The organism is Escherichia sp. WS2035, assembly GCF_046487065.1.
Lineage (GTDB): Bacteria > Pseudomonadota > Gammaproteobacteria > Enterobacterales > Enterobacteriaceae > Escherichia > Escherichia coli.
In genome coordinates, this window is record NZ_JBJQKD010000024.1 from 1 (window position 1) to 50139 (window position 50139).

Sequence of the window (50139 nt, forward strand, 5' to 3'; positions counted from 1 at the left end):
TACCGGACCGCACACCAGGTTTGGTTTATCCGTGGGTTTGCCTGCGGCTTCCATACGCTTGCGCCAACGCCATTTCATCGCCATCCCGCCGAGCATACAGGCCTCGGAAGAACCAATGGTGTTGGTGCCAACGGCCTGACCATTTTTCGGTGCAGGCGCATGCCACAGATCGGCAACCATGTTTACGCAACGCAGATCGATTGCTGCAGATTGCGGATATTCTTCTTTGTCGATCCAGTTTTTGTTAATGGATAAATCCATCAACTTATGGACATTTTCGTCGTCCCAGGTCTGGCAGAAAGTGGCCAGGTTCTGACGAGCGTTGCCATCAAGATATAATTCGTCATTGATAATCTGGAATGCGACATCATCACGCATTTCGTGCAGCGGAAAACGTTTTGATTCTGCGATAGTGGAAATAGACTTCGCACCAAAACGTGAATCGAGTAGTTCCGACCTTAAATCCGTTACTTGCTTCTTATCCATTTTAAACTCCTTAAAATGATTGGATCGCATTAAAAAAGTAGGATTTATCGATAAAGTAAGCAAGTGCAAAGGACTCGGTTTTAAATAACAAAATCCTAATGTTATTTATCGCGAGATATTGCGTGAATAATGTATTTTTATTAAAAAACAACATAATAGAGAATTCTGTGTGGAGGTAAGGTGTTTTATGCTGTTATTTTATGTGTTTTCTATCGTCTCCTGAATTATCACGTAAAAATCAGACCTTATAATATCATTATTGGTACACGGTTATTTACTTTGAACACATTTATAAAATTATTACATAAAAATAGCGAATATTGATGAAATCCCCGCCAACGATGTGTTGACGGGGCTGTGATTATTTTGGCAATAATACTCCGGTATAGGTATTCACCGGATGAGAAAGATATTGTTTAACAGCAGTGTTAACATTCTCTACCGTCATTTGTTTCAACAATTGCTCCTGCTCAGTCCATGCTGCAGGATCGTCATATTGAATAAGACTATTTACAATGGTGTTCGCTAATTGTTGAACGCTACGCTGTTGGATATCGAGGCTGCGCTGAACGTTTTGCTGGTATTCGTTCAGTTCTTGCTCACTGATCCCTTTGGCCAGACGCTTAACCATCACTTCATTCGCTAACGTTAACAGTTCATCATGTCGTTCTGGTTGACAAGTAAAAGCCAGCAAATGACTGATATCTTTGGCCTGAGGATCAACCGAGAGGCGAGAAGAAACGCTGTATGCCCCGGATGCCTGTTCACGAATATTAATGCGTAGATCTTTTGCCAGTGCGACGTTAAAAGCATCGAGCGCCATACGCGTCGCCAGATTAACAGGAGTCCGGGAATTATAACGCTTCCACTGTGAAACCTGTGCCACTGGTTCATTTTGTTCTTTTACAGTAACCGATGCGTTGTCCGTCGCGCGAGTTAATGGTTTACCTGCGGCTAATGGCGAATCAGAGTGTTTGATTGATCCTAAGTAACGCGTAATTAACGCCACGAGTTTGTCTTCTGCGACATTACCGACAATGACAAACGTGATATCCGCTGGAGATGAAAACAACTGGCGATCGGCAGCCAGTGCATCTGCGGCAGTAAACTGTGCAATCTGATTTGCTTGCGGTAATTTCGTGCGGTTATCAGCATAGCGCGTCTCATACATCTGCTGGGCGAATTTCTCCGCTGGACGCTGGTCGAGCGTTTTCAACGCCTGAATTTGAGCATTTTGTAGCGATGCCCAAATATTGTCGTTAATCGTGCTGTGGGGGAGCGTTATTAATTATTCTCCATTTGTTTTGCAACATCCATAATGTGGTAAAGCGGTACTCTGTTCTTAGCTAACTCCACCATGGCGTTCATATAAGGTACCATGGTTGAAAAAAGGATTTTATAACCTTCGCAAAAATAGGAAACAGTCTCATTGTTTACTTTAGTAATACGATGCTTAGGGCAACCACCATTGCAGATAGGTTTATATACACATTGCTGACATTTCGCTGAAATCCGTTTTTTTTGCGCTGTCAGTTGTACACTGTTCATCGTTTTGAGTTCCGATTTATTAATGTTTCCAATTTTGTACTGTGGATAGACAAAATGGTCGCATTCGTAAATGTCTCCATTACTTTCAACAACCAGATTATCCTTGCAGGACTCCTGGAAAATACAACTGGTATGCCCATTCCCCAAAAAACGGCTGACAAAGCTTTCAAACTGACGGATGAAAATTTCACCCACATCGTTTTTAACCCATTGCATAAAAATGGTTGACATAAACTTGCCATAAGCCGTGGGAGGCACAGAAAAATCAATGATACGGAATGTGTTCTCACTATGACCACTGAAATCAATATTCGGCGTCCCGGTTTCGAGCAATTCGATAAATTGCATATGTTTACTGCCGATAGATTTTAAAAAATGATAAACCTCAAGAGGGTAATGGACATTAATGTTATTAATAACGGTTAACGTATTAAACTCTATTTGATATGATTTCAGACGCTCGATGGCTGCTATCACTTTTGCAAAAGTACCGTTACCTGAATTACTGCGTCTGTAACGGTCATGTAGTTCTTGGGGGCCATCGATCGAGATACCAACCAGAAACTCATGTTCTTTGAGAAAGGCACACCATTCATTATTCAATAAAATGCCATTCGTTTGTAATGCATTAAAAATACGTTTTTGGCCTGCATAGCGTTGTTGATAGTGAATAACTTTACGGAAAAAATCCAGGCCAGCCAGAGTGGGTTCACCGCCTTGCCAGGTAAAATAGACCTGATTGCCAGACGCTGCGATATATTGTTTGATGAACTCTTTCAGAGTGCTGTCATCCATCCATTTTTCATGAGTAAACTGCGACTCTTTTTCAAGGTAAAAACAGTAATCACATTTGAGATTACATTGAAAACTGGAGGGCTTGGCTGTAACGTGCATCGCTATCTCGCTCAATAAGGCGGCGGAAAAATCCGCCGCATAAAGGTTTAGTTATTTCGCTTCGCTTAGTGCTTTCTTGATATTGTTAAACTTCTCCTGATTTACCTCGCTAAGCGGTGGCTGGCTGTTATCGATAAACTCTCTTACCACGCCTTGCATCTCTTTAACGACCTGCGGATTGGCGGCGGCAAGGTTATCTTTTTGCTGTAGATCCGTCAGTTTGTATAGACCTAACTGATTATTTTCTACTGTATAGACAAGCGAATAATCGTTATTTCTCACCGTATAAGAGAATTGGCTTAAGTCCTCGGTGTTGGGGTTATGCGGGTAATCGTCTGACTGATGGCGGACAAATTTGTGGTAATTATCCCAGAATGGAATATTTTCCTCATCAAACCAGTGAGAATAAGATGTTATCCAGGTCAGATTTTTATGTGGCTCGCCTTGTTTCTTATTTTGCAACCAGGGCAGCAAGGAAACGCCATCCAGCTTAAGGTCTTTTGGAATGCTGATATCGGCTGCATCAAGAGCTGTCGGGTAGAAATCCATTGCGGAAATCAGCTTGTCATAATTACCGGGTTGAAGTTTTCCTTTCCACCACATAAACATTGGGGTGTGAGTACCGCCAGGATAGGTCTGACTCTTATAGCCTTTTTGCGCCCCGTTCAGCGGCAGAGGACCATCGATAACTGCACCATTATCGGAGGTAAAGAGAATAATTGTATTGTCATACTGTCCATTTTTCTTCAGTTGTTCGAGAATGCGTTTTACACCCTGATCAACAGAATAAACGGAAGCGTAGTAATTATCTGCTGTTTGACTACCGGTATTAAATTGCTTCTGATATTGCTCCGGAGCAGGATTATCATTTGGCAGGTGCGGAGCATTATAAGCCAGGTAAAGCATAAAAGGCTGGTCAAGTGTTTTGGCACGATCAACAACGCCAATTGCTTCATCGGTTAACTGATCGCTGATATAACCTTTTGCGGGGACGCGTTCACGGTTTTTGAACAGTGAAGGGGAGTTGTAATATGCCGTTCCTGCAGCATGGAATCCCATAAAGTAATCAAAGCCACGGTTTTGCGGTTGCCATTCTTCCGCAGAAAAGGTAGTGAAGTTGTCATGATAGTCACGCGTTTGTTTATCTTCCGGCACCGGCACATTACTGATTTTTGATAAGTGCCATTTACCTACTGCTGCAGTGTAATAACCATGATTCTGGAATAATTCAGGCAAGAAAGTTTCTGTTAGCGGAATACCATCCTGAGCATCAGTATTGGAATAGACACCAAAGCGGGCGGGCGCTCGACCGGTCATTATTGCGGCGCGGGAGGGGCCGGAAACACCGTGCGCCACATAGCCGTTAGTAAAACGTACGCCTTCATCCATTAATGAAAGGAGCGTCGGCGTTGATTTTTGCGCAGCTTCAATGGCTTTATCTATCCCTATTTTGTAGGTATCGACAACTTCACGATTTTCCATTGTTTTTGGGTCAAAAGATCCCTTATCAAAAGGAAGTTGTCCATAACCAAGATCATCCATGGTCAGTACGATAATATTTGGCTTTCCTTTGGTACTGTATTCAGTCGGCGTAAAGTCTGAGAACGCAACGTTTGTTTTGGTTGCTTTCAGCTTTACATCATCTGCCGCATGAGCAGCAAATGCAGCCATACCAGATGCCAGTATCAAAGATATCGAGGTACTTACGACACTTTTCTTTAATGCAGACTTCATAAATGTTCCTCTTCTTATTGTACTTAATTCCAAAGTAATTTTACGAAGAGAAATAAGTGAATGTAAGTGAAGTTAGTCACATAAAGAGATAGCAGATTTAGCTAAAAAAAGGGAAATAACAGTCCATAACGCGTTGACATTACTTTCTGTTCTACTAAGTAATTTCTCGCCGATAAACAACTAATCTATTGATATTTAATAAATTATTGTATTTCACTGACAAATTGCCGAGCTGAGATCATAAATAATCATGCAACAGGTTATGAAAATGCATAAATATGTGATGGCTGTCACTTATTTATTTCAAGAAATATATCGCCTGGAAACAACGCGGGGCAGGGAATGGCTGCCCCATTTAATTCTTACGCAGCGTGTGTGGTTGACTACTCGTTAGCAAATAATCAACTAGCTAAAGCATTCATCGTGTTGTCCGTGTTCATACCCGTGTGCCTTTGACAACGGTACTCCTTAGAAACTCTCTTCGGACTGTTGCCGAAATGTTTGCGAAACGCATAAATAAAATAAGATGTACTGGCATAACCGCATTGTTCAGCAATTTTATTGACTGAACCTTCTACGCGTATCAAATTTTTCGCGTGCTGCATTCTGGCATCTAAAAGAATCTGTGAGAATGTCGTTTGCTCTTGCTTTAGTTTTTTCTTCAACAGGCTTTCACTGATGTACAGGCAGTCACAAATATCTTTCAGCTTCCATGGGTGCGCCAGCTTCATGTTGACAATATTTCTTACTTTCCCGGAAACGGATAGCACACCGTTAGTTAATAGTGTAATGAAACCTTTGCATGCGGCAAAAATAGACAGGCAAGAAAAAAGCAAAAGCTCTGAAAAATTATGATGATTGCGTTCTTCCGAGTTGAGATAAGCAATCATTTCATTAAGCAATCCAGTCGGTACATTTGAAGCACGTAAAAACTTCGCAGGAACAGGCATCGTCACTGTCTGGATGTTAGTGCATTGTAGATATTTTTTAATGGTATTTTCATTAAATCCGATTTCTTTGAAATGCCGCTCATAAGGTTCAAAATGCGTGCGAACAGCGTTATCTACCATCAGGATCTCGCCGTCAGAGAAGGCGTAATCTTTATCTAAAATGTTAGCGTTGAAGGCATGATGAATAAATATAACAGAACAAACGAGCGACATTTTATCTCCTTAAAATAATAAAGTTTTTATCGATACTTTTTTAACATTTTTCATGTATAATTTGCTGTTTATTTTCAGTCTTGCAAACTATTGATAATGAAATGTGTAAGATCTCTTGCCATGCGACCCATTTCTGAAATGCCCAGCTGATCAATTGCCGAAAAAATGGCTATCAACGTAAGTGTCAGTAACAAGACAACCACAATTACAGACATGATTTCTTTATAGTTGTCTCTTTGCGTGATTTTGTTTTTCACTGTGGTCGCATGCATTTCAAATGTGTTTATTTAGCGGATAACGTTAAAAATCGTTAATCAGTATGATTAATATAACAGGCTGGATAAAAGAGGAAATAGGACTGGCACTTCAGTACTGAGCGGAGTTTCTTACAACTGTAGGCAGAGGTTTATATCTTATAGTGTGTAGTTTAATTTAATCCATGTGAGCAAATTGCGCGATAATAGTCAATGAGGAATTCTTCTGCTGTGCGGATGACAGCAGAAGAAATGAGGAGGAGAATTAATTTGATGGTTCTAATTCAACCGGAATACTTTTATAGCCAGGAATGCCACTTAATGGATCGTGGTTATCAAGTGTTAGCATGTGATTCGATTCTGGGAAATAGGTCACCAGTGAGCGGTCAGCCATAGGGTAAATGACCACTTTTAATCTATCCATGCGGCGTGAGCTACGTTTACCGTCTGGCGTGAGTGCAATAAGATTAACTCTTTCGCCGTTTTTTACACGGCAAATTTTAGCTTGTTTAGCACTCATAAAGACCACATCTCGTTGACCGAATACACCTCGATAGCGATCATCCATACCATAAATCGTCGTGTTGTACTGATCGTGGCTGCGTACTGTCGCCATGACCAGCTTACTGTTAAACGCTGAAGAAGGATCTTCTAACAGCCCTTTGCTGGTAATGAAATTAGCCTTACCTGACGGCGTCATCCAGCGCCTTTCAGCAGCTGCGTTTATCAGGTGAAAACCACCAGGATGACGGATGCGCTGGTTATAGTCGGCAAACTCTGGCAGCACAGCTTCAATGTCATTGCGAATGCGATCATAATCTTCCACCAGATACTCCCAGGCTACCACGCTCTGGGGTAGTGCTGCCTGCGCGATTCCCGCGACCACTGCACACTCTGATTTCAGCATTACACCGGCGGGTTTTAACACACCACGCGAGGCATGAACCATCGACATTGAATCCTCAACGGTTACCGCCTGCGCACCGCTTTTTTGCATGTCAATCTCGCTACGTCCCAGAACCGGCAGAATATAGCTATGCCGTGCGGTCAGCAGATGAGAGCGGTTAAGCTTAGTGGCTACGTGTACCGCCAGATCTAATTGCGTTAACGGTACAGCGCTCGCTTCCCGATCTGGCATTGCCAGTGCAAAGTTGCCCCCCATGCAGATCAATGCTCGAGCTTGCCCCGTACATATAGCTTGCATGCTGGCTATTGCAGCATGTCCAGGTGCATGAGGTGGGGTGAAGCCATAGCGCTCACCCAGGCGAGCCAGAAACTCTGCAGACGGTTTCTCGGTGATACCGACGGTTCGGTCGCCCTGTACATTAGAGTGACCTCGTAGTGGGCAGATACCCGCACCAGGCTTGCCAATGTTACCTTTCATCAACAGCAGATTGACCAGTTGCTGTACGTTCTGGGTACCATGTTCGTGCTGAGTGATCCCCATTCCGTAACAGATAATGGTTCGTTCGGCAGCGGCATATGCATCAGCAAGTTCGGCGATTTGTGTCTGACTTAGTCCAGAAATACGTTCGATATCTTTCCACTCGGAATTGAGCACGTCACGGCGTAGCTCGTCAAAGCCGACGGTATGCGTTTGAATAAATTCGTCATCCAGCAATGAGGGCCGACCTGCGGCGCTTGCAGCATCATCGCGCTCAATTAACAGGCGCATCATCCCCTTGAGCAACGCCATATCGCCACCAATGCGCACGTTATAGTAGGCACTGGCTAACTGAGTCTCAGAGTTCGTCAGCATTTCAAACGGGTTTTGCGGTGCGGTAAATCGCTCCAGGCCACGTTCCTGTAGAGGGTTGATAGCGATCATTTTCGCTCCCCGTTTCACTAAAGCGCGCAACGAAGTCAGCATGCGAGGGTGGTTTGTACCAGGGTTATGCCCAATGCAAATGACTAAATCGCATTTCTCAAAGTCTTCCAGCAACACGGTCCCTTTACCCACACCGATACTCGCTGCCAATCCCACACTGGTCGGTTCATGGCACATGTTGGAGCAGTCGGGAAAGTTATTGCTCCCGTATTCACGGGCAAAAAGCTGATAAAGAAAGGCAGCTTCATTGGAAGTGCGCCCCGAAGTATAGAATTCAACCTGATTGGGATCACTATAGCTTTGAAGGCGAGCGCCAATTTCGTCGAAAGCTTGTTGCCAGCTTAATGGCTTGTAACAGTCGCTGACGTCATCATATTTCAAAGGCTGAGTGAGACGTCCCGCAGCCTCAAGCTCGTGATCTCCCCAGGTAAGTAATGATTGAACCGTATTCTCAGCAAAGAAAGAGGCATTTACCTGCTTATCCGTGACTTCCCAGGCGATTGCTTTTGCGCCGTTTTCACAAATGTCGAATGACGCACTGTGCTTAGGATCTGGCCATGCACATCCCGGACAGTCAAAGCCCTCTGGCTTATTCATGTCAAACATGGCAATAACATCCTGGCGTATATCCATCTGCTTACGTACTGCATTCGCTACGGATTTAACAGCACCCCAACCACCGGCAGCTCCCTGGTAGGATTCAATTTTTTTCTTCATCTGCTTATCCTGTGTGGAAATGAATTATTAGGATTTGTAATAGCGATGATGCACAATATATACATAGGGTTTATCGTCAACATGGATATATAAGAGTAGGGGACTACTCTCTTACTATTTTTACTCTATTATCGTTAAATAATAGAGTAGTATAAATACGATAAGTTAAGCATCATCTCTCATAGGGTTTAAATTAACATAATTCTCAATATAAAAAATAAGACTCTGGCTTCAATTGTGCGCGGATTTTCTTACAAGTGTAGGATAATAGCCTTCACAAAATAATTATCCGCGCAATTTTCGTGAATGGAGCGCATAGACTAATGTCAAAATCACAATTATTCATAGATAAAAGTGACACCAATGACTGACTGGACGGCTCCGGCTGCAACCTTATTTCCTGTTTGTCCATAGGTTGCGCTTAAACCCAGAGGTACTTTGCTTTTATTTACTGTCCCCAGGGAGACATTTTCTCCTGTTGCCAGTGTTTTTCCATTACGCATCAGAGAGACACCCACGCCCGATGCTTTTGTTGCATCTGGTGCTGTGTTAGCAAACACTTGTCGGGCACTGTCAGTGGTGGCACCCGAAAGATAAAATGAGAGCTTTTGTTCGCTAGAGCAATATACACCAAGGGGTATTTCTGCGCTTCCAGGAAAGTCCGGGAGATTCACGGTGACATTACGACTATCAACGGTGCAACCGCCTGTTGGCATAACAACACTGTTATTTGAAATAATATTCCACGTAAAATTACGTGGATTTCCGCTTCCTAACGTGGCAATTTTATACATATGAATACGGGCAATAACTTCCCCTGATTTTATGACAACTCCACCGGCTGCTCCGACTGGGGTAATATAGAGTTTTAACGGTAATGGCATCGGTGTCTTATCACCAATATCCAATACGTTGGTATTTGTCGTCAACGGGAAGGGGTAGGTCACATTATTCCAGTACAGTGATCCTTTATATGACTGTAGGGAGCCTGCGAAAGCTGATCCTTGTACCAGGTTTATATGATCAGTGTCGTACCAGCCGCCGTAATCATTCCAGCAACTTATATGCTGAGACAAGTCTACAACCAGATTCTGGCCCGGTAGTATTACAGGATCGAGATTAACATAAACAGAGGTTGTACCTGCTCCAATACTTGACCCGCCATCGACATTACAACTAAAGGCAAAAACTTTGCCTGCCATTAATAGAAGATAAATACCGAACAGGACCTTTATACTGAATGTTTTACCCATGATATATCCTAAGGTTAAAAAATTGATTTAAAAAGGAGGCAAATAAAATCAAATTGATGTTATTGCCAGATATAGATCACATTGATTAGCGCCTCGATCGTTCCCTGGCTTGCGTTTCCATTCACCGTGATAGCTCTTGCCTTAAGTGGAAACTGTGCATTACGAGTGATCTCATCAACAATAACCGTTTTGCTATCGCCATTTTTTAACGTCGCATCCTGGTCATCCCTTAGCTCTATCTGAATATTTTCGGCAGTACCTTCATTTTTGTAATAACCCGTATTGTCAGTTGAACCTGTCACGATTGCCGTCACTGCACTTGTTTCAATCGGACAATCGGTTAATGACAAAGTAATATTGTGCCAGCCAGATGCAGAACCAGGTTGTTGCAGATTGCGTGTATAAAGATCCCCGAGATTAACGTTAGCTTCTTTGGTTTGAATAGTGCATGGTTTAGCGACTACCCGACCATTAACAGTGATAGTGACATCGGCGGCCTGGAGAGTTGCTGTAAATAACGTGCAAAACGTAGCTAACAGGAACCTCTTGTGAAGTCTTTTCATATCTGACTCTGATTATTGAAATTCAAGGGTAAAGGTTGCCGAAGCGCTCACCAGTCCTGGATTGACGGACTTCTGAGTTGACTTCAAACGAGCGGAGTAAGGCAAAATATTGTTCTGTTCTGGTACCAATGGGATCCACTGCATCCCGGTATGAAGGTCATTCAATTTCACCGGACGCATATTTCCGTCCAGTATTTCTATACCCAAACCGGAGGCCGTATTGCTTCCTTCATCCAGTTTCAACAGAGTATTATTTTCTGCATCCTCAATACCGTTAAATGCAACCCGCACCCCCGTTGTCCCTTTGCTGCATTCACTTAACGTAATCTGAAAAGGGACGGCAGGACTTGTGCTACCGGTCGTTGGAAATTGTCTGGCACTGTTTTTTTGGAGATCTACGGTAAAATTAAGCGAATCCGATGAGACTGTGCAGCCATAATCGAGAACGCGCCCGCTAATTTTAATAACGCTATCTGCGGATAAAGCAGAATAGGTGGTTAACCCCAGACATAAACCGAGGAAAATAACGTTATTGTATTTCATAATCTATTGTTCCTTAGCGACAGATTGCTGTCTGCTGGTTCAGCAAGGTTCCAGGAGAGACTGCAGGAAGCTTGTAATCGACAATACAGTTTGAGTTTTTATCATTGCCCCATGAAACCTGTAATTTCCCTGACTGTGGAAGTCCAGTCAGATAAACCTGACCATTTTCCGCGACAATGCTGCCATTTTTATTCTCTCCGTGAGTGACAATTGCACCGAATGGAACGCTTTTATTACCGTACTTCAACGTCATTAATACTTTCCCGCCGATTTGTGCATTAAATGTTGCTCTGGCAATAGCACCGTGAGTTGGGATGACAGTGACTACGGTTTCATCCAGTTCAACATTATCTGCAAGGGAATTCGCGTTAAGAGCGACACGATTTTCTCTATATTCTGTCGCAAATGGTAATATGGCATAGCCACGCCAGTCGGTATGAATTCCGGTCTGGTTCTCTATTTTGACATTATCAGCGCCAGGAGCCTTAACCAGAACCATTGTGTCGCCCAGCGGCTGTCCAAAGGTGATGCCATCAGCATGAGCAATAATCCCACCACTCATTCCGTAATAAATCTGGCTGCTGTCACCACTCCGACTGTAACCGACATTCGTATTACCGTAAGCTCCACGATAATTAAGAGAACTGTAACCACTGGTGCCAGACGATGTATTACCCCCTTGGGTGTTACCGACCTGAACGCTATAATTCAGGTTATTATCCGGCAGCAGAGTGCCATAAACCCCTGATAGGTTGGTCATGCCGCCTTTCAAATCGTTTGACATACTGTAACTGGCGTTTGAATTACGAAATGCCGACTGACTGTCTGTACGCATCCAATGACTAAAGGGAACATTAAGTGTAAAAGCGAGTAAATGATCCCGATCGTTTTGCCATATATTATTGGAATAGCTGTAATTCAGCGAAGTCGTAATATCACCAAACGGCACATTTAATCCAAATGATATTTGCTGGTCGCTGCGTGACGTGTTCCAGTAACTTTGGCGACTGGCACTGAAAAATGTCGTACCGTAATGTCCAAGCTGCTGAGAGATGCTTATTTGTTCCTGACCACGCTTACTGTAGAACAGATTAAAATAATCAATAAATAGTGTCTGCTCACTGGTGTCTCCGGTAGGAGGCTTGACGGTGTAACCACTCATTCGACTGTATGCACTGTCGGATAAGTTATAAAAACCTTGCGTAGAATAGCGATATCCTGCGACCTGGATATTGGTTCCCGTCTGGTAGAAGGATTTGCTGTAGACGGATTTAACCGATTGTCCGCTGTGACGGGTGTCATCTGCAAGCGTCGTATTGGCCTGCGTGATATCGAAAGAAAAGGCACCAAAAAGTCCTAAATCTTTACCAATACCAAGGTTGAAGGCCTGATAATCTTCTGCAATTTGCATTCCGCCATAAGGTGTCCAGTTTCCTTTCAGACCATGCATCAAGCTTGCTTGTACGAACTTGGGGGAGCTTTGCAGGTTATTCCCACTACGATATTCCCCCATGGCAAGTGCATAACGCGTATATCCAGCACGTTGGAGAACCGGAACAGACGAATAAGGAACATATAATGTCTGAATACTGCCGTCTGCCTCTTTTATGGTTACTTGCAGATCACCACCATTGGCCGCAGAGTTGATATCATCAATAGTAAAAGGGCCGGGTGGGACAGTAGTCTGATAAACATCGTATCCATTCTGTTTTACACTCACTTGTGCGGTGCCACGAGCAATACCATGAATCACCGGAGCGAAACCATGTTGGCTATCGGGCAACATCGCTTCTGTTGAATTTATTTTAAGGCCACGAAAGTTCACACTGTCAAAAATATCGCCATCGGTATAACTATCACCCACTGTTAACCGTGAGCGTAACGGAATAATGTCACGTTCAGCCGACGTATTGATATGCTGCCATTTATTGCTGTCAGATGAATTGCTACTCCCACTGTTATAACTCCACGTTGAGTTATCGCGCAGTCGCCAACTACCAATGTTGATGCCACTCTGTAAATTCAAATATGCATAGTTGGATTTTCCTGCATTATGGTTACTACGGTTATTAATAGAATTACCATTAAAACTATAGTTTAGTAGCCCGGCATTTATTCCTTCTTCCCACAGATCAGGAGAAACATAGCCGCGAGCCATTCTGCCGACATATATTTGCGGAACGGAGAGTGACAGATGTTGCTGACCAACATCAAACTCAGATGATGCGTCAGCCAAACGATCCTGAAGTGGTGTGCATGCGCTGTTGTCCGGCACATGTTTATCTGCCGAATGTTCCTTGTTGTCTAATAATGCTGATTTTTTTATGCCAAGACTGACAAGAAGGTCTGTACTCAGGCATGGGATGAGATCTGCGTTATTATCATCTGCAATAAAAGTAATATCCCGACTAGCCATAAATTCGTCGTTCAAATAAATGTCGACCCGATATGTACCAGGTGGGGCCTCGCGTCCCTTAGTAAAGGCAGATAAATCGACAGATTCAGCAAGGTCATTGCTTAAAAACCGTGGATTAAAATAATACTCTGCGTCAACGGGAAAAACCGCAGTTGCTAAGCCAAGGGCAAAGGTAAGCCGTGCAAAGCGAGGCAGTATTAACACCTGATGCATACGATATGCCTTAAATGCGGCACGAAAGGCTGTCATTTTTAATCCCGATTGAGTTTATTATTAATTAGGTCACTGGCTTACTGCATGGTTGCCTTAATAAGCGGAGTTAATGCACCGTAATCATTGATTGTCTGAAAACTGATATCCCCGGTTACAGCATGCGGGATATCCACCGATACTTCACCTTTTGGCGGCACCATGGTGTTTGGGAGATTGCTATTTCCTGCTTTCATATTTGTTACGGTAATGAAGTAGGGCGTTGGATTAATAAGAGTGAGTATGCTACCGCTGCGACGAAACCGAAGCATTGCAGGCGCTTCTTCAGGTGCCATTGCCAGATGCGTGGGGCGATAAAACATTTTTATGCGGCTAATAATTGCCAGCTGTAATGTATTCTCATTCTTCTGGTCTTTTTCCATAGCAGGGATAGCTTTAACATTAACCCAGAACAGGCTTTCACGGTCGCCTGGTAACTGATGATTAGTGGCGTTGATTATCCGAAGCGTATTCTCTTTTTTACCTTGCATGGAAAAAAGCGGTGGGGTAATGACAAACTGGGTATCTTTCTGGTCACCCGCATTTTCTATCCATGACTGAATGAGATAGACACTGGCAGGATCATTATTCGTGACAGGCAATAAAACCTGTTTCTGGTTTGCCGGATAAATTACCCGCGTCGCACCAAGTGCGACAGCTGCGTTGGCAATGGTGCTATGGCAAGCAAAGAGAAATAAAAGTAACACTGTCGCCATAAAGGAAACAGAGTAGGGGGTACGCGTAGTTTGCATCTGATGCATTCTCCATGTGTTAAGAGGATAAGCGGGGAAACCGTTACATCAGACAATCGGTAAATATTGCTAATACATTGGCGAGTCGCCGGGTTTCCAGACTTAATGCGTTTGTAATAAATGTTGGTTCTCTTTTGATAGGAAAACCTTGCTACCAAGTAAATATTTTAAATAACAGCAAGTTTAACTACTGTTGTTTATTGATCGTTTAGATATTATGTGATTTTTCATACCGCTCCAAAATACAAACCATTTTTCATTAATAATGAGATGAACATTGGTGAATTTCTCGGGTGTGCGTAGCCATGCCACACACACCCTGTTTCAATTTCAGATGACGCATAGTCACCTTAAGAGTGAATTATAGATATTGAACTTTGAAGGTCGCATCAGCATTTGCAGTACCAGCTACTGACTGCCCGAGAGCAATATAACGAGCCTGGAACGGCAGTATATTCGTGCCATCAATCAAGTCAGTTTTAGCGCTAAAAGTAGCACCATCAAGTACTAATACCTCCCCTGTACGGTCCAAAATTTGGATACCGACATTTTGGGCAGAGCCTGCCGCTGAACTCTGCAGCGCTAATGTATCGTCATTACTGGTGACAGTAGTACCCAGGAATGCAACAGCTGCATTACTGGAAACATTGGTATCACAATCATTCAGCTTGATATTGAAGCCAACGGCGGAGCTGAGGTCACCCGCTTTAGCCAGGCGAGAAGAACGAACCTGACCCAGCTCAACCGTTTGGTTCATTGATTCTGAATCAATCGCACAAGCGGCATTTACCACTTCACCTTTAAAATGAATTACACCGCCATTAACAGTGGTCGTTACTGATTCATCACCCTCGGCTGCGCTTACCGCAGCAGACGACATCGCCAACACAGAAACGACAATAATACCGACATGTTTGAGTTTCATAATTCTCCAAAATTTATATTTAAGTAGCTGAATAAAGAGAGTTAACAATTAAGTTATTCTGTTATTGCTTATAAAACAAGAATCATTCTTGATTGGATGTTGCCCTGAGAATATAGTTTCCATGGTTATTACATTTCACGAAGAATGATAATATCTTTAAATTACAAGGACACCTATTCACAACAATTTTATTGCTGCACTTGTTGTAGAGAGTATTTGTAAAAACATTTTATGTCGCTAAATAACATGACGATTTCATTATGCATGTTATTTATAAACAGCGACTAAACAGAATATTATTGCGAACAAGGGAAGTGTCAGGAAAGGTCAAGAGGTACTAATAGTTTATATGGCTATAAACATTAGCTATGGTTAATGTTTGCCTGGTGAAACTAACTGAATCCCATGAATAATGCAGTAATTAGTAGTGCTTTCATATCTGATACCTGTTTTAAACGATATATTTGGAAGTTGACGAATATCGGAAATAGCTTCCTCCATCAGCTGTAGTCACTGTTCTCTGTATTTCACATTGCATATCAACACGATATGCTGAGATTAGCTAACTTGAGATTAAAGATAATTACACGGCGCTATGAATTATATTCAGAAGCGTGAGGGATATAGTGCCATCAAAGCGCTGGCTGCTGTAAACAACGCAATTATCCAGCTCATGGTCTATGGTGTGCCATCACTGAACAGAGGTTGATTTTTCTACCGAAACGGGAGGGAAGTCAGAAATCACAACGTATTGATTTATCTGTGTGTGGATGTGAATGGTGAAGTAAAGGACCTTCATAATCAATTTAACATAATATACATTATGCGCACCAATATAAACCAAGGGCGAATCCAGTCGTTGGCGGTTCATGATTGTTCTGCTCATTAACAACGACCAAAACCCCATATCTTACTTAATACCGTATTCTCGGCTTAACCGATCGTGCAACCTCAACACATTGGTTTCAACTGCCGTCACCACGTTCTCCGGAAAATCTGTCGGTAATGAAGTCTTCACGTTATCCAGTGCTGCCGGAATCATTCTGGCAAAGTCACTCAGGATTTCATGCATCTGCACTTCCGGGAATTTCAGCACCTTTGCTGTCGCCAGAAAATGTCGCGGATAAATTTTATCGATTGCCGTTTTTTTGCCTTTGGATGCGTTAAGCCCCATTGCCAGTTTGAGATCGCTGATGTGTATTCCCGTACCGCCAAGGACCGGAAATGCCGAAATGATGTCGTAAAATGGTGTGAGCCGATAACTGCCGCCAGCCTGAATAAATACGGAGAAGTTTTTTGCATGGCCATCCGTTGCGCCAATCAACCACTGGAAGACCTGAAACTTCATAAAATCATAGCGATCTTTCAGCGCCTCGCTGGACCCCATCAAAAAAGCCATAATTTGCGCGATACCGGGGCCTCCATCTGATTCATATTTCACCGATGAAGGTAAACCGAATGTCTGGCACATATCCTCCTGTGGCAAGCGAAGTAAAACCGTTCGCTCAGTATTCCAACGCCTGTCAAAACGTTCGACCGCTAACGCGCGCACCCTTCCCGCTTTAATGATTTCTGCGTCCGGAACATTCAACCCGAGTTCTTTCGCCAGCAGCAAACAGTAATACTCATTATCAACGCTTTGGCTAAGATCGAGCGTCGCATTGGGCTGTCTGATTTCGCCAATCGGCAATTTGATAATGTGCGTCGTTGGCGTTATTCCCTTCGGAATGCACCAGTCATTGCCTATTCTGAGCAGCGCAGTCTTCTCCTGTGCGCCAGCAACCGAGATGCGAAAGTCATTTTCTTCTCTAATCATGCCTAACGGGATATCTGCTTTATAAGCCGTTAATACTTCTTCAAGTCTGGCTTCAGTAAGCTTTTCCCATGCCATTATCGGACACGTTACGGTTTCATCTTCGGGGATTAACGTCACGGCACCAACGCTGTCTCGCCCTATTTCTGACAATAAATCAAACGGTTGTCTGGATTTAGCATGATAACGTTTAACGATCCGGTCACGTACAATCGGGCTATCGGGTAACAGGTTATCGAAGAAGTTAAATACGGCATCAGAGGTGATATTCCCCCTCTGCAATGGCAGCGAAAGTGACAACGGTCTGGCATAACGGCTGGCTAACCACTCAGCTGCATACTTAAAGGTGTGCGCGCCGTTGGCTAACTTCGTTAACTCGCCTACCCGCTGGTTGTTCATCCAAGTGACTAGTTTAGGCATTACCACTCCAGATCTTGCTGTTCTGTTGCTTCTGGCGAGGCATTTTTCGCGTCGCATAGCGTCATTGAGAGTTCAAGCGACTGTAAAATCTTAAAAAATGTCGTGAGCGAGGTATTGTCAGGATTGTTTTCGAAATTGGAAATTGTCGCCTGCTTAATGCCGATTTTTTTCGCCAACTCGCTCTGCGTCCAGCCGTTTTGCTGGCGAACCAGTTTCATTGCATTCGCCAATTGCGTTGGGCTATAGATCTTCTGAAAGCTCATCATGTCATACGTCCACAGCAAATTTATCCGCTTAAGGGGATATTATCAGTTTTATCCTTTAGTGAGGATAAAGTCAATCTGGAAACACATCTTATCCGCTCTACGGGATAAACGCTGCGATATCCGCGATCGCGGATAAAAAGGAGGATTTAAAAAAGCACATCCTAATGCGGTGGCTTCTTTGACTACCGGAATCTGTAATCTTAATGACCGGGCCGCGTAAAAAACGTCTGTTCAATGGGGTGATGCCGTGAGGCGAATTTATCAGTTTTATCTACAATTGGGGTAACGCGCTGACGGGAGTAAAAAAATGTCTGACTGGAACCCCTCTTTATATCTGCACTTTGCCGCTGAACGATCGCGTCCGGCGGTGGAGCTGCTTGCCAGGGTGCCGCTGGAGAATATCGAATACATTGCCGATCTTGGCTGTGGCCCAGGTAACATCACCGCCCTTCTACACCAACGTTGGCCTGCTGCCAGGATAACGGGCATCGACTCATCTCCGGCGATGATTGCTGAAGCGCGCAGTGCTTTGCCAGACTGCCTGTTTGTGGAAGCAGATATCCGCAACTGGCAACCGGAACAGGCACTCGATCTGATTTTTGCTAATGCCTCACTGCAATGGCTGCCCGACCACTACGAATTGTTTCCTCATTTGGTTTCGTTACTTAATTCGCATGGTGTGTTGGCAATACAGATGCCAGATAACTGGCTAGAGCCAACCCATGTGCTCATGCGCGAAGTCGCCTGGGAACAAAATTATCCGGATCGCGGGCGTGAGCCGCTGGCTGGCGTTCATGCTTACTACGATATTCTGAGTGAAGCCGGATGTGAGGTCGATATCTGGCGAACCACTTACTATCACCAGATGCCGTCGCACCAGGCGATTATCGATTGGGTGACCGCCACTGGATTACGTCCGTGGTTACAGGATCTGACCGAGAGCGAACAGCAGCATTTTCTTACGCGCTACCATCAGATGCTGGAAGAGCAATATCCCCTCCAGGAGAACGGACAGATATTGCTGGCATTTCCGCGTCTGTTTATTGTTGCCCGCCGTACGGAGTAATTATCACGTCAGCTGGTAATGGCGATCGGGAAGAATTTTCGCTGGAATTTCTGCTTCATCATTCATCTGTAACAGGTCAATTTCAATAGCGTTGCAGATGGCATCCAGCGGTAAATCATTGTTTTCAGTACCGAAGGGATCTTCCAGTTCTTCCGCCAGACAATCCAGCGAAATAAAAGTGTAGGAAATCAGCACAGAGATAAAAGGCGTCATGTAATGCAGGTCCACGACCAGCGCAAACGGCAACATGATACAAAACAGATACACGGTGCGATGCAAAATCAGGGTGTAGGCAAAGGGAATTGGCGTATAGGCAATGCGCTCGCATCCTGCCAGGACCGCTGAAATATCATTAAGCCGATCGTTGAGGCTAATAAACAGGATATCTGAAAGTTGTCCATTGCGTCGCTGAACCGCCAACCACTCCCCCATTATTAACAAGATGCGGTTAGCTGGAGAGTTAGAAGCCAGTACACGCTGAAGATCTTCAGTCTTGAGATAATGAGCCAGCACTTCTGCCTGTGGCTGTTTGCGTAATGTCATGCGTAAACAGTGGGCGAAGACGATTTGCAGCCGGGCAAACTCCCTTACACTTGCCGAATCCGGTAATGTCGTTTTTACCTCGCGCAGTAACGACCGCGAGGCAATCATCAACTGCCCCCAAAGTTTTCGCGCTTCAACGTAACGGGCGTAACCGGCATTATTACGAAAACCAAGAAAAATGGCGATGGCGACACCGAGAATGCTGAACGGTGCGAGGGTGAATTTAATGCCCAAATGCGTGTACCAGGGCAGCATGAAAATAACAGCGATCGAAAAGAGAAAATTGAGTAGTAAGCGCGAGGATATCTTGGATAATACTGAACCGTGCCAGACAAAAATACGGCGCAGCCAGTGTTGTTGTGGACGAACAATCATGGTTATCTTCAGGCGTGGAAAAGTCGCCCTATTAAACGTGATTATGATCACATTCTCAAGATACTACTTACAAATTACCTACAAGATTACAACATTAACAGGTGCTGCATGTGGCACCTGTTAATGATAAAGGCATATAGAATGTTGTAACTAATATAGCGGAATAAGAAACCCGGTCGAAACCGGGTTCAGAGTATTAGCACAACGGGCGTACAGCTTCGCGCATCCCTTTTTCGAGAATCGCATCCAGGTCATTAGCAACCTGCTCGACCAGACCAGGCACTTGCGTCAGGTCCTGCTCCCAGTGGTCTTTTTCTGCCAACACAATCGCTACCAGTTCCTGGGTCCCGATAACACGGTCACGATACTGGCTCCAGAGTTGCTGATAACGTTCCAGCCAGTGTGCATCGTCCTGTACCGGATATGTTTCTCCATTACGCACACCGCGATAGAACGCAATCAATGCCGCTAATGCGAAAGTAAGGCGCGCCGGAAGTGTGCCGTTTGCCTTCTGCCCTGCCAGCAGCTGCGGCAGGATGCGTGTGCGGAACTTGGTCATACCGTTGAGCGCGATAGACAGCAGTTGATGCTTGATGTACGGGTTACGGAAACGTCCGGTGACTGCACTGGCGAAAGACTCCAGCTCATCGCGTGGCAAATCCAGTACCGGAATAATTTCTTCGTAGATGGCTTTTTCAACGAATGCGCAAATTTCAGCATCGTTCATCGCTTCACCTACGGTATCCAGCCCTGCCTGGAACGCCACCGGCACCAGCGCGGTGTGCGCACCGTTGAGGATTGCCACTTTGCGTTCTTTATACGGTTTAATATCGTCAACGATCAGCACGTTAAGCGGATATTTGTCCAGACGAAGTTCAGTCGCTAAGGATTTCGGCCCCTGAATCACAAACAGGTAAAAGTGTTCAGCGGTGTCGAGGAAACCATCGTGGTAGCCCAGTTCTTCTTCCAGTTTAGCCACTTCATCACGCGGATAACCGGTAACGATACGGTCCACCAGCGTAGAACAGAAGCTGTTAGCCTGATCCAGCCATTGAATAAATGCTTCAGGCAATGCCCACTCTTGCGCATAGCGCAGCACCAGTTCACGCAACGCGTCGCCATTATAGTCAATCAACTCACACGGGATGATGATCCAACCTTTATCCAGCGCACCGTTGAAATGGCTAAAACGTTCGAACAGCAGACGGGTCAGTTTTGCCGGATAACTTACCGCTGGCGCGTCATCGAATTTATCGCCCGCATGGTAGCTGATACCCGCTTCGGTGGTGTTAGAGAAAACAAAGCGCATTTCCGGGTTGTGAGCCAGTTTCAGGAATTCATCGTATTCACTATAGACGCTGATTTCACGATTAACCGAGCGAATCAGACGCGCGTCGCTGACCGCTTCACCCTTCTCATTCAGGCCACGGATAATGGTGGTATACAGACCATCCTGCGTGCTCAGTGACGGCGGGAATGAAGTTTCAATCGGACGAACAACGACCACGCCAGAATTCAGATCGGTGTGCTCATTCAGGAGATCGATTTGCCAGTCAACAAAGGCGCGCAGGAAGTTACCTTCACCAAACTGAATGATACGTTCTGGATACTGTGCACCGGGAAAATCGCGACGATTTAGTGTTTTCACAATGGGTTCCCTTCTGATTAGTCATACAACCTGTTTGAATTGGTACGACAGGTTAGCAAACTTTAATACGTCGAACCCCTGTTTTGATCAACTCCTGATGATTAATGAGCAGTTTTATGAGAAAAGTGTGGCGCGGATCATGGTTTAATCGAGGAAACAGGCCTTTTCTTGGATCATAAAGTGGTAGAACACATTGCATTTAATTCGCTCTGAGTAAATAAAGATGTCAGACAACTTCCTCACCGTAACGCATAGTGCTGGTACGGTTGCGCCCATCTTTCTTCGAGCGATACAGACACGTATCGGCTTCGACCATCAATTTATTAAAGTCATCGGTCAGCGTTCGGTACGATGCGCAACCACTACCGACGCCAATACTTACCGTGAGATAAAGCGTTTTTTGTTGCCAGGTGAACGGTTGCAGTTCAACGCCTTTACGGATTTTTTCCGCCATTAGCAGGCCATCGACAGGATTCACAGACGGCACTGCAACAGCAAATTCTTCGCCGCCCATTCGCGCCACCAGCCCCTTATCACCGACAATCTTCTGAATATGCTGGGCAAACACGCTTAACACTTTATCGCCACATTCATGTCCATAGTTATCGTTAATGCTTTTGAAATAGTCGATATCAAGCAGCATGACCGTCAGATGTTGTGTCTGTTTCAGCGATGGACTTTTCAGCGCCTCATAAAGACCGGACCGTGAGTAAACCTGGGTCAGAAAATCAAAATCGGCTCGCAGCGCAACTTGCTTCATTAGCGAATTGATCGCTGCCACGCTAAAGGAAACCATAATTGGGCATATCGCCATCGTGGCAATACCGAGACGTGCGGAGAACATTTGCGGAATGGAGAACGGCGAACCGACCGAGATATCAATCACCGAATTTGCCACCAGTACGACTTCCACAGCGCCGGTGACAAAGGTCAACAGACATGTTACTTGCGGCGTATAGCGCACTGCACACCAGATTAATGCAGGGAGCGGAAACGCCAGACTCCCCGCTCCGCCAATGACTACCGAGGCAATAACCGACACAATAAGCGCGATAGCAGGCATCATCTGCTCTGCTTTAAAGCGCGGCAGCACTCCAGGAATTGCCAACGTCAGCATACAAGGCACGATCAACACGCCCGTTGAGAATTGCTCACTAAACCAGTCGGCAAGCAAAGGCCAGAAATCCAGAGTATCAATACTGACCGAACCAATCGCCCCGACAATAGCGCATAATAATGCGGCAAGCAGACAGTAATTAAATAACCGTAAGGCACTTACTGGCTCATACTTATTTTTTCCCAGACGCTTATCCCGCGCGACCAGTAAGGCGACGGTAACAATAAACATCATATTGGAGAAATTGATAGCCAGTGAAACCAGCCCCCATTCGGTGGTTATGGCATCATAAACCAGCATCGCCACATAACTGATCGCATAGTAATGCAGTCGATTAAGCCAGACATAGCGGGCAAACACCCCCGCCATTACGCCATTCAGCGGCCAGAAAAGAGAAAGTTCGTGAACCAGCCGTAACTCTGCACCAATAAAATAGAACAGCGTGGTTAGCACAAAAATAGCGATGCTATTACGTAGCAGATGACCTTCCTGGAACAAACGGAAAGTTGAAATGGGCTGTACATGCATTAATTATCTGTCCATACAATTGCGGGTGGCAATTATCTCAACGCAATAAGTAAATTCTTAGAAAGGATAGCATGTTCGCTGACAACGGCGGCAACTAAAGATACCTAATGAATGCCATTTTATCGATTTCCGTAATTATCATGGCTGATTCATCTGTATAACCAGCCAGTGATAGATTACCGTCACAATATAACGTTGTTGCTCCTCACTTAACGCTTCCCCCTGAGGAATGTTATGCCACTTAGCCAGACAACCGCGACAACAGGTCGCGGTGGCGTGTTGAGCGATAAAAACCGGATGCCCGCGCATGGGGGTTTGCTTACCGTCGTTAGCCGGTAATGCCGGAGCAAGACGTTTAGCGACAAAATCTGCCGCATGTTGTTCAATGACTGGCGCGCCTTTCTCCAGACAATACTGACGCTCTTTCACACCCAAACGAAAGCGAGAGCGAAATTTTGAACGGGATAAACGCGCGAAGAGTGGATCGAGAGACTGCATTAATAAACTGAACGCCCTAATTGTTTCGTCAATTGTTCAAGGACGGCAATGCCCGCAAGCGAGTTACCGGCATCATCCAGTTCCGGACTCCAGACAGCGATGGCCATTTCATGCGGAACAATCGCCACAATACCGCCACCAACGCCAGATTTTGCCGGTAGTCCCACCCGCCAGGCAAACTCCCCCGCGTTCTGGTACATACCGCTGGTCGCCATCAGCGCGTTAATTTGCCGCGCCTGCATTGGCGTCACCACAGGTTCATCAATATGAATAGCTTTCCCCTGATTCGCCAGAAAGACAAACGTCCGGGCCAGCTCTACACAGCTCATTTTCAGAGCGCAGTAATGAAAGTAGTTTTGCAGAACGGTTGTCACGTCATGATGGAAATTGCCAAACGACTTCATCAGCCAGGCGATAGCCGCATTTCGCGCGGAATGTTCAAATTCGGAACGCGCTACCACCGTATCGTAGGAAATATCAGACACACCACTTAAGCCGCGCACGACTTCCAGCATACGTTGCCGAGGTGCGCTTAATCGCCCTTGCAACATATCGCAGACCACCAGCGCACCGGCATTAATAAACGGATTACGCGGAATACCCTGCTCCATTTCCAGTTGCACTAAAGAATTGAATGGTGATCCAGACGGATCTTTGCCGACGCGTTGCCAGATTTCCTCTTCGGAGTAATGACGCATGGCGACAACGAGACTCAGCACTTTGGAAATAGACTGAATGGAAAAACGTTCTTGCGCGTCTCCGGCCTGAAAAAGCTGTCCGTCAACGGTACAGATAGCAATCCCCAAGCGGGAACCGTCTACCGTAGCCAGCGCCGGAATATAATCCGCGACTTTACCCTGACCAATGAGCGGCCGCACTTGCCGCAAGATGTTTTCTAAAATTGCATTATCCATGGCGACTGCCACTTTCTACTCCTGGACCGCAGGTCTGAAAAGACCTGCGAGTATATCAGAGCTGAATATATAGCGTCAGACCCGGTCTTTCCACACCGTCTGGATATTACAGAATTCGTGTAAGCCGAAATGGGAAAGCTCACGACCAAAGCCACTCTTCTTCACGCCACCAAAGGCGACTCGCGCATCGCTGGCACAATAACCATTGATAAACACCCCACCGCATTCCAGACGTGCCGCCATCTGTCTGGCCTGTGTTTCGTCGGTGGTGAAAATGGTCGCTGAAAGGCCGAACTCACTATCATTAGCCAGTTCCAGCGCATGTTCTGCATCTTTCGCAATGGTGATTGCCGCAACGGGGCCAAACATTTCTTCCCGAAACGCGGTCATTTCTGGGGTAACATTCGCCAGAACCGTTGGCGGATAGTAGTTACCTGCCCCAGCCATCTTTTCCCCGCCCAGTAACAAACGCGCACCCTGCGCCAGTGTTTTTTCCACCTGATGATGCAGCTCATCACGTAAATCAAAACGAGCCATTGGTCCGAGAGCGTTGTCTTCATCACGGGGATCGCCCATTTTCAAGGCTGCCGCAGCTGCCACAAAACGTTCGGTAAATGCCGAAGCAATTCCCTCTTCGATGATAAAGCGTTTTGCCGCTGCACAAACCTGTCCGGTATTCTGATAACGTCCGGCTACCGCCGCTTTCACCGCCAGTTCCAGATCGGCATCGTTAAGCACAATAAACGGATCCGAACCACCCAGTTCCAGTACGCATTTTTTCAGTGCCGCTCCAGCCTGTGCGCCAATAGCCGCTCCAGCACGAACACTTCCGGTCACTGTGACAGCAGCAATGCGCGAATCTTTAATCATCTGACTGACACCGTCGTTGTCGGCATTCAGCCAGCCATATACGCCTTGTGGGATACCCGCATCTTTAAACACCTGGGCAACGAGCTGTGCACAGCCCATCACATTCGGCGCATGTTTAAGTAAGTAGCCGTTACCAGCAAGAATGATGGGAACAGCGCCACGCATCACCTGCCATAACGGAAAATTCCACGGCATAATCGCCAGAATCGTCCCCAACGGTCGATACTCAATAACCGCCTGCTGATTTTCCACCAGCGTAGGTTCTGCCTTCAGCATTGCCGGACCATGTTCTGCATACCAGTCACACAAATTCGCCGATTTCGCCACTTCAGCGCGCGCCTGGTTGATTGGTTTGCCCATTTCACGGGTGATCATTTGCGCCATTTCTTCGCTACGGGCGCGCAGAGCCTTACCGATATCACGCAGTTTTTCAGCACGATAATCTATATTTGTCTCGCGCCAGTCGCGAAAGCCTGCTGCCGCCAGCTGAAGTGCGTTTTCGATATCGTCAACACCAGCCCACGGCAGCACAGAAAGTTGTTCACCGGTGGCAGGATTTATCGAAATTGCATGAGTTGCCGGAGTAATGGTCATCGGGGTATCTCCTTTATGAGTCATGGTATGAAGATACGCAGATTTACTCTTGCTTTAAAATGAATAATATTAAGCCACTTATTCACGAATCGAGAATGCCATGGATCTGACCCAACTGGAGATGTTCAACGCGGTTGCCGAAGCTGGCAGCATTACCCAGGCTGCAGCAAAAGTGCATCGCGTGCCGTCGAATCTCACTACCCGTCTACGTCAGCTGGAAACAGAACTGGGGGTTGATCTGTTTATTCGCGAGAATCAGCGTTTACGTCTCTCGCCTGCCGGGCATAACTTTTTACGCTATAGCCAACAAATTCTCGCATTAGTGGATGAAGCGCGGAGCGTTGTCGCTGGCGATGAGCCGCAAGGTTTATTTTCTCTGGGATCGCTGGAAAGCACCGCTGCAGTGCGCATTCCGGCCACGCTGGCGGAATTTAACCGTCGTTATCCCAAAATTCAGTTTTCACTTTCCACCGGCCCTTCCGGCACTATGCTGGAAGGTGTGCTGGAGGGAAAACTGAATGCGGCGTTTATTGATGGACCCATTAACCATACTGCCATCGACGGGATACCGGTATACCGCGAGGAACTGATGATCGTCACGCCACAAGGACATGCGCCAGTAACCCGTGCCAGTCAGGTGAATGGCAGTAACATTTATGCCTTCCGCGCCAATTGTTCGTATCGTCGCCACTTCGAAAGCTGGTTTCATGCTGACGGTGCCGCTCCGGGAACTATTCACGAGATGGAGTCTTATCACGGGATGTTGGCCTGTGTGGTCGCAGGAGCAGGCATTGCGCTTATTCCACGCTCTATGCTGGAAAGTATGCCGGGGCATCACCAGGTTGAATCGTGGCCGTTAGCTGAGCAATGGCGTTGGTTAACAACCTGGCTGGTCTGGCGTCGTGGTGCGAAAACGCGTCCGCTTGAGGCATTTATTCAACTGCTGGATGCGCCTGACTCGGCAAAACAGGGTTACCAATGAGCTATTTTTGATAGTTCATGCGGCTAATATGCTCTATATAGTGATGTTCCAATGACTTATGACTATATGGGGCAAATATGGTTACGCCAGTAAGCATCAGCAATTACATATCTCTTCCTGATGATTTTCCCGTTCGTAATATTGCACCTCAAGTAAAAGAAGAACAGGCCCCCTTCCTGATCGTCATTAAAATGTGATGTTAACAACTCTCTGATGCGTGACAGAACAACCGTCAGAGAGATGGAAATGCGATCCAGATCACAAATGCATTGTATTCACATCATTAACCGTTTTAAGATCATTTCATCACTTTTTCGCAACTCACCCGATAATCTGTTATGACAACAAACACTGTTTCCCGCAAAGTAGCGTGGCTACGGGTCGTTACGCTGGCAGTCGCCGCCTTTATCTTCAATACCACCGAATTTGTCCCTGTTGGCCTGCTCTCTGACATTGCGCATAGTTTTCACATGCAAACCGCTCAGGTCGGCATCATGTTGACAATTTATGCATGGGTAGTGGCGCTAATGTCATTGCCTTTTATGTTAATGACCAGCCAGGTTGAACGCCGCAAATTACTGATCTGCCTGTTTGTGGTGTTTATTGCCAGCCACGTACTGTCGTTTTTATCGTGGAGTTTTACCGTTCTGGTGATCAGTCGCATTGGTGTGGCTTTTGCACATGCGATTTTCTGGTCGATTACGGCGTCTCTGGCGATCCGTATGGCTCCGGCCGGGAAGCGAGCACAGGCATTGAGTTTAATTGCCACCGGTACAGCACTGGCAATGGTATTAGGTTTACCTCTCGGGCGCATTGTGGGGCAGTATTTTGGCTGGCGAATGACCTTCTTCGCGATTGGTATCGGGGCGCTTCTTACCCTTTTGTGCCTGATTAAGTTACTTCCCTTGCTGCCCAGTGAGCATTCCGGTTCATTGAAAAGCCTCCCGCTATTGTTCCGCCGCCCGGCATTGATGAGCATTTATTTGTTAACTGTGGTGGTTGTCACCGCCCATTACACGGCATACAGCTATATCGAGCCTTTTGTACAAAACATTGCGGGATTCAGCGCCAACTTTGCCACGGCATTACTGTTATTACTCGGTGGTGCGGGCATTATTGGCAGCGTGATTTTCGGTAAACTGGGTAATCAGTATGCGTCTGCGTTGGTGAGTACAGCGATTGCGCTATTGCTGGTGTGCCTGGCACTGCTGCTACCTGCGGCGAACAGTGAAATACACCTCGGGGTGCTGAGTATTTTCTGGGGGATCGCGATGATGATCATCGGGCTTGGTATGCAGGTTAAAGTGCTGGCGCTGGCACCAGATGCCACCGACGTCGCGATGGCGCTATTCTCCGGGATATTTAATATTGGAATCGGCGCGGGTGCGTTGGTAGGTAATCAGGTGAGTCTGCACTGGTCAATGTCGATGATTGGTTATGTGGGCGCGGTGCCTGCTTTTGCTGCGTTAATATGGTCAATCATCATTTTTCGCCGCTGGCCAGTGACACTCGAAGAACAGACGCAATAGTTGAAAGGCCCATTCGGGCCTTTTTTAATGATACGTTTTAATGATTTCCAGGATGCCGTTAATAATAAACTGCACGCCCATACATACCAGCAGGAATCCCATCAGACGGGAGATCGCTTCAATACCACCCTTGCCCACCAGCCGCATAATTGCGCCAGAGCTGCGTAGACTTCCCCACAAAATAACCGCCACCAGGAAAAAGATCAGCGGCGGCGCAACCATCAGTACCCAATCAGCGAAGGTTGAACTCTGACGCACTGTGGAGGCCGAGCTAATAATCATCGCAATGGTTCCCGGACCGGCGGTACTTGGCATTGCCAGTGGTACAAAAGCAATATTGGCACTGGGTTCATCTTCCAGCTCTTCCGACTTGCTTTTCACTTCCGGTGAATCAATCGCTTTCTGTTGCGGAAAGAGCATCCGAAAACCGATAAACGCGACGATCAAACCGCCTGCAATTCGCAGACCGGGAATCGAAATGCCAAATGTATCCATCACCAGTTGCCCGGCGTAATACGCCACCATCATGATGGCAAATACGTACACCGAGGCCATCAACGACTGACGATTACGTTCGGCACTGTTCATGTTGCCTGCCAGGCCAAGAAATAACGCGACAGTTGTTAATGGGTTAGCTAACGGCAGTAACACCACCAGCCCCAGGCCTATTGCTTTAAACAAATCTAACATTGGTGGTTGTTATCCTGTGTATCTGGTTTATCAGCGAAAAGTATAAGGGGTAAACAAGGATAAAGTGTCACTCTTTAGCTAACCTTGCATCGCATTGACCAAAACTTGAACCGATTTAGCAAAACGTGGCATCGGTCAATTCATTCATTTGACTTATACTTGCCTGGGCAATATTATCCCCTGCAACTAATTACTTGCCAGGGCAACTAATGTGAAAAGTACCAGCGATCTGTTCAATGAAATTATTCCATTGGGTCGTTTAATCCATATGGTTAATCAGAAGAAAGATCGCCTGCTTAACGAGTATCTGTCTCCGCTGGATATTACCGCGGCACAGTTTAAGGTGCTCTGCTCTATCCGCTGCGCGGCGTGTATTACTCCGGTTGAACTGAAAAAAGTGTTGTCGGTCGACCTGGGGGCACTGACCCGTATGCTGGATCGCCTGGTCTGTAAAGGCTGGGTGGAAAGGTTGCCGAACCCGAATGATAAGCGCGGCGTACTGGTAAAACTTACCACCAGCGGCGCGGCAATATGTGAACAATGCCATCAATTAGTTGGCCAGGACCTGCATCAAGAATTAACAAAAAACCTGACGGCGGACGAAGTGGCAACACTTGAGCATTTGCTTAAGAAAGTCCTGCCGTAAACGAAAAAAGAGGTATGACGATGTCCAGACGCAATACTGACGCTATTACCATTCATAGCATTTTGGACTGGATCGAGGACAACCTGGAATCGCCACTGTCACTGGAGAAAGTGTCAGAGCGTTCGGGTTACTCCAAATGGCACCTGCAACGGATGTTTAAAAAAGAAACCGGTCATTCATTAGGCCAATACATCCGTAGCCGTAAGATGACGGAAATCGCGCAAAAGCTGAAGGAAAGTAACGAGCCGATACTCTATCTGGCAGAACGATATGGCTTCGAGTCCCAACAAACTCTGACCCGAACCTTCAAAAATTACTTTGATGTTCCGCCGCATAAATACCGGATGACCAATATGCAGGGTGAATCGCGCTTTTTACATCCATTAAATCATTACAACAACTAGTTGATAACGTGACAACGTCACTGAGGCAATCATGAAACCACTTTTATCCGCAATAGCAACTGCGCTTATTCTCTTTTCTGCGCAGGGCGTTGCGGAACAAACCACGCAGCCGGTTGTTACTTCCTGTGGCAATGTCGTGGTTGTTCCCCCATCGCAGGAACAACCACCGTTTGATTTAAATCACATGGGTACTGGCAGTGATAAGTCGGATGCGCTCGGCGTGCCCTATTATAATCAACACGCTATGTAGTTTGTTCTGGCCCCGACATCTCGGGGCTTATTAACTTCCCACTTTTACCGCTTTACGCCACCGCAAGCCAAATACATTGATATACAGCCCGGTCATAATGAGCACCGCACCGAAAAATTGCAGACCCGTTAAGCGTTCATCCAGCAATAGTGCCGCACTTGCCAGTCCAACTACAGGCACCAGTAACGATAACGGTGCAACCCGCCAGGTTTCATAGCGTCCAAGCAGTGTTCCCCAGATCCCATAACCAACAATTGTCGCTACAAATGCCAGATACATCAGAGACAAGATGGTGGTCATATCGATAGTAACCAGACTGTGAATCATGGTTGCGGAACCATCGAGAATCAGCGAGGCAGCAAAGAAGGGAATGATTGGGATTAATGCGCTCCAGATTACCAGCGACATCACCGCCGGACGCGTTGCGTGCGACATGATCTTTTTATTGAAGATGTTGCCACACGCCCAACTAAATGCTGCCGCCAGGGTCAACATAAAGCCGAGCATCGCCACATGCTGACCGTTCAGACTATCTTCGATTAACACCAGTACGCCAAAAATCGCTAAGGCGATCCCCGTCAATTGTTTGCCATGCAGTCGCTCACCGAAAGTAAACGCGCCAAGCACGATAGTAAAAAACGCCTGTGCCTGTAACACCAGCGAAGCCAGTCCAGCAGGCATACCAAAGTTAATGGCGCAGAACAGAAAAGCAAACTGCGCAAAACTGATGGTTAATCCATACCCCAGCAGCAAATTCAGTGGTACTTTCGGTCGTGCGACAAAAAAGATGGCCGGGAAAGCAACCAGCATAAAGCGCAAACCGGCCAGCATCAGCGGTGGCATGTTATGAAGCCCCACTTTGATGACCACAAAATTTAGCCCCCATACAACCACTACCAGTAGCGCCAACACCCCATCTTTTCGCGACATTCTACCGCCTCTGAATTTCATCTTTTGTAAGCAATCAACTTAGCTGAATTTACTTTTCTTTAACAGTTGATTCGTTAGTCACCGTTTACGACGGCATTAATGCGCAAATAAGTCGCTATACTTCGGATTTTTGCCATGCTATTCCTTTACATCTCTAAAACAAAACATAACGAAACGCACTGCCGGACAGACAAATGAACTTATCCCTACGACGCTCTACCAGCGCCCTTCTTGCCTCGTCGTTGTTATTAACCATCGGACGCGGCGCTACGCTGCCGTTTATGACCATTTACTTGAGTCGCCAGTACAGCCTGAGTGTCGATCTAATCGGTTATGCGATGACAATTGCGCTCACTATTGGCGTCGTTTTTAGCCTCGGTTTTGGTATCCTGGCGGATAAGTTCGACAAGAAACGCTATATGTTACTGGCAATTACCGCCTTCGCTAGCGGTTTTATTGCCATTCCTTTAGTGAATAACGTGACGCTGGTGGTGCTCTTTTTTGCCCTTATTAACTGCGCCTACTCCGTTTTTGCTACCGTGCTGAAAGCCTGGTTTGCCGACAATCTTTCGTCCACCAGCAAAACGAAGATTTTCTCAATCAACTACACCATGCTCAACATTGGCTGGACCATCGGTCCGCCACTCGGCACGCTGTTGGTGATGCAGAGCATCAATCTGCCCTTCTGGCTGGCAGCTATCTGTTCCGCGTTTCCCATGCTTTTCATTCAAATTTGGGTAAAGCGCAGCGAGAAAATCATCGCCACGGAAACAGGCAGTGTCTGGTCGCCGAAAGTTTTATTACAAGATAAAGCACTGTTGTGGTTTACCTGCTCTGGCTTTCTGGCTTCTTTTGTTAGCGGCGCATTTGCTTCATGCATTTCACAATATGTGATGGTGATTGCTGATGGTGATTTTGCCGAAAAGGTGGTCGCGGTTGTTCTTCCGGTGAATGCTGCCATGGTAGTTACGTTGCAATATTCCGTAGGCCGCCGCCTTAACCCGGCTAACATCCGCGCGCTGATGACAGCAGGCACCTTCTGTTTCGTCATCGGGCTGGTCGGTTTTATTTTTTCCGGCAACAGCCTGCTAATGTGGGGTATGTCAGCTGCGGTATTTACTGTCGGTGAAATCATTTATGCGCCGGGCGAGTATATGTTGATTGACCATATTGCGCCGCCAGGAATGAAAGCCAGCTATTTTTCCGCCCAGTCTTTAGGCTGGCTTGGTGCTGCGATTAACCCATTAGTGAGTGGCATAGTACTTACCAGTCTGCCGCCTTTCTCGCTGTTTATCATCTTAGCGTTGGTGATCGTTGTTGCGTGGGTGCTGATGTTAAAAGGAATTCGTGCAAGACCGTGGGGGCAGCCCGCGCTTTGTTGATTTAAGTCGAACACAATAAGAATTTAATTCAGCCTTCGTTTAGGTTACCTCTGCTAATATCTTTCTCATTGAGATGAAAATTAAGGTAAGCGAGGAAACACACCACACCATAAACGGAGGCAAATAATGCTGGGTAATATGAATGTTTTTATGGCCGTACTGGGAATAATTTTATTTTCTGGGTTTCTGGCCGCGTATTTCAGCCACAAATGGGATGACTAATGAACGGAGATAATCCCTCACCTAACCGGCCCCTTGTTACAGTTGTGTACAAGGGGCCTGATTTTTATGACGGCGAAAAAAAACCGCCAGTAAACCGGCGGTGAATGCTTGCATGGATAGATTTGTGTTTTGCTTTTACGCTAACAGGCATTTTCCTGCACTGATAACGGATCGTTGACACAGTAGCATCAGTTTTCTCAATGAATGTTAAACGGAGCTTAAACTCGGTTAATCACATTTTGTTCGTCAATAAACATGCAGCGATTCCTTCCGGTTTGCTTACCCTCATACATTGCCCTGTCCGCTCTTCCAATGACCACATCCAGAGGCTCTTCAGGAAATGCACGACTCACACCAGCAGTCACGGTAATGTTGATATGCCCTTCAGAATGTGTGATGGCATGGTTATCGACTAACTGGCAAATTCTGACACCTGCACGACATGCTTCTTCATCATTAGTCGCTTTGACAATAATGATAAATTCTTCGCCCCCGTAGCGATAAACCGTTTCGTAATCGCGCGTCCAACTGGCTAAGTAAGTTGCGAGGGTGCGTAATACTACATCGCCGATTAAATGCCCGTAGGTATCATTAACCAATTTAAATCGGTCTATATCCAACAACATTAAATAAAGATTCAGAGGTTCAGCATTGCGTAACTGATGATCGAAGGATTCATCAAGAACCCGACGACCCGGCAATCCCGTCAGAACATCCATATTGCTACGGACCGTAAGCAAATAAATTTTGTAATCGGTTAATGCCGCAGTAAAAGAAAGCAACCCTTCCTGAAAAGCGTCGAAATGCGCGTCCTGCCAGTGATTTTCAACAATAGCCAGCATTAATTCCCGACCACAGTTATGCATATGTTGATGGGCAGAATCCATTAGCCGAACGTAAGGTAATTCATCGTTATCGAGTGGCCCCAGATGATCAATCCACCGACCAAACTGGCACAGTCCATAAGAATGGTTATCCGTTATTTCTGGCTTACTGGCATCTCTCGCGACCACGCTGTGAAACATACTTACCAGCCACTGGTAGTGGGCATCGATAGCCTTATTGAGATTTAACAAGATGGCATCAATTTCCGTTGTCTTCTTGATCATTGCCACTCCTTTTTCACAGTTCCTTGTGCGCGCTATTCTAACGAGAGAAAAGCAAAATTACGTCAATATTTTCATAGAAATCCGAAGTTATGAGCATCTCTGAGATAACATTGTGATTTAAAACAAAATCAGCAGATAAAAAAGTGTTTAATTCTATAAATTAACTCTGCATTATCGCAATTAAAAGGATGACAAATAGCATAACCCAATACCCTAATGGCCCAGTAGTTCAGGCCATCAGGCTAATTTATTTTTATTTCTGCAAATGAGTGACCCGAACGACGGCCGGCGCGCTTTTCTTATCCAGACTGCCGCTAATGTTGATCATCTGGTCCGGCTGAATTTGAAAATTATTATAACGGAAGAGTATACAAAAAAAGTAATTTTGCTGGCGACTGCGAAACGGCATTCGCATTAGCGGTGAAGTTTGCCCTCGCCCAGCGGCTGCAATTACTGCTATAACGAGGCTGGTCTGGCGATAAATCCAGGCCAGCCATTGGTGGTGTTTATACGTTCAAGCCACGATGTTGCAACATCGGCATAATCTGAGGTGCCTTACCGCGCCATTGTCGGTACAGGCGTTCCAGATCTTCGCTGTTACCTCTGGAAAGAATCGCCTCGCGAAAACGCCGCCCATTTTCACGCGTTAATCCGCCCTGCTCAACAAACCACTGGTAACCATCATCGGCCAACATTTGCGTCCACAGATAAGCGTAATAACCTGCGGCATATCCGCCACCAAAAATATGGGCGAAATAACTGCTGCGATAGCGTGGCGGTATAGCAGGAAGATCCATATTTTCCGCCACCAGCGCCCGCAATTCGAAATCATCGACATCCTGCATTGCTTCGTTTTCTTCCAGGCAATGCCAGCGCATATCGAGAAGTGCGGCGCTAAGCAGTTCGCTCATCTCATACCCTTTATTGAACAGGCTGGCATTACGCATTTTCTGTTGAAGTTCGTCAGGCATTGCGGTCCCGCTCTGATAATGCCGGGCGTAGCGAGCGAATACCTGCGGATGTGTTGCCCAGTGTTCGTTGATTTGCGACGGAAATTCGACAAAATCACGCGGCGTGTTGGTGCCGGAAAGCGTGGCATAACGCTGGCGGGCAAAAAGGCCGTGCAGCGTATGACCAAATTCATGGAATAAGGTTATTACATCATCCCAGAGTAACAACGCAGGCTCACCGGCAGCGGGTTTCTGATAATTGCAGACGTTATAAATTACCGGGTGCGTTTCATTCAGCGTTGATTGCTCAACAAAATTGCCCATCCATGCGCCGCCGCTTTTTGAATCACGGGCGAAGAAATCACCGTAAAATAACGCCAGCCCCACGCCATTATGATCAAAAATTTCCCACACACGAACGTCAGGATGGTAGACAGGAATATCAAAACGTTCGACAAACTTAATACCGAAGAGCTGATTCGCAGTCCAGAATACGCCTTCATTCAACACCGTGTTTAATTCAAAATATGGCTTGAGCTGCGCTTCATCGAGATCGAATTTCTCACGTCTTACCTGCTCGGCATAAAATGCCCAGTCCCACGGCTGCGCGCTAAACCCGCCCTGCTGCTTATCGATAACCGCCTGTATGGAGGCTAATTCATCGCTCGCACGTTGACGCGCCGCTGGAACAATTTCCCGCATAAAGTTGAGCGCTGCTTCTGGCGTTTTTGCCATCTGATCGGCGATTTTCCATGCGGCATAATGAGGAAAACCAAGCAGTTTCGCCTGCTGCGCGCGGATCTCCACCAGACGTTGAATGATAGCGCGGGTATCATTGGCATCATTTTTTTCCGCTCGCCTCCAGCCCGCAGTAAACAGTTTTTCACGCGTCGCGCGATCGCGCAGTTCAGCAAGCGCTGGTTGCTGGGTGGTATTCAGCAGCGGAATCAGCCAGTTGTTATCCAGACCTTTCTCGCGAGCCGCCTCTGCCGCCAGCGCAATCTCTTGTTCACTCATTCCTGCCAGCTGCGCGATATCGTTCACAACCAGACCGCCGGATTTATTTGCTGCCAGTAACCGCTGGTTAAACTGGCTGGTCAGGGTCGCAGCTTCTGTATTCAGTACTTTTAATTTTGCTTTATCAGCTTGCTCAAGTTTGGCTCCGGCAAGGACAAAACGTTGATGAATCACCTCCACCAGGCGGATGGATTCACTATCAAGCCCCAGGGATTCACGGCGTTGCCAGACAGCATCTACCCGCGCGAATAATTCCCCGTTCAGATAGATATCATTCGCAAGTTCCGCCAGTTCAGCGGAAAACTGTTCATCAAGACGCTGTAATTCATCATTGGTATGCGCCGCAGTCATCGCAAAAAAGACGCTGGTAACGCGGGTAAGTAATTCTCCGCTTTGTTCCAGTGCCAGAATAGTATTGTTGAAATCAGGTGTTTGCGGGTTAAGCGCGATGGCAGCAATTTCTGCCCGCTTTTGCTGCATTCCCTCATCGAATGCCGGGCGATAGTGATGATTGGCAATTTGATCAAAATGGGGAGCCAGATACGGCAGTGTGCTTTGCACAAGGAAAGGATTCATTGTTGTCATTTTCTTCTCCTGAACGCGAGGTGTTCCATAGCGTAGGCTTACTGATAACGGAGTGCAATCTTGCAAACCAGTATTACCCGCTCTTAAGCATCACGTGCTATGTTATTGACACACAAAATCGTTGAGGAACAGTGAGATGATCGTTTTAGTAACTGGAGCAACGGCAGGTTTTGGTGAATGCATTACTCGTCGTTTTATTCAACAAGGGCATAAAGTTATCGCCACTGGTCGTCGCCAGGAGCGGTTGCAGGAGTTAAAAGACGAACTGGGAGATAATCTGTATATCGCCCAACTGGACGTTCGCAACCGCGCCGCTATTGAAGAGATGCTGGCATCGCTCCCTGCCGAGTGGAGCAATATTGATATCCTGGTAAACAATGCCGGCCTGGCGTTGGGCATGGAGCCTGCTCATAAAGCCAGCATTGAAGACTGGGAAACGATGATTGATACCAACAACAAAGGCCTGGTATATATGACGCGCGCCGTCTTACCGGGTATGGTTGAACGTAATCATGGTCATATTATTAACATTGGCTCAACGGCAGGTAGCTGGCCGTATGCCGGTGGTAACGTTTACGGTGCGACGAAAGCGTTTGTTCGTCAATTTAGCCTGAATCTGCGTACGGACCTGCATGGTACGGCGGTGCGCGTCACCGACATCGAACCGGGTCTGGTGGGTGGCACCGAGTTTTCCAATGTCCGCTTTAAAGGCGATGACGGTAAAGCGGAAAAAACCTATCAAAATACCGTTGCATTGACGCCAGAAGATGTCAGCGAAGCCGTCTGGTGGGTGTCAACGCTGCCTGCTCACGTCAATATCAATACACTGGAAATGATGCCGGTTACCCAAAGCTATGCCGGACTGAATGTCCACCGTCAGTAATTTTTATACCCGGCGTAACTGCCGGGTTATTGCTTGTCACAAAAAAGTGGTAGACTCATGCAGTTAACTCACTCACAAGCAAGAACGAATGACCGTCGAAACGCAACTTAATCCCACACAGCCTGTCAATCAGCAGATTTATCGTATTCTTCGCCGCGACATTGTCCATTGCCTGATTGCACCAGGCACACCGTTGTCGGAAAAAGAAGTTTCTGTTCGTTTCAATGTGTCACGCCAGCCGGTTCGTGAAGCCTTTATTAAACTGGCGGAAAACGGTCTGATTCAAATTCGTCCGCAGCGTGGCAGCTACGTCAACAAAATTTCCATGGCCCAGGTGCGCAACGGCAGTTTTATCCGTCAGGCCATTGAGTGCGCGGTGGCGCGTCGGGCGGCGAGCATGATTACCGAAAGCCAGTGCTACCAACTGGAACAAAATCTTCACCAGCAACGCATTGCCATTGAGCGCAAGCAACTGGATGATTTTTTTGAACTTGATGACAACTTCCATCAACTCCTGACGCAGATTGCCGACTGTCAACTGGCGTGGGATACCATTGAGAACCTGAAAGCGACCGTTGATCGCGTGCGCTATATGAGCTTCGACCACGTTTCTCCACCAGAAATGCTGTTACGCCAGCATCTTGATATTTTCTCTGCCCTGCAAAAACGTGATGGCGATGCGGTAGAACGTGCAATGACGCAACATTTGCAGGAAATCAGCGAATCCGTGCGCCAGATCCGCCAGGAAAACAGCGACTGGTTTAGCGAAGAGTAATTCATTTCCTCTCATCCCATCCGGGGTGAGAGTCTTTCCCCCCGACTTATGGCTCATGCATGCATCAAAAAAGATGTGAGCTTGATCAAAAACAAAAAATATTTCACTCGACAGGAGTATTTATATTGCGCCCGTTACGTGGGCTTCGACTGTAAATCAGAAAGGAGAAAACACCTATGACGACCTACGATCGTAACCGTAACGCAATCACCACTGGCAGCCGTGTTATGGTTAGCGGCACCGGTCACACTGGCAAGATCCTGTCGATTGATACTGAAGGTCTGACCGCTGAGCAAATCCGCCGCGGAAAAACCGTAGTTGTTGAAGGTTGTGAAGAGAAACTGGCACCACTGGACCTGATTCGTCTCGGCATGAACTAAGCGTGTGAATGCCGCCGATGGCGGCATTGCTTTTTTTACTTCACGGAATATTTCGCCACTGTCGCTTTCGCGCCATGCGCTAATAAAGACAAGTACGCTTCCGTCACTTTAGTCGTAAACAAGCTATTATCTGGCAAATCATCACCAAATATCGCCTTAATCGCCAACAATGACTGCACGCGCGCTGTCCCTTCAGCACTACTTTGTACTGCCTTCTGAATAACAGGTAACAGTGGGTCACTGATTTCTATCGGATTTCCCTGTTCATCAACACCACCGACATAACGCATCCAACCCGCGACGCCCAGCGCCAGCAGATCGAACTTGCTGTCATGCGCCAGATGCCAGCGAACAGAATCCAACATCCGCTGTGGCAATTTCTGGCTGCCATCCATCGCAATCTGCCAGGTTCGATGACGTAACGCCGGGTTGCTATAGCGTTCAATTAATCGGTTAGCGTAATCTTGCAAATCAACGCCCTGCACTTTCAGCGTCGGCGCTTGTTCCTGCAACATTAAGGTATACGCCGCATGACGATAATGTTCATCCTCCATGCAGTCATTAATGTGCTGATATCCGGCAAGATAGCCCAGATACGCCAGGAATGAATGACTGCCATTGAGCATGCGCAACTTCATCTCTTCATAAGGCAGCACATCACTAACCAGTTCGACTCCCGCTTTTTCCCATTCCGGACGTCCGGCAACAAAGTTATCTTCTATTACCCACTGGCGGAAAGGTTCACAGGCAACGCCTGCCGGATCGCGCACACCGGTAAGTTGTTCGATTTTCGCCAGCGTATCCTCTGTCACTGCGGGCACAATACGGTCCACCATTGTTGATGGGAAAGTCACGTTATCTTCGATCCATTGTGCCAGTTTTACATCAATGGCTTGCGCATAGGAAGTGACAACGTCACGCATAACATGACCGTTTTCTGGCATGTTGTCACATGACATGACGGTAAATGCGGGAAGTCCTGCCGCTTTACGGCGAGCCAGCGCCTCAACAATCACCCCTGTTGCAGTTTTCGGCTGGTGGGGATTTTGCACGTCGGCAACGACCATCGGGTGATCGAGCATTAACTGTCCGGTCGCCGGAGAGTGGAAATACCCTTTTTCGGTGATTGTCAGAGAGACAATCGCGATTTGCGGTTCACACATCGCAGCCAACACGGTTTCTAAGCCGTCTATTTGTACGTGTAAGGCTTTTTTAACGACGCCAACGACGCGAGCCGTCCACGCATCAGCCGACATTTCCGCAACGGTATAAAGATTATCTTGCTGTTGTAAATCGGCAATTTGCTGTTCGCCGCCGATTAAGTTGACCTCATAATATCCCCAGTCACTGAAATGTTCCGTAGCAAGAATATCGGCATACACGCCCTGATGCGCACGGTGAAATGCACCAAAGCCTAAATGAACAATTCTTGGGGCCAGGTTATTACGATCATAAACAGGGAGCGTCGCTTTTGCTGATAACAAATGATTTCCCATAACAATTCCTTAAAATTAAATATAGCAAGCTACATGTTTTTTTATATGAATAAAAATCCCCTCTCCGGTAAGAGAAGGGATTGAGGATTTACAGACTTCTGGACGGTTGCGCAGCTCTTACAACATGTGGTTGATCTTCTGCGGCGTCTTGCAGCGCACTTAAATCACGGTCTTTCACTTCTGGCATTTTCAGCGCAGAGATTAAACCAATCACAGAATATGCCATGATCATAATGGCGATCGGATACCAGGATTCCGTCATGGTGCAGAAAATCCCCGCCAGGATAGGACCAAAACCGGAAGCGATAAGACCACCAATTTCTTTAGAAATAGCCATTCGGGTAAAGCGGTTTTTACAGCCGAACATTTCTGCCATGGTAATGTTTTCCAGAGCAAATAATCCAAGCACCGCACAGTTATGAATCACAATCAGTGCAACCATAATGGTGCTCGGGGCATAGCTTTTATCTACGATGATAGAAAGCATTGGCCATGCCAGCACAATCGCAGAGGTATTCATAATAATATACGGGATCCGGCGACCAATTTTATCGGATAACCAACCAAGGAACGGAATGGTCATAAAGCCGAGAATCGAACTGATCATCAATGCATCTGTTGGAATTGCTTTGTTAAACAATAACGTCTGCACTAAATAGCCTGCAAGGAAAGTCTGAATTAAACCTGAGTTACCAGCCTGACCAAAACGCAGCCCTGTTGCCAGCCAGAAGGATTTGCTCTGGAACATGCTACCAGCAGGTGCAGGTTTTGCTGTCGGTTGGTTGCTGTCGTTAACCTTCTCAAAGACCGGGCTTTCTTTCAGATTCATACGCAACCAGATAGCAAAGACCATCACGACAACGCTCGCCAGGAAAGGTATACGCCATCCCCACGCCAGCAGTTCCTCTTTACTGAGAATGAAGAACATAAAGGCCCAGATTGCCGTTGCGCTCAAGGTTCCGCAGTTAGTTCCCATAGCCACAAATGAGGAGATAATTCCGCGCTTACCTTTTGGCGCATATTCCGCCAGCATCGTACCGGCACCGGAAATTTCCGCACCTGCACCCAACCCCTGAATAATACGCAGCGTCACCAGCAAGATGGGGGCAAAAACACCAATTTGTGCATAAGTCGGTAACACACCAATTAAGGTGGTACAGATCCCCATCATGGTGATGGTAATAAAGAGCACTTTTTTACGCCCTATTCTGTCGCCCATTTTGCCGAAAATAAATGCTCCGACAATACGTGCCACATAACCTGCACCATAGGTTCCCATTGCCAGAATTAACGCCATTGCCGTTGATGATTCAGGAAAAAATATTTCATGAAACACTAACGCTGCGCCGAGCGAATATAACTGGAAATCCATAATTCACAGGTGTTTTTTCCCATCCTGTGGTTTCCTTGGCGTTTTCTAGGTTTTTTCAGATAGTTGCATTTTTTAAAAAGCATCCTAAGTTCGATCTCAGTGTCTATCTGGGGCCTATTTCTGTCCCATATATGCCCCAAAAAAACTCCTCAACAGATAAGTAGTTTTTTCATGGAGTTACGCGTAAAATCAATAACGGCTGGAAATCATTCAATACTCGCACTATCGAAAAATTTACCAGCCAACCGCAGCACGTTCTTGCATAAGGCGTGTCTGCGGTTTTTCAACTATTCAGATACATCACTCCCATCACATTCATTCCTCCGCATCAAAGGCATATAGGCTATATCACCTTGATATTTTTCTTCTTCAGATAAAAACTGTTATCTATGTATACTTTTAAACCCAATCCGTGTAGAGTCTCTGCATAAGATAGTTTGCAGTTGCCACTTCAGCTTGCGCCATAAACCGCCTGATTTTTGCCGCCATCTGTTAGCATTCCTGTATACCTGAAACGACAATGTTTATCTACGAACTTTAAGAACACCCAGGATAAAAATTGTCAACTATATCATATATAACACATTACTAATTCGAGGCTATATGAACAGCATACTGATAATCACTTCGCTCCTTATCATATTCAGCATTTTTAGTCATGCTCTAATAAAATTAGGGATTGGCATATCCAATAACCCAGACAAAACCGATGTATAAGTCAACATATCCTGAATCAGACATACAATATCGCAATGAAAATCAATAATATTTTAAGGAATATATTCATGAAATCAAAAGACACCCTAAAGTGGTTCCCTGCGCAGCTTCCTGAAGTCAGAATTATCCTAGGGGATGCTGTAGTGGAAGTAGCAAAACAGGGAAGACCTATCAATACCAGAACATTGCTTGATTACATTGAAGGAAACATAAAGAAAAAATCATGGCTGGATAACAAAGAATTATTACAAACAGCGATATCAGTTCTTAAAGACAACCAAAATTTAAATGGTAAAATGTAATATAATAAACTTACTTCTTTATCATTTTTCCACTTTAACAACATTTTGCTCCACTTTTCCACGACCAAACAACTTGAAATCTGGTTAAAATAACACGCAACACTATTCTTCTTCCTTGAGTCCGCCCGGAACTCGAAAAACAAACCGAGTTAAAGCTATTTTTCACAAAATCGATTTTGGGTCTCACCAAAATTACGGGGTTGCATACGCATTCGTTTATTTTCGAACGTGTACATACAAACATGCACAAAAATAATCAAAATTATTTTCTGAGATGCATTATGATATGAACACCAATTTCGTATAGAGTCTCACTATGTCTCGAATTTTTGCTTACTGTCGGATATCAACGCTGGATCAGACCACCGAAAATCAACGCCGGGAAATCGAAAGTGCAGGTTTTAAAATCAAACCTCAGCAAATAATCGAAGAACACATTAGCGGCTCAGCAGCAACCAGTGAGCGTCCTGGTTTTAACCGGTTGCTTGCTCGCCTGAAATGTGGTGATCAATTGATTGTGACAAAACTGGATCGCCTTGGTTGTAATGCAATGGATATCAGGAAAACAGTGGAACAACTGACCGAAACAGGTATCAGAGTGCATTGCTTAGCATTGGGGGGCATTGACCTGACCAGTCCAACAGGAAAAATGATGATGCAAGTAATTTCAGCAGTCGCTGAATTTGAACGAGACCTTTTACTTGAACGCACTCATTCCGGGATAGTAAGAGCCCGGGGCGCAGGGAAACGTTTTGGTCGACCACCTGTGTTAAATGAAGAACAGAAACAGGTGGTATTCGAACGGATTAAGTCAGGTGTAAGTATAAGTGCCATTGCCCGGGAATTCAAAACCTCGCGGCAAACCATTTTAAGAGCCAAAGCAAAACTTCAGACACCTGACATATAAAAAATAATCTCGGTGTGAGATGCCTTACGTCTTCCAAGCCCCCTTCCTTGCCGTAAATGGAAAGATACATCTAATTATAGAATTTATATGTTTTACCCTACGGCAGTGCTGGCCATTCAATATCCTGTGCAGTTGACGTATCAACACGGTTCAGCAACACCCGATACTTCTTCCAGGCTTCCCGCAACGAGGTTTCTTCCTCCGTTGCATATACAGCTCACCTTTTTTCACCCACGATTAACCAACAGCCAGACCAGCAGACACGCCACCACCGGCACAGCAAAATCCATCAGGCTTGCCACATCCCACGCGCGCGGATCAAAACCGCCCCACCACGGCATATTCATTCGCTTGCCATGCCCGAACATTTCAATCCAGCGATATTCTGCCTGGGTGTGTTCACGCGCAATGAAGAACGTACAACCGGCTATCGCCCCGTAAGCCCAGTTCCCGGTAAAAAGACCAATCAGTAGCTGCGCAGCCACAGCACAAAGCGCATGAAGGAAAGGTGTTATATCCATTTTCATCCTACCCAATAAAACGGGGCGCTCGGCCCCTTAATATTATTTAGACGCAAGCGCCGCCTCAATTGCAGATAATCTTTGTCTTAATTCTGCGTTTTCTTCTTCCAGTGCTGTTATTCTGTCGTCTGACTCTCTGGCTACCTGAACAAGCAAGCCAGTAACACCAGAATAATCTACTGTGTAATAACGTTCACCTTCTTCACCTTCCGATCCGCTTGCACCGTCCTGATATTTCATTGCGGAACCTACAACTTCTGGGATTGCTTCCAGAGCTTCCTGTGCAATGACACCAGCATAGGGCATACCGTTTTCTTTAAGCGTGTATGTATAGCCGTTCATTTTACGGATGCGGTCGGTTGCATTATCGATCACCTGAATGTTGTCTTTCAGATCCCGGTCGGAATGCTGGTTAAATGCGGTGGCATGACATGCACCATTAACGCTTAACATATAGGTGTTATCGGTATTTTTCTGCGCATAGAACATATAAGCGCCACCATCAACACCGACTTCATAAACAACAGGACGGCTGGTGTTGCCCCACAATTGAGCAGTAACACCAGCATAAGCGGTTCCCTGTGTGTTTAATGTCATGGTTGACCCATGATTGGCATATTTGATCTGTAATGTGTCGGTGTAATCAAATTTAATAAGCGCGTTACTTCCACGCTTGCTGTATGACATAAGGCAGTTACCCATTTTGAGGTATCCGCTGTCACCGGGAAAAATCATCGTACCGCCATAAAGGTTGGTAAAGTCCCAGCAAATGTTTGTCCCGTTATCGTTCAGGTTAAGGCGCGCCATTGCGTTACCTGGACTGTCTATCCATTTTTTGAGGTATAGTTCGCAATACGCATCCTCAACACCTGCCGTCCTGTGAGTTGAGCGGAGTTTTCTCCCAAATATAGCTCCGCTAGTTGGCAATACCTGCTGATACCATGAAGCAGACCAGTCACCAACGATTTCATCTTTGCTGTCTACATATAATTTTGTTGCGTAGCTTCCTTGATCGTTTTTTAATTTGCTAACGTCGGATTTTAGCGTTTTGATGTCATCAGGAATTACTGTCGATGTAGCCATTTTTCTTCCTCACATCCAGCCACGAAGTTGATGCTCAACAGCAACCACGTATTCATCGAATAATGACGATATTTGCGAATCATTAATGATGCGCACGTTTACAAAATATCCGTCTTCCTTAACACATACCGGTTCGCCATCTTCAGTCAGTTCTCCGGTTTCTTTGTACACGTTACCTATCACGTCAATAAGAATATCATCCTGCATCGACTCGTCATCATAATAGCCAGTGCTATCCATAAAGGCCGAAAAGTCGGCCCTGTCGGCAAATTTGAGTGTTAAATCTTTCATTAGATTGACTCCCCCACCTGAGCATCAGTCAATGCCTTGTGCCATATTCTGAAATTCCTGACATGACCAAATAAATGACGTAACCCGGCTGTAGTCTGGCCTCCAATACGGATAATTGCGGTGTTCTGAATACAGGACCATGTGGTTTTTGTTTCGCTGGATATATGCCCGTTACTTACTGAGCACGTAGACTGCTCTGACTTTACACGCATCCCCATAACCATTTTTTCAAGCGATGCGTTTTCGTTTACCCGTCTGTTAGCTCCTCCAATATCGCAATAAGGAAATCCGTCGTAATCTGTTGAACGACCGAAGCCAAGAATAATAGCCGCTCCGGTTTGATGACCGCCGGTATCAAAAACACGTGGCGCTGCATTTGGCGTTTTATACCAGTTCTTATGTACCTCACAAAGAACCGTAAAAGGAAGATTATAAAGATTATTCTTAATTGGAACTGTAACTATATCGCTTGCGCGGGTCGCCGCCGTCGCTCCTGATATAATAAAAGATGATACACAAGGCCCATCTTCTACTTGTGGGGTGGCCAGATAAATATAGTCACCAGATACGGTTGCCCCGCTCTGCTTAGGAGAATACTGTATCTGAGAGCCTATTTTTAACTCCCCATCAATTGCCTGAATTGTTGCCTCTGCAAAAATCCATCCGGTAGCTTCGTCCTTTCTGACTCTCGCTGTAATCCTTGAGGCAGCACCGCCTGTCATATTAATTTCAAGCGTTTGTGTATCAATATACGCATCACCAAGAAAAGTTGTTGCGCTACCGTCATATTTATCAAACCGGATACGCAACCTTACCTGCAGTTCTGTTTTAAAACGACATGAGGTTGTCACGTGTTTATTATCGCCTGAGACATCAACTGACTTTGTTGCAGCAATTGATGCCATATTAATGGCTGAGGTTTGCCCAATCAGAGAATCGTTGCAGACAAACTTTCCATAGGTAAAACCAAAATTATCCGTCCCTGTTTCGGGCACATCCATATTTGACGATCGCCCCCAACTGGCAGGGCTTTCCGAATTGAGCATGTAGTTTGTTCTTTGCCCCTCAATAAGCAGGCCATCACGTTCAAATCGTGGCTCGTCAATGGCAGCCTCTGTCAGCACACCAGATTTGTTAATATAGGTTGCTTTCGATGCACGTTTAAACTTAACAATCTTGTCGCCAGGCATCGTTATTTCATCGTCACCAATAACAATTTTTTTATATGACGGCGAAAAGCCCGTAATCATATCCAGCGAATCGTTAAATGGTATCCACACATCAGGCAGCGGCTGTAAGACATATTTATACGGCTCCGCAGCCTGGCTTGCGTACTCTCTGGCTGCATCTTCGCTTGCTTTAGCTGCCGTCTGGCTTGCTGCCGATGCTTTCGCTGAGTTCGCAGCCGCTGTTTCGCTCACCTTTGCGTTGGTTTCACTGGTTTTTGCTGCTTTTTGACTGTTAGCTGATGCAGTGGCAGAAGCAGCCGCCGCGCTTGCAGAACTGGCTGCGGCACTCTCGCTTTGAGCCGCTGCATCCTGACTGCTTTTCGCCGCAGTTTCACTGGCTTTGGCATTCGTTTCGCTGGTCTTCGCTGCCGTCTGGCTGGACTTTGCGTTAGTTTCACTCGTCTTCGCAGCTTTCTGGCTGTTAGCCGTAGCAGTTGCTGATCCAGCTGCTGAAGTCGCAGAACCGGCTGCCGCGCTCTCGCTTTGGGCTGCTGCAACCTGGCTGTTTTTTGCCGCAGTTTCACTGGCTTTAGCATTCGTTTCGCTGGTCTTCGCTGCCGTCTGGCTGGACTTTGCGTTGGTTTCGCTCGTCTTTGCGGCTGTCTCGCTATTTTTCGCGTTGGTTTCTGATTTTTTAGCTGCTGTTGCGGAGTTTGCCGATGCAGTCTGCGAGGCCGCTGCCGCCTGTGCGCTGTTAGCTGCATTCGTTTCTGAGGTTTTCGCCGCGTTCTTCGATGATGCCGCTGCAGTTTCGGATTTCTTTGCCGCCGCTGCGCTCTGAGAGGCGGCTTCAGCGTTGCGTGCCGCTTCTTCCACCATTTCCTCAAAACGACGCAATGCCTCCGGCATGACATCATCTTCCGTCATGGCACCGAGAAAATCATTCAGCGTACCTGGTCTGGAACCTTCATAGACGGTAATGGTTCCGGCATGTGAAGGCGGAAAACCTTCAACAAGCAGGATAACGCTGTACTGGCCATACTCAACATCCATGCTGTAACGCCCGGCTTCATCCGGATTTTCAGAGGCCACCGTGTTCACCAGTACCGTGGTGCTGTTACGCTTTGCCTTCAGTTGAATAGTGCAGTTCTGTATTGGTTTTCCCGCACCATCTTTCAGCACACCTGAAATCTGTACTGCCATACTCACTCCACAAATAAAAAAGGCGCCATTTCTGGCGCCCGTATTGGGGTTATAAATATTTCAACGGATACTGATACCGGAAGCAGCTTTTTTGGTCACAATCACCGTACAGTCTGTGATGTTACCTGCGCCCTGATTGCCTTTCTGGAAAATCTTAAACTCCAGAGTGACGTTACCACCACCACTCGGCATATCAATAACCGCACTGTAACTACCGGGAATGGCTCCTTTAGTTTCTCTGGATGCGATTAATACGCCATTTTTGCGAACTTCAAAACCATAACCCGTGTATCGCGTACCTCCCGGGTTATTACCGCTCCCCGGATCGTCATACGCCACACCGTTAAAAATAATGGGCGGAATAATGATTTGGCGGTCAAAGTTATGATCATCGTAAATGGTGACTGTAACCGTCCCGTTTGGTGTTTCCGTGTTACCCCACGTACCAGCCTTTTTCGGGAATGATTTGGATACAGTTTTAACGAAGTCACCTCTGACCTGGTTCGCCTCCAGCATGCCCTTAATCGTACAGTTTTCATTTACCGTGACATTATTGAGCGTCCCGGAGTTCGCATTCACGTTACCGCTGATATCGGCATTTTTCGCCGTCAGCCGCCCGTCCGGTGTCAGGGAAAATACCGGAGGATTGCCGCCACTGGTAATGGTGGGAGCCGTCAGATACTTCAGGAACACTTCGTTCATGAATATCTGGTTGCCCTGCGCCACAAACATCGGCGTTTCATTCCCGTTTGCCGGGTCAATAAACGCGATACGGTTAGCGGCAACCAGGAACTGGCTCAGTTTGCCTTCCTCCGTATCCTCCATGCTGAGGCCAAGCCCCGCGACATAATGTTTGCCGTCTTTGGTCTGCTCAATTTTGACGCCCCACATGGCATTCCATTTATCGTTGGCGTCCTTCCACTCTTTCGAAAACTCCTCCAGTCTGCTGGCGTTATCCTCCGTCAGCTCGACTTTTTCCAGCAGCTCCTTGCCGAGATGGGATTCGGTTATCTTGCCTTTGAAAAAATCCAGGTAACCTTCCGCATCATCGCTCGCCCGACCGACGGCCTCCACGAATGCCGATTTGCCAACGGTGTTCACACTGCGGATATAAAAGTAATAATCATGGCCCGGTTTGATATTGATACTGGCGGCTATCCAGTACAGCGCCGTACCAAGATAGCGGGCTGTGGTTTCAACCTGCCTGATATCGGTAATCCGCTTTTCCGAGAACCAGAACTCAAACTGTACCGTCGGATCATAAACCGCAAGATGCGGCGTGGCGGTTATCTGAAAATAGCCCGGCGTCAGCTCAATCCGCGATGGTGCTGCCGGTGCGGCAATCCGGAACGATACCGACGCCGGATCGCCCTGCTGCCCCCACGCATTTACCGCCCGGACTGTCAGACTGTAATTTCCCAGAGCCAGCTGCCTGAAGCGGTATGTGGTTTCCGTCGTCCGGGCCGTGCTGACCAGCCGCTCACTGCCGTCATCCGCTGCCACGGTCAGGCGAAGCATAAAGCTCACGCCCTTCACCACCTTCGGCGTATCCCAGCGCGCCAGCACCTGGTATTCCCCGCTGTCTGCGGTGACTTCGGCGGTCAGGTGCTGCACCGCTGGCGGCGTGACACCATTCACCGTGCCGCTCTGGTCGCCGTCAAAGTGCGCCCCGTTATCCACGATGGCTTCTTTTTCCGGTACATGCTGCACGGCAGTGATGGCATACGTGCCGTCATCGTTCTCACGGATACTCACACAGCGGAACAGGCGCTGACGCAACGTCGGCAACTTCAGCCCCCACACACTGTATTCTGCAACGCCGTCAGGAACCCGATTCACTTTCACCTTAAGTCCGTCGGTGACGGACTGAACCTCCACGCTGACCGGATTACCACTTCCGTCAACCAGGCTTATCAGCGTGGTACCGGAGGATGGCAGCGTGATTTCACGGTCGAGCGTCAGCGTCCGGGTCTGGCTGTTCACCGCCAGCACGCGACCACCGGTGCTGATACCGGCATAGTCATCATCGCAGATTTCAATGACATCGCCCGGTACATGGCGAAGCCCTTCAGCACCCACGCTGAAATCCACGGTCTGCGTCTCCAGCAGTTCCGTTTTAATCAGCCACAGCCCGGCGCGGTGTGCCTGCCCCCGGCTGGTACAGCCAAAGGCATCCATCTTCGTGACATTACGACCGTAACGGGCAATGGCCTGCGTATCTTCAACAAGCTCTGTCGCCGTCTCCCAGCCGTTGTTCGGGTCAATCCAGTTCACCTCAACGGCATTATGGCGGTCCTTCAGGGCGCTGAAGCTGTAGCGGAACGGCGCGCCATCATCCGGCATCACCACATTACTGCGGTTATAGGT

45 protein-coding genes and 6 pseudogenes are annotated in these 50139 nt (G+C 46.6%); 17 read left to right on the plus strand and 34 right to left on the minus strand.

Features of this window, described 5'->3' with window-relative positions; all coding sequences use genetic code 11:
• The 15 genes and pseudogenes from ACJHX4_RS24945 to hipB all read right to left on the minus strand — a co-directional run.
• The coding region (locus tag ACJHX4_RS24945) for a pyridoxal-dependent decarboxylase (protein WP_000358892.1) at positions 1 to 486 on the minus strand (486 nt) is incomplete at its 3' end.
• A gap of 361 nt (positions 487 to 847) precedes the next feature.
• A pseudogene (locus ACJHX4_RS24950) lies at positions 848 to 1765 on the minus strand (M16 family metallopeptidase); the annotation flags it as partial.
• 5 nt (positions 1766 to 1770) lie between these two features.
• On the minus strand, positions 1771 to 2928 hold the full coding sequence (locus ACJHX4_RS24955; RefSeq protein WP_001296071.1) for an anaerobic sulfatase maturase: 1158 nt from the start codon (positions 2926 to 2928) through the stop codon (positions 1771 to 1773).
• Positions 2929 to 2979: 51 nt separating this feature from the next.
• Positions 2980 to 4662 carry a sulfatase-like hydrolase/transferase gene (locus ACJHX4_RS24960; RefSeq protein WP_001296072.1) on the minus strand — a complete coding sequence of 561 codons (1683 nt, stop codon included), beginning with the start codon at positions 4660 to 4662 and terminating at the stop codon, positions 2980 to 2982.
• Between the two features lie 401 nt (positions 4663 to 5063).
• On the minus strand, positions 5064 to 5825 hold the full coding sequence (gene ydeO, locus ACJHX4_RS24965) for an acid stress response transcriptional regulator YdeO (RefSeq protein WP_000060456.1): 762 nt from the start codon (positions 5823 to 5825) through the stop codon (positions 5064 to 5066).
• 74 nt (positions 5826 to 5899) lie between these two features.
• Complete coding sequence (safA, locus tag ACJHX4_RS24970; RefSeq protein WP_000543392.1) at positions 5900 to 6097, minus strand: two-component system connector SafA; 198 nt, start codon at positions 6095 to 6097, stop codon at positions 5900 to 5902.
• Between the two features lie 247 nt (positions 6098 to 6344).
• Entirely contained in the window at positions 6345 to 8624 is a 2280-nt protein-coding gene (ydeP, locus tag ACJHX4_RS24975; protein ID WP_000726721.1) for an acid resistance putative oxidoreductase YdeP, read from the minus strand.
• Between the two features lie 338 nt (positions 8625 to 8962).
• Positions 8963 to 9877 (minus strand): fimbrial protein, encoded by a 915-nt coding sequence (locus ACJHX4_RS24980; RefSeq protein ID WP_000520593.1) that lies wholly within the window; start codon positions 9875 to 9877, stop codon positions 8963 to 8965.
• Positions 9878 to 9936: 59 nt separating this feature from the next.
• Positions 9937 to 10440, minus strand: a complete 504-nt coding sequence (locus ACJHX4_RS24985) for a fimbrial protein (protein WP_000825466.1) — start codon at positions 10438 to 10440, stop codon at positions 9937 to 9939.
• 12 nt (positions 10441 to 10452) lie between these two features.
• Positions 10453 to 10983, minus strand: a complete 531-nt coding sequence (locus ACJHX4_RS24990; RefSeq protein ID WP_000876789.1) for a fimbrial protein — start codon at positions 10981 to 10983, stop codon at positions 10453 to 10455.
• Between the two features lie 13 nt (positions 10984 to 10996).
• Entirely contained in the window at positions 10997 to 13648 is a 2652-nt protein-coding gene (locus ACJHX4_RS24995) for a fimbria/pilus outer membrane usher protein (RefSeq protein ID WP_001531687.1), read from the minus strand.
• 41 nt (positions 13649 to 13689) lie between these two features.
• Positions 13690 to 14400, minus strand: a complete 711-nt coding sequence (locus ACJHX4_RS25000) for a fimbria/pilus periplasmic chaperone (protein WP_001195176.1) — start codon at positions 14398 to 14400, stop codon at positions 13690 to 13692.
• A 361-nt stretch (positions 14401 to 14761) separates the two neighbouring features.
• Complete coding sequence (gene fimA / locus ACJHX4_RS25005) at positions 14762 to 15325, minus strand: type 1 fimbrial major subunit FimA (RefSeq protein ID WP_001296074.1); 564 nt, start codon at positions 15323 to 15325, stop codon at positions 14762 to 14764.
• Between the two features lie 910 nt (positions 15326 to 16235).
• The gene (hipA, locus tag ACJHX4_RS25010; RefSeq protein ID WP_001125411.1) at positions 16236 to 17558 is read right to left on the minus strand and encodes a type II toxin-antitoxin system serine/threonine protein kinase toxin HipA; all 1323 of its coding nucleotides are present in this window, start codon (positions 17556 to 17558) and stop codon (positions 16236 to 16238) included.
• Positions 17558 to 17824, minus strand: coding sequence for a type II toxin-antitoxin system antitoxin HipB (hipB, locus tag ACJHX4_RS25015; protein WP_001296076.1), 267 nt, complete (start codon positions 17822 to 17824; stop codon positions 17558 to 17560). Before hipB ends, hipA begins: the two co-directional genes overlap by 1 nt.
• 307 nt (positions 17825 to 18131) lie before the next feature.
• On the opposite strand from hipB, the gene tam reads away from it, so the two are divergent.
• A complete protein-coding gene (gene tam, locus ACJHX4_RS25020; RefSeq protein ID WP_001286537.1) occupies positions 18132 to 18890 on the plus strand; it encodes a trans-aconitate 2-methyltransferase in 759 nt (252 codons plus the stop codon).
• Between the two features lie 3 nt (positions 18891 to 18893).
• Here tam and ACJHX4_RS25025 read toward each other — a convergent pair whose 3' ends face one another.
• From ACJHX4_RS25025 to sad, 6 genes are all read right to left on the minus strand, one after another.
• Complete coding sequence (locus ACJHX4_RS25025) at positions 18894 to 19808, minus strand: bestrophin family protein (RefSeq protein WP_001296077.1); 915 nt, start codon at positions 19806 to 19808, stop codon at positions 18894 to 18896.
• Positions 19809 to 20004: 196 nt separating this feature from the next.
• Positions 20005 to 21456 carry a tagaturonate reductase gene (gene uxaB / locus ACJHX4_RS25030; protein WP_000854638.1) on the minus strand — a complete coding sequence of 484 codons (1452 nt, stop codon included), beginning with the start codon at positions 21454 to 21456 and terminating at the stop codon, positions 20005 to 20007.
• A 226-nt stretch (positions 21457 to 21682) separates the two neighbouring features.
• Positions 21683 to 23101 carry a diguanylate cyclase gene (locus ACJHX4_RS25035; protein ID WP_000558459.1) on the minus strand — a complete coding sequence of 473 codons (1419 nt, stop codon included), beginning with the start codon at positions 23099 to 23101 and terminating at the stop codon, positions 21683 to 21685.
• Between the two features lie 138 nt (positions 23102 to 23239).
• A complete protein-coding gene (locus ACJHX4_RS25040) occupies positions 23240 to 23599 on the minus strand; it encodes a DUF4186 domain-containing protein (RefSeq protein WP_001191031.1) in 360 nt (119 codons plus the stop codon).
• The gene (glsB, locus tag ACJHX4_RS25045; protein WP_000257409.1) at positions 23599 to 24525 is read right to left on the minus strand and encodes a glutaminase B; all 927 of its coding nucleotides are present in this window, start codon (positions 24523 to 24525) and stop codon (positions 23599 to 23601) included. The genes ACJHX4_RS25040 and glsB overlap by 1 nt, the downstream gene beginning before the upstream one ends.
• Positions 24526 to 24588: 63 nt before the next feature.
• Positions 24589 to 25977 carry a succinate-semialdehyde dehydrogenase gene (gene sad / locus ACJHX4_RS25050; protein WP_001296078.1) on the minus strand — a complete coding sequence of 463 codons (1389 nt, stop codon included), beginning with the start codon at positions 25975 to 25977 and terminating at the stop codon, positions 24589 to 24591.
• 100 nt (positions 25978 to 26077) lie between these two features.
• Here sad and ptrR point away from each other — a divergent pair, with 100 nt between their 5' ends.
• From ptrR to ydeA, 3 genes and pseudogenes are all read left to right on the plus strand, one after another.
• Positions 26078 to 26959, plus strand: a complete 882-nt coding sequence (ptrR, locus tag ACJHX4_RS25055) for a putrescine utilization regulator PtrR (protein WP_000366508.1) — start codon at positions 26078 to 26080, stop codon at positions 26957 to 26959.
• Between the two features lie 77 nt (positions 26960 to 27036).
• Positions 27037 to 27138 (plus strand): annotated as a pseudogene (yneK, locus tag ACJHX4_RS25060) (putative protein YneK); the annotation flags it as partial.
• A 159-nt stretch (positions 27139 to 27297) separates the two neighbouring features.
• A complete protein-coding gene (ydeA, locus tag ACJHX4_RS25065) occupies positions 27298 to 28488 on the plus strand; it encodes an L-arabinose MFS transporter (protein ID WP_000210776.1) in 1191 nt (396 codons plus the stop codon).
• 24 nt (positions 28489 to 28512) lie between these two features.
• Here ydeA and marC read toward each other — a convergent pair whose 3' ends face one another.
• Positions 28513 to 29178 (minus strand): NAAT family transporter MarC, encoded by a 666-nt coding sequence (gene marC, locus ACJHX4_RS25070; RefSeq protein ID WP_000885036.1) that lies wholly within the window; start codon positions 29176 to 29178, stop codon positions 28513 to 28515.
• Positions 29179 to 29389: 211 nt separating this feature from the next.
• Between marC and marR the strand changes: the two genes are divergently transcribed.
• Genes marR through marB form a run of 3 tightly spaced genes read left to right on the plus strand, consistent with a single transcriptional unit; the run spans position 29390 to position 30478 of the window.
• The gene (gene marR / locus ACJHX4_RS25075; RefSeq protein WP_000843419.1) at positions 29390 to 29824 is read left to right on the plus strand and encodes a multiple antibiotic resistance transcriptional regulator MarR; all 435 of its coding nucleotides are present in this window, start codon (positions 29390 to 29392) and stop codon (positions 29822 to 29824) included.
• 20 nt (positions 29825 to 29844) lie between these two features.
• Entirely contained in the window at positions 29845 to 30228 is a 384-nt protein-coding gene (gene marA / locus ACJHX4_RS25080) for an MDR efflux pump AcrAB transcriptional activator MarA (protein ID WP_000091198.1), read from the plus strand.
• A 31-nt stretch (positions 30229 to 30259) separates the two neighbouring features.
• The gene (marB, locus tag ACJHX4_RS25085; RefSeq protein ID WP_000803536.1) at positions 30260 to 30478 is read left to right on the plus strand and encodes a multiple antibiotic resistance protein MarB; all 219 of its coding nucleotides are present in this window, start codon (positions 30260 to 30262) and stop codon (positions 30476 to 30478) included.
• Between the two features lie 30 nt (positions 30479 to 30508).
• Here marB and eamA read toward each other — a convergent pair whose 3' ends face one another.
• Positions 30509 to 31408, minus strand: a complete 900-nt coding sequence (gene eamA, locus ACJHX4_RS25090) for an O-acetylserine/cysteine exporter (RefSeq protein WP_000087236.1) — start codon at positions 31406 to 31408, stop codon at positions 30509 to 30511.
• Positions 31409 to 31602: 194 nt separating this feature from the next.
• Between eamA and ydeE the strand changes: the two genes are divergently transcribed.
• The 3 genes from ydeE (at position 31603) to mgtT (ending at position 33116) form a co-directional block, all read left to right on the plus strand.
• Positions 31603 to 32790, plus strand: a complete 1188-nt coding sequence (gene ydeE / locus ACJHX4_RS25095) for an efflux MFS transporter YdeE (protein WP_001054182.1) — start codon at positions 31603 to 31605, stop codon at positions 32788 to 32790.
• A gap of 126 nt (positions 32791 to 32916) precedes the next feature.
• The gene (gene mgtS, locus ACJHX4_RS25100; protein ID WP_000901367.1) at positions 32917 to 33012 is read left to right on the plus strand and encodes a protein MgtS; all 96 of its coding nucleotides are present in this window, start codon (positions 32917 to 32919) and stop codon (positions 33010 to 33012) included.
• Complete coding sequence (gene mgtT / locus ACJHX4_RS25105; RefSeq protein ID WP_211180496.1) at positions 33012 to 33116, plus strand: protein MgtT; 105 nt, start codon at positions 33012 to 33014, stop codon at positions 33114 to 33116. Before mgtS ends, mgtT begins: the two co-directional genes overlap by 1 nt.
• A 114-nt stretch (positions 33117 to 33230) precedes the next feature.
• On the opposite strand, the gene dgcZ is transcribed toward mgtT, so the two are convergent.
• Positions 33231 to 34121: a diguanylate cyclase DgcZ gene (gene dgcZ / locus ACJHX4_RS25110; protein ID WP_000592832.1), complete on the minus strand. Its 891-nt coding sequence runs from the start codon at positions 34119 to 34121 to the stop codon at positions 33231 to 33233.
• A gap of 253 nt (positions 34122 to 34374) precedes the next feature.
• A pseudogene (locus ACJHX4_RS25115) lies at positions 34375 to 34464 on the minus strand (TIGR00156 family protein); the annotation flags it as partial.
• Between the two features lie 38 nt (positions 34465 to 34502).
• Here ACJHX4_RS25115 and ACJHX4_RS25120 point away from each other — a divergent pair.
• Positions 34503 to 34583: pseudogene (locus tag ACJHX4_RS25120) on the plus strand (hypothetical protein); the annotation flags it as partial.
• A 44-nt stretch (positions 34584 to 34627) separates the two neighbouring features.
• On the opposite strand, the gene dcp reads toward ACJHX4_RS25120, so the two are convergent.
• Positions 34628 to 36673 (minus strand): peptidyl-dipeptidase Dcp, encoded by a 2046-nt coding sequence (gene dcp, locus ACJHX4_RS25125; protein ID WP_001296080.1) that lies wholly within the window; start codon positions 36671 to 36673, stop codon positions 34628 to 34630.
• Positions 36674 to 36809: 136 nt separating this feature from the next.
• Here dcp and ydfG point away from each other — a divergent pair, with 136 nt between their 5' ends.
• The 3 genes from ydfG (at position 36810) to ydfZ (ending at position 38711) form a co-directional block, all read left to right on the plus strand.
• Positions 36810 to 37556 carry a bifunctional NADP-dependent 3-hydroxy acid dehydrogenase/3-hydroxypropionate dehydrogenase YdfG gene (gene ydfG / locus ACJHX4_RS25130; protein ID WP_001296081.1) on the plus strand — a complete coding sequence of 249 codons (747 nt, stop codon included), beginning with the start codon at positions 36810 to 36812 and terminating at the stop codon, positions 37554 to 37556.
• Positions 37557 to 37644: 88 nt separating this feature from the next.
• Positions 37645 to 38331 (plus strand): DNA-binding transcriptional regulator rspR, encoded by a 687-nt coding sequence (gene rspR, locus ACJHX4_RS25135; RefSeq protein WP_000215549.1) that lies wholly within the window; start codon positions 37645 to 37647, stop codon positions 38329 to 38331.
• Between the two features lie 176 nt (positions 38332 to 38507).
• Positions 38508 to 38711, plus strand: coding sequence for a putative selenium delivery protein YdfZ (ydfZ, locus tag ACJHX4_RS25140; RefSeq protein WP_000214712.1), 204 nt, complete (start codon positions 38508 to 38510; stop codon positions 38709 to 38711).
• A gap of 35 nt (positions 38712 to 38746) precedes the next feature.
• Here ydfZ and ACJHX4_RS25145 read toward each other — a convergent pair whose 3' ends face one another.
• Together ACJHX4_RS25145 and ydfJ are read right to left on the minus strand one after the other, a co-directional pair.
• On the minus strand, positions 38747 to 40207 hold the full coding sequence (locus ACJHX4_RS25145) for a mannitol dehydrogenase family protein (protein WP_000526709.1): 1461 nt from the start codon (positions 40205 to 40207) through the stop codon (positions 38747 to 38749).
• 88 nt (positions 40208 to 40295) lie between these two features.
• Positions 40296 to 41579 (minus strand): annotated as a pseudogene (ydfJ, locus tag ACJHX4_RS25150) (MHS family MFS transporter YdfJ); the annotation flags it as partial.
• A gap of 603 nt (positions 41580 to 42182) precedes the next feature.
• On the opposite strand from ydfJ, the gene ACJHX4_RS25155 reads away from it, so the two are divergent.
• The 3 genes from ACJHX4_RS25155 to ACJHX4_RS25165 all read left to right on the plus strand — a co-directional run bounded on the left by ACJHX4_RS25155 (position 42183) and on the right by ACJHX4_RS25165 (position 43505).
• On the plus strand, positions 42183 to 42296 hold the full coding sequence (locus ACJHX4_RS25155; RefSeq protein ID WP_120795384.1) for a YnaM/YnfT family protein: 114 nt from the start codon (positions 42183 to 42185) through the stop codon (positions 42294 to 42296).
• 68 nt (positions 42297 to 42364) lie between these two features.
• Positions 42365 to 42598 (plus strand): cold shock protein YdfK, encoded by a 234-nt coding sequence (gene ydfK, locus ACJHX4_RS25160; protein WP_000836768.1) that lies wholly within the window; start codon positions 42365 to 42367, stop codon positions 42596 to 42598.
• Positions 42599 to 42914: 316 nt separating this feature from the next.
• The gene (locus ACJHX4_RS25165; protein ID WP_000086527.1) at positions 42915 to 43505 is read left to right on the plus strand and encodes a recombinase family protein; all 591 of its coding nucleotides are present in this window, start codon (positions 42915 to 42917) and stop codon (positions 43503 to 43505) included.
• A gap of 97 nt (positions 43506 to 43602) precedes the next feature.
• On the opposite strand, the pseudogene ACJHX4_RS25170 reads toward ACJHX4_RS25165, so the two are convergent.
• The 6 genes and pseudogenes from ACJHX4_RS25170 to ACJHX4_RS25195 form a co-directional block, all read right to left on the minus strand.
• A pseudogene (locus ACJHX4_RS25170) lies at positions 43603 to 43713 on the minus strand (tail fiber assembly protein); the annotation flags it as partial.
• Between the two features lie 19 nt (positions 43714 to 43732).
• Positions 43733 to 44026, minus strand: coding sequence for a hypothetical protein (locus ACJHX4_RS25175; RefSeq protein WP_000355601.1), 294 nt, complete (start codon positions 44024 to 44026; stop codon positions 43733 to 43735).
• A 42-nt stretch (positions 44027 to 44068) separates the two neighbouring features.
• On the minus strand, positions 44069 to 45109 hold the full coding sequence (locus ACJHX4_RS25180; RefSeq protein ID WP_001353819.1) for a tail fiber domain-containing protein: 1041 nt from the start codon (positions 45107 to 45109) through the stop codon (positions 44069 to 44071).
• A 9-nt stretch (positions 45110 to 45118) separates the two neighbouring features.
• Positions 45119 to 45400, minus strand: coding sequence for a hypothetical protein (locus ACJHX4_RS25185; RefSeq protein ID WP_000654143.1), 282 nt, complete (start codon positions 45398 to 45400; stop codon positions 45119 to 45121).
• On the minus strand, positions 45400 to 47772 hold the full coding sequence (locus ACJHX4_RS25190; RefSeq protein ID WP_000290533.1) for a prophage tail fiber N-terminal domain-containing protein: 2373 nt from the start codon (positions 47770 to 47772) through the stop codon (positions 45400 to 45402). The genes ACJHX4_RS25185 and ACJHX4_RS25190 overlap by 1 nt, the downstream gene beginning before the upstream one ends.
• Positions 47773 to 47832: 60 nt before the next feature.
• Positions 47833 to 50139, minus strand: a 2307-nt coding sequence (locus ACJHX4_RS25195) for a host specificity protein J (RefSeq protein ID WP_259637051.1), incomplete at its 5' end; no start/stop codon positions are given.

Coding starts and splice junctions, on each gene's coding strand:
- safA (WP_000543392.1), bottom strand. CDS start 6,097: ATGCATGCGACCACAGTGAAAAACAAAATCACGCAAAGAGACAACTAT.
- mgtT (WP_211180496.1), top strand. CDS start 33,012: ATGAACGGAGATAATCCCTCACCTAACCGGCCCCTTGTTACAGTTGTG.
- marA (WP_000091198.1), top strand. CDS start 29,845: ATGTCCAGACGCAATACTGACGCTATTACCATTCATAGCATTTTGGAC.
- ACJHX4_RS25185 (WP_000654143.1), bottom strand. CDS start 45,400: ATGAAAGATTTAACACTCAAATTTGCCGACAGGGCCGACTTTTCGGCC.
- ydeO (WP_000060456.1), bottom strand. CDS start 5,825: ATGTCGCTCGTTTGTTCTGTTATATTTATTCATCATGCCTTCAACGCT.
- mgtS (WP_000901367.1), top strand. CDS start 32,917: ATGCTGGGTAATATGAATGTTTTTATGGCCGTACTGGGAATAATTTTA.
- eamA (WP_000087236.1), bottom strand. CDS start 31,408: ATGTCGCGAAAAGATGGGGTGTTGGCGCTACTGGTAGTGGTTGTATGG.
- ydeP (WP_000726721.1), bottom strand. CDS start 8,624: ATGAAGAAAAAAATTGAATCCTACCAGGGAGCTGCCGGTGGTTGGGGT.
- ACJHX4_RS24990 (WP_000876789.1), bottom strand. CDS start 10,983: ATGAAATACAATAACGTTATTTTCCTCGGTTTATGTCTGGGGTTAACC.
- marC (WP_000885036.1), bottom strand. CDS start 29,178: ATGTTAGATTTGTTTAAAGCAATAGGCCTGGGGCTGGTGGTGTTACTG.
- ACJHX4_RS25145 (WP_000526709.1), bottom strand. CDS start 40,207: ATGGGAAATCATTTGTTATCAGCAAAAGCGACGCTCCCTGTTTATGAT.
- ydfZ (WP_000214712.1), top strand. CDS start 38,508: ATGACGACCTACGATCGTAACCGTAACGCAATCACCACTGGCAGCCGT.
- dcp (WP_001296080.1), bottom strand. CDS start 36,673: ATGACAACAATGAATCCTTTCCTTGTGCAAAGCACACTGCCGTATCTG.
- marB (WP_000803536.1), top strand. CDS start 30,260: ATGAAACCACTTTTATCCGCAATAGCAACTGCGCTTATTCTCTTTTCT.
- dgcZ (WP_000592832.1), bottom strand. CDS start 34,121: ATGATCAAGAAGACAACGGAAATTGATGCCATCTTGTTAAATCTCAAT.
- ydeA (WP_000210776.1), top strand. CDS start 27,298: ATGACAACAAACACTGTTTCCCGCAAAGTAGCGTGGCTACGGGTCGTT.
- ACJHX4_RS25190 (WP_000290533.1), bottom strand. CDS start 47,772: ATGGCAGTACAGATTTCAGGTGTGCTGAAAGATGGTGCGGGAAAACCA.
- ACJHX4_RS24995 (WP_001531687.1), bottom strand. CDS start 13,648: ATGACAGCCTTTCGTGCCGCATTTAAGGCATATCGTATGCATCAGGTG.
- ydfK (WP_000836768.1), top strand. CDS start 42,365: ATGAAATCAAAAGACACCCTAAAGTGGTTCCCTGCGCAGCTTCCTGAA.
- ACJHX4_RS24985 (WP_000825466.1), bottom strand. CDS start 10,440: ATGAAAAGACTTCACAAGAGGTTCCTGTTAGCTACGTTTTGCACGTTA.
- ydeE (WP_001054182.1), top strand. CDS start 31,603: ATGAACTTATCCCTACGACGCTCTACCAGCGCCCTTCTTGCCTCGTCG.
- ACJHX4_RS25035 (WP_000558459.1), bottom strand. CDS start 23,101: ATGCATGTACAGCCCATTTCAACTTTCCGTTTGTTCCAGGAAGGTCAT.
- ACJHX4_RS24980 (WP_000520593.1), bottom strand. CDS start 9,877: ATGGGTAAAACATTCAGTATAAAGGTCCTGTTCGGTATTTATCTTCTA.
- ACJHX4_RS25040 (WP_001191031.1), bottom strand. CDS start 23,599: ATGCAGTCTCTCGATCCACTCTTCGCGCGTTTATCCCGTTCAAAATTT.
- hipA (WP_001125411.1), bottom strand. CDS start 17,558: ATGCCTAAACTAGTCACTTGGATGAACAACCAGCGGGTAGGCGAGTTA.
- rspR (WP_000215549.1), top strand. CDS start 37,645: ATGACCGTCGAAACGCAACTTAATCCCACACAGCCTGTCAATCAGCAG.
- ACJHX4_RS25165 (WP_000086527.1), top strand. CDS start 42,915: ATGTCTCGAATTTTTGCTTACTGTCGGATATCAACGCTGGATCAGACC.
- ydfG (WP_001296081.1), top strand. CDS start 36,810: ATGATCGTTTTAGTAACTGGAGCAACGGCAGGTTTTGGTGAATGCATT.
- ACJHX4_RS25000 (WP_001195176.1), bottom strand. CDS start 14,400: ATGCAAACTACGCGTACCCCCTACTCTGTTTCCTTTATGGCGACAGTG.
- fimA (WP_001296074.1), bottom strand. CDS start 15,325: ATGAAACTCAAACATGTCGGTATTATTGTCGTTTCTGTGTTGGCGATG.
- ACJHX4_RS25175 (WP_000355601.1), bottom strand. CDS start 44,026: ATGGATATAACACCTTTCCTTCATGCGCTTTGTGCTGTGGCTGCGCAG.
- ACJHX4_RS25155 (WP_120795384.1), top strand. CDS start 42,183: ATGAACAGCATACTGATAATCACTTCGCTCCTTATCATATTCAGCATT.
- ACJHX4_RS25025 (WP_001296077.1), bottom strand. CDS start 19,808: ATGATTGTTCGTCCACAACAACACTGGCTGCGCCGTATTTTTGTCTGG.
- hipB (WP_001296076.1), bottom strand. CDS start 17,824: ATGATGAGCTTTCAGAAGATCTATAGCCCAACGCAATTGGCGAATGCA.
- tam (WP_001286537.1), top strand. CDS start 18,132: ATGTCTGACTGGAACCCCTCTTTATATCTGCACTTTGCCGCTGAACGA.
- ACJHX4_RS25180 (WP_001353819.1), bottom strand. CDS start 45,109: ATGGCTACATCGACAGTAATTCCTGATGACATCAAAACGCTAAAATCC.
- ACJHX4_RS24955 (WP_001296071.1), bottom strand. CDS start 2,928: ATGCACGTTACAGCCAAGCCCTCCAGTTTTCAATGTAATCTCAAATGT.
- ACJHX4_RS24960 (WP_001296072.1), bottom strand. CDS start 4,662: ATGAAGTCTGCATTAAAGAAAAGTGTCGTAAGTACCTCGATATCTTTG.
- sad (WP_001296078.1), bottom strand. CDS start 25,977: ATGACCATTACTCCGGCAACTCATGCAATTTCGATAAATCCTGCCACC.
- ptrR (WP_000366508.1), top strand. CDS start 26,078: ATGGATCTGACCCAACTGGAGATGTTCAACGCGGTTGCCGAAGCTGGC.